This window comes from Subdoligranulum sp. APC924/74 (genome assembly GCF_003324125.1).
Taxonomy (GTDB): Bacteria; Bacillota; Clostridia; order Oscillospirales; family Ruminococcaceae; genus Gemmiger; species Gemmiger qucibialis.
Genome location: NZ_PSQF01000011.1, coordinates 1 through 56558, shown reverse-complemented (window position 1 = coordinate 56558; position 56558 = coordinate 1). Strand labels below are relative to the sequence as shown.

The following is a 56558-nucleotide window of genomic DNA, read 5'->3' as shown; positions in this document are numbered from 1 at the left end:
TTTTGGCAACGCAGATGCCGTGCCGCAGCTGCCGGAGCGGTGCTTAAGCCGCAAGGCGGGAATTGTGCGGTGTTGCCCTTACTTTCTTTCCACATAAAATGGGGCGCTGCCGTTTCACCCGGCAGCGCCCCATTCCTTTTTCTTTCGTTTGCCCGGCTCAGCGATTGCGTTTGCTGCGGTGGCTGATCAGCATGGCAATGCACACCACCATGCCCAGCAGGGCGGCAGCGCCCAATACCAGCAGCCCCAGCTCAAAGGCCTGGGCGTTAAAATCCGTTTTCAGCTTTTCGGTTGCGGTGTTCAGGGCATCATCCACAGCGTCCCCGCTGCTGGTCGATATTGTAGCGCCGGAATCCGCTTCCAGTGCGCTCTGTGCAGCGGAAGCTGCTTCCCCATCTCCCAGTGCATTCAGGGCATCCACAAGGGCCTGCCCAGCCATCGTGTGCATCAGGGTGCTGGATGCACTTTTGACCTTTTCGCCGTTCACAGCGCGGCTCAGGTAATCAGCCAGTTCATTGCAGGCACCGCGCAGGGCGGGTTCTGCATCGGCATCCACCTGCCAGCCGCTGCTGGACCACATGCCGATCTTATACAGCAGCAGCTGCATGCCGGCATCCGCCGTCATGGTGCTGTACACCTTGTTGCGGAACGCTTCGCTGTCGCTGGTGTTCATGCTGCCAAAGCTCATGGCAATAAACTGGTAGCAGCGGTCGTAATCCGTCAGGTTGGTGTAATAGTTCCGCAGCACATCGGCAACGTTGCTGCCGCTTTTCAGCTCGGACCCTGCCACAACGGAGTCCAGGTCAGCGCGCAGGTCCTGGTCGCCAAATTTGGAAGCACTGCCGTCATCCTCAATGGCAAAGGTCTGCTGCATCAGGCTGGCATAGCCGTCTGCATCGCTGGCCTGCCCGGCATACACCTGCGCCAGCTGCATGCAGTCGCCGCCCCAGCTGCCGGCAATGGGCATGCCGCGGTATACCAGGTTCATGGCCGCCAGCAGGTGGCCGAAATCAATGCCCTGCCCGTTGGGCAGTTCCACGGTGTTCATCCCCTGCAAATCCCACAGGTCCGGGTCTGCATCGGTGGCGTACTTTTCAAATTCGCCATCGCGGGTGCCCGCCGTCAGCTGCCAGATGTCCGTGTTATAATCCCCCACACGGGTAAAGCTCAAAGTCAGGTCAATGGGGTCATCGCCGCTGTTCTTTTCTTCAATATACTGTTCCGCCAGCGCTTGCAGGCGGCCCAAGCGGTCCAGCGTTGTTTCATAGTCCGCACTTTCCGCTTTTGCAGGCAGCGCCAGCAGCACCAGCAGCGCCAGTACCCCCGTGATGACCCACACCATACGGCTCCGAATGGCTTCCGTAACCATACACCTCCACATAGGCCGGCACATGCCGCGCACCAGCCCACTTTGTAACTATTTTGTATTTTTTAAGTATACCACAAACAGCCGGTGCCTGTCCACGCTTTTTTCCGCTTTGTGCTGTTTTGGCGCACAATTTACAATCCTTTCATTTTCTCCCCCTGCTCTGCTGGGTGCCAAACGCCGCGCAATGTATCCCCCCGCTTCGTGTGCCCTATTCTCTCATAGGGAGGGGCACATTGTGCGCCCGCCAACCTATAACCCCAACAACACTTTGGGGATTAAACTCCCCCGCCTTGCAAACACTTTTTTCTGCCTGTCCATCCCACCAAAAAACAGCCGGGGCCAATCGCCCCGGCTGTCCGTTTCTTCTAATCTCTAACTTCCACATTTACAGCACAATGCGGAAACTTACACTGTGGTCTTCCTCGCCAGAAACATGGTAAGGCTCTTCCACATCGGTGCCCCAGCTGTCAATGCCGCCAACGCCACGCACTGCGCCCAGCACCATCACACTGGTGCGGCCGGTCGCGGGCAGCTCCGTAATGTGCTGCGCCGCCTCGATCTCCTGCGCCGTGTTGGGCAGCGCGCTGAACGCAAATGGTGCATCCACCTGCTGCAAGGTCAGCGCGGCAGTCGTGTGGCCGCAGGCATCCCGCTGTTCCAGCATGGCCTGCCGCGTCTGCATGTGCATGCCGCAGTCCTGCGGAACCAGATGTGGCTCCACATGCGGGGTTTCCTCATGGCAGCCGAACACACCGCCCTTATAGCGGTCCGGGTAGGTTTCGCCGGAAAGCCCGGTCCACACCGTGCGGGTCACCGGGCCAAAGGTTTCAAATTTCACACCAAAACAGGGCAGCTCCGGCGCACCGGCTACGCCGTGGTAAACGGCATCCACCCGCAATGCGCCCTGTGCTTCCACAGTGTAGACCAGCTCTGCGCTGGCCCCCGGCACAGTGGGGATGCCAAACTGGAACTGCACCTTTACGCAGTCGGGAGCTGCTTCCAGCACCTTCATGCCGTTATATGTTACAAACACATCCGCCGCCATCCAGGCCGCCGCGCGCAGCGGGAAGCCGCATCCGCGGTCATTGTCGGTGGAGGCCCGCCAGAACGCCGGGCGCGGTGCGCGCCACAGCCATTCGGTGCCGTTCACCTTCAGCGATGCCGGGCCAGCCCCCGCAATGGAGAAAAGCATCTCAAAGTTTTTGCCCTTTACGCCCAGGTTGCCGTCGCCCTGGGTCACCACCAGGGGGTAGGTGCGGCGGCTCTGCCAGGCTTCGGCCAGCGTACGGTCTGCCTGTGCTGCCGCAGCATCGTTGACGGCATCCTGCGCCGCACGGTCCGCCGGGCTGGCGTACCAGTAGCGTACATCCTGCATGGCGGGCTTCTCTGCGCCATCGGCGTATACAATGCCGTTGCCGCTGAAGTTATAATCCGTTGTCCGCTCGCCAAAATCGCCGCCATAACCCAGTACCTTGCGGCCCATGACGTCCGTATGCCAGATGGCCTGGTCCATGTAGTCCCAGATAAAGCCACCCTGGTACTGCGGGTATTCTTCCGCCAGCTTCACATAGCTTTCCATTCCGCCCAGAGAGTTGCCCATATCGTGCATGTATTCGCACAGGATGAACGGCTTTTCCGGCTTGGATTCCAGATATTCCCGGATTTCCCACGGCTTGGCGTACATTCGGCTTTCCATATCGGTAATGGCCGCAAACGCGCGGTTATGCACCACACCTTCATAATGCACCAGACGGCTGGGGTCCTTGGCGTGGAAAAACTGCGTCATGGCCAGAATATCCTCGCCCGCATAGCTTTCGTTGCCGCAGGACCAGATCAGCACCGCGGCGTGGTTTTTGTCGCGCTCCAGCATGCTGCGGGCACGGTCCACCACACAGTCTTTCCATTCCGGCAGGCTGCCCGGCACATTCCAGCTGGGTTCGATCACGCCCAGCTTCTGCCAGCTACCGTGGCTTTCCAGGTTGGTTTCATCGATCATGTAAATGCCGTTTTTGTCGCACAGATCATACCACAGGCTTTGGTCCGGGTAATGGCAGGTGCGCACGGCGTTAATGTTGTTGGCTTTCAGCACGGCCATGGCGGCGTTCATATCATCCGCATCAATAGCGCGGCCCTTTTCGGGGTTCCATTCGTGGCGGTTTACACCGTTGAACACCACACGCTCCCCATTCAGGCACATGATGCCGTCCTTCATCTCAAAGCGGCGGAAACCGATGTCATAGGGCACCACTTCCTGCACGGTGCCCTGTGCATCTTTCAGCGTCAGCTCTGCATGGTACAGCACCGGGGTCTTGTGGCTCCACGGCTGAATCCCCTCCAACTCAATCGTGTTCCCCGTCACAGGGCCTTCATACAGGGCATAGCCCTCCGGGTCGGTCAGGCGCAAAGTCACACTGACTCCTTCGGTCTCTCCATCCAGCTTCAGCTCCGGGGTCAGCAGACCAGTGGTGTTATCCTCGCTCAGGCCCGCTTTCAGCCAGATGTCCGCCAGATGCACCGCCGGTTTGGCGTACAGGTATACCGGGCGGAACATGCCGGAGAAGCGGAAAAAGTCCTGGTCCTCGATCCATGCTGCACTGCTGCGCTTGTACACTTCCACGCAGATGCGGTTGCCGGTTTCTTTGATGTACGGCGTCAGGTCAAATTCCGAGGGGGTAAAGCTGTCCTCTGCATAGCCCACGAACTTGCCATTGCACCACAGGTACATGGCCTGTTCCACACCCTGGAAGCTGATGCATACCCGCTGCCCGCGCAGCCCGGCATCCAGATCAAATTCCCGCACATAGCTGCCAACGGGATCATCGTTCAGATCCACCTGCGGCGGCCGCAGCGCACTGCGTCCATCCCACGGGTACAGCGTGTTGGTGTATTGCAGCTGACCATAGCCCTGGGTCTCCATATGGCCCGGCACACGGATGGTACCAAAGCCCGAAAGATCCGCTCCTTCGCGCCAGAAATCCGCCGGGCGCTGGGCCGGGCAGCTGCTCCATACAAAGCGCCACATGCCGTCCAGCGGCTGGCGCAGGCTGCTGTGGCGCTGCGCGGCTTCCTGCACAGTACGGTAGCATACATGGTCCGAATGGGCATCCAGCCGGTTCACGGCAAACACAGTCGGGTCACTTAACCAGTTCAGTTCCGGTATCATGATAATATTGCTCCTTTTATTTTTGCCTAAGGTGTATCTGAAAACAAAGAAAATGACGGATATTTCGCAAACACAAGCAGGATTTTAAGGCAAAGAGCCGTAGGAATCCTTTGTGGATTCCAAGGCTTTTTAACGCATAATCCCGCTGCGTTTGTAGAAATAGACGATAGTTTCGACTGTTTCAGATACCCCCTAAGGGATGTCTGAAACAGACTGAATGCTCGACTTTCCAGACACACCTTACGTACAGAGTTAATTTTTATCCGTTTCGCATTGCCGCAAAACGATTTTGATACTTGCATCCGCCGCCGCAATGTGGTAATATGATTAAAGCGTAATCTTTCGTTCCATCTGCAATGCTTTTTACAGCGGCTTTGCACCTGCTTTTGTACGTTCTACTGCCAGTCTAACACACAAAATGTACCCGGTCAACAACGGTTTGTTTTCTGTACAAAGAGCTGGTTTTTTCTCTCTCCGGAACATGTCGGCATGGCGTTTTCTCAATATATGCGATCATAGCTCAGCTGGATAGAGCACTGGCCTCCGACAACTGCGACAGGGCAGGTTTTTGGCTTGTTTTTGTGCGATACAGCGTGATTTGCGTTTGTAAAAACGCGGTGGTCAACGGTAGTCAGACCACGAATTGACCACTATTGGAAATTGACTACTTTACAAGATTGAAATACGCTGTAACGGCGTTTTTCATATATAAGCGATCGTAGCTCAGCTGGATAGAGCGTTCGGCTCCGACCCGGAAGGCCAGAGGTTCGAATCCTCCCGGTCGCACCAAGAGCAGCACCTTATGGGGTGCTGCTCTTTTTGTTTTGCATGGATTTTATGGGGCAGCAAAAGGGAGGATTCGAACAGCCCGTGCCCCGCGCTTTGCGTCCCGCGGGGCAGAAACGCCCCAGTGGGAACTTTCTGTTTTTCGTTGTTTGCATGATGAGCCTGTTCCGCCTGCCACGCGGCAAACTCCCGCTGGCCCTCCTCGCTGTTCCAACAGGCAAGGATGGCCGGGCAGAATGCCCGCGCCAGACGGTCAATGACTTCATCGGGATAAGGGGAAGTGTTTGTGGACTTTTCCTTTTTGTTCAAACGCACGCTCCTTTGGACATCTGTGAACAGCATACCATGTGCCTGATTTCCGTTTCGCACATTGTAATGTTCGCAGAAAAAACTTATAATGCTTTTGAACCTGTAGGACACACAAAACGCAGAAAAGAGAGGGAATCATGAGAAAACTGTTCCTTTTGGAAGATGATCTGAGCCTGATCAGTGGGCTGACCTTTGCATTCAAGAAACAGAGCTTTGCACTGGATACAGCCCGGACGCTGGCAGAAGCCGAGGTGCTGTGGTCAGACAGAAAATATGACCTGCTGGTGCTGGATGTTTCCCTGCCGGATGGCTCTGGCTTCGATTTCTGCCAGAAGGTGCGGCGCACATCCAACGTGCCGATTCTGTTCCTGACTGCTTCGGATGAGGAAATGAATATCATCATGGGGCTGGAACTGGGCGGGGATGATTACCTGACCAAGCCGTTCAAGCTGGGTGTCCTGTTGTCGCGGGTCAATGCACTGCTTCGCCGTGCAAATGCGTCCAGCGCAGGAGAACCCGTACTGGAATCGGGCAGCATCACCGTCCGGCTGTTGCAGGGGCAGGCATACAAAAACGGAATCTTGCTGGAACTGACCGGCGCAGAGTACAAGCTGCTCTGCTTCTTTATGCAGCATCCGAATGCCGTGCTATCCAAGGAACAAATTCTGGATGCACTGTGGGACTGCGATGGGGATTACATTGACAGCAGTGCCTTAACAGTGTACATCCGGCGGCTGCGGATGAAGATTGAGGACGACCCCGGCAAACCGCAGATGCTGCTGACCGTCCGCGGCATGGGCTATAAATGGAATGGGTAAAGGTGCCGTATGAAAGTATTCGCAAACCGGGAGATCCGAAATTTGTTCCAAGCCGTGCTGGCGGTCTGGGCGGTGGCATTGGTTCTCACGCAGGGTATCATATGGCATACGACGCACGCATTCTCTTTCGCATTACTGTTGGTTTTTCTTCTGCTGGGCGGCTGTCTCTGGGGCGTGCTTTTTCGCTATTTCCAAAGGCAGAGCGCGCTTCTGGAACAGGCAGTCCAGCAAATCCAAAGCTGTCTGGATGGCAACCCGGATGCACGACTGGACTGCGACCGGGAGGGAGAATTTTACCGTCTGTTTCACTCCGTTAATGCATTGGCGGCAGTTCTGAGCGCACACGCAGACAACGAGCAGCGTGAGAAGCGTTTTTTGAAAAATACCATTGCAGATATTTCGCACCAGCTCAAAACACCGCTGGCGGCGTTGAATATCTACAACGGTCTGCTTCAGGACGAAGCTGTTTCGCCGTCGGAGGTCAAAGAGTTTGCAGACCTGTCCGAACAGGAGTTGGACCGCATCGAAACGCTGGTGCAGAATCTGCTCAAAATCACCCGGCTGGATGCCGGTTCGGTCGTCTTGGAGAAGAAAAACGAAAATGTTGCTGAAATGGTGCAGGACATTGCGCGGCAGTATAACTATCGTGCAGAGCAGGAACAGAAAAAGCTTGTTCTGTCCGGCTCAGAGGCGGTTACACTTTGGTGCGACCGTGACTGGATGCAGGAAGCTGTGGACAATCTTGTAAAGAATGCCCTTGACCACACAAAGAGCGGAGATACGATTCAGGTAGAGTGGAATGCACTGCCGTCCATGGTTCAGATCAAAGTGCGCGACAACGGCAGCGGCATCCACCCGGAAGATTTGTACCATATCTTCAAACGGTTTTATCGCAGCCGCTTTTCACAGGATACACAGGGCATCGGGCTGGGTCTGCCGCTGGCAAAAGCCGTTGTGGAAGCCCATCACGGCACCATTGAAGTAGACAGCGAGCTGGGAAAGGGCACAACCTTTACTCTGAATTTTCCGATTCCTACAAAATTGTAGGCTGAGTGTAGGCTTGCAGTAAGGTTGACGTGTTATCCTTTTCTGCACAGACAGAGATAATCCGTCTGAATCGAAGGAACCTGCAAAGTGAGGGATACACTATGGAACTATTAGAAGTCAACCATCTCTGCAAGACCTACGGCAGCGGAGAAACTGCTGTCCATGCGCTGAAAGATGTTAACTTTTCAGTGCCGAAAGGCGAATATGTGGCGGTCGTTGGCGAATCCGGCTCCGGCAAAAGCACCCTGCTCAACCTGATTGGCGGACTGGATACGCCGACTTCCGGCAAGGTGCTGATTGATGGCAAGGATGTTTTTGCCATGAAAGACCGGGAGCTGACGATCTTCCGCCGCCGCAATATCGGTTTTATCTTTCAGGCATTCAACCTCATCCCGGAACTGACCGTAGAACAGAACATCCTGTTCCCGGTGCTGCTGGACTACCAAAAGCCGGACAGGGCATATCTGGAAGAACTGCTGACCGTGCTGAATCTGAAAGATCGTCGGAAGCATCTGCCAAGCCAGCTTTCCGGTGGGCAGCAGCAACGGGTAGCCATTGGCCGCGCCCTGATGACCCGCCCTTCACTGATTTTGGCGGATGAGCCGACCGGCAATCTGGACACCCAGAACACCAGCGAGGTCATTGCCCTGCTAAAAGAAACATCCCGGAAATACGAGCAGACTATCCTGATGATCACCCACAACCGCAGTATTGCGCAGACGGCAGACCGGGTGCTGCAGGTATCGGACGGCTGCCTGACCGATTTTGGGAGGTGCCGGGAATGAGCAGCACAGAAATGAAAAGCTATCTGAGCCTGATCCCGATTTCTGCCAAGGTACGCAGACGGCAGAACCGCATGACGATTTTGTGCATCGTCCTTGCGGTGTTTCTGGTCACGGCGGTGTTCAGTATGGCAGATATGGCGATTCGGATGGAAACCTCAAACCAGCTGAACAAAAACGGAAACTGGCATATCATGGTAAAGGACATCTCCCCTGAAACAGCCGCAGAGCTTGCCGCACAGGAGAATGTTGCTGCACTTTCGGCGTATAGCGACATCAACGCTTCCCTTACGGAAAACTACTTTGCCGGAGATAAACGTGCCGCACTGGTAGGAGCAGATGATGCAATCCTTCAAATCTTTCCGGGAATGCAGTGTAGCACTGCCCCGGCGGATGGCGAAGTGCTCGTGACAGCAAACATCCGGGATTGGCTGGATGTTACGGTCGGTACAGCGATTCCGCTGACGCTCCCGGATGGACAGACCATTTCGCTTACTGTCGCAGGTTTCAATGAGGATACCTCCGATACGAACCAGTATGATGCTGTTGTGCTGGTGATGAACCGCAGTACATTTTCTCAGATTGCCGCACAGGTAGAAGAATCCTTTGAAACACAGTATTTCATCCAGTTCAAGCCACGTACCAATTTGCGGCAGTCCATTGTGAACATCGAAAACAAGTACGGAATTTCAGAAGAAAAAATCTCCGAAAATACTTACCTGATGGCGTTGAACGCAAGCAGCAACAACGATTATATTGTAGGCTTATATGCGGTAGCGGCTGTGTTGGCTGGCATGGTCGTCCTTGCCGGAATTTTTATGATCACAGGCAGCATCAACAGCAATGTAGCTCAGCGTACCAGCTATTATGGAATGCTGCGTTGTCTTGGGGCAGGAAAAAATCAGGTTCGGATGCTTGTCCGGCTGGAAGCTCTTTTCTGGTGTAAAACTGCTGTTCCAGCAGGATGTGTGCTGGGAATCGTTTCCACATGGGGATTGTGTTCCTTTCTGCGTGGATTTATCGGCGAGGAGTTCAGCTCTTTACCAGTGCTTGGCATCAGCCCGGTCGGTATTATCTGTGGTTCCGCGCTGGGACTTATCACGGTTTGGTTCGCGGCATCTTCTCCGGCACGGCGGGCGGCAAAAGCTTCTCCGATCACAGCAGCAACTGGGAATGTAGTGGAAAATGCAGCGGATTCTCCGTGTCATGCTCGGTTGTTTGGAAGTCGTGCAGAGCTCTCTTTGGGCGTGAGCCATGCAACCTCGTCCAAAAAGAACTTGCTTCTGATGACAGGTTCCTTTGCGTTAAGCATTCTCCTGTTTTTGAGCTTTTCGGTTTTGCTTCGTTGGGTTGGATTTGCGCTGAATCCGGTGCAGTCCTACGCACCGGACTTATCGGTGGCTGAAACATCCGGGCAAAATGTCCTTGACCCGGTGCTGGTGGAGCAGCTGGAAGCTCTGCCGGAAGTCAAACACGCATTCGGGCGGATGTATTGCCCGCTCCCGGCGGAATATCAGGGAAAACAGGGGTCCATCGACCTGATTTCATACGATAGTATACAGTTTGACTGGGCGAAAAAAGACCTGATTGGCGGAACCCTTCCGCAGGAGCCGGAGGATGGCACATACCCTGTGCTGACGGTATTCGACAAAAGCAACTCCCTAACCGTGGGTGATACCATTCAGCTGGAGGATGCAAAGCTCACAGTCGTGGGTGTATTGAACGACAGCCCGTTCAGTAGTACCGATTCCCCGATTGTTATCTGCACCGAAGAAACCTTCCATCAGCTGACCGGGCAAAACCGCTATGCGGTGATCGATATTCAACTAAAAGATACCACAGCAGACGCAGCCATTGCACAAATACACACCCTGCTGAGCGACACGTTAAACAAGCAGGTTGTTTTTTCCAACCGAATCGAAGGAAATCGGATGATACAAAGCACCTACTGGGCGTTTCATCTGGTGGTCTATGCGTTTCTCATCGTGATTGCAGGAATCACCATTCTGAACATCATCAACAGCATTTCCATGAGCGTGTCGGCACGAATGAAGCAGTATGGCATCCTGCGTGCCATCGGGATGGATGATGCACAGCTGAAACGCATGATCTCTGCCGAAGCTGGCACCTATGCGGTGTCCGGTCTTGTGGTGGGCATTGCGCTGGGTCTTGTGCTGAATCGGAAGCTGTATATCCTGCTCATCACCCATTATTTCGGTGCAGCGTGGCAGGTGCCGTGGGGGTGTCTTGCCGTGATTGTCGTAGTCGTGCTGGCGGCTGTGGTGCTGGCAGTATATAACCCGGTCAGGCGAATCCTCATGCAGCCCATTACTGCAACCATCAGTGAATTATAAGCCAGAACAACAGATGTCCATCAGCTTATGGAGAAAACCATAGGTCGGTGGGCATCTGATTTGCGAAAAGAATTAAATGCTGTTCGCTGATTTTCCCATTGCAAACCGTTGTAAAATATGGTATTTGTCATATGCTCACATCCTTTCTTGATTTTTCCTGTTGCCTCGTGTACCCCATTTGAATACACTTTCCAGGGGAGAAAAAAAGAGCCCGGAGAACCTTACCGATTTGGTAAGGTCCTCCGGGCTCTTTCTATATTTTCTCTGTTCTATCCGGGCGTAAGGGTACACTTTCCCCGCAAATCTTGATGTAAATTCAATAAAAATCAAATAATACGCATACTGGCGTTAATCACACGGTTATGTAAATAATAAAAGAAACCGCGCACATCAAATATCACTGATTTGTTTTCAACTTGTTCTGAAAAAACTTCGTGTTATACAGTTTCAGTGCTGCGGGAACATCCAACTGATTTTTGCAGAATCCCAGCGTCTTTTCACAGTTGTGACCCATATCTGCAATCAGCAACAATCCGGAAACAAAGGCGGCCATACCACTGTTAAGGAACAGCAGCGGATCGGCCATCTCCTGTGGGGTGGCAAGGCGTCCTGCGCCGCCGTTTTCTTTGACAAGATTATCCTGCCCGCCAGCCATTTTCTCAAATTCTTTTTTCATGCCGGTGTCGGTGGAACCCGGCAGCAATGCATTCACACGGATTCCGCGCTTTCCAAGCTCCACGGCTTTCAGCGAGGTATAGTAGTTCATGGCACGCTTGGAGAGGGTGTAGGCCATAACACCCACGCCATCCTTAGGAGAAACTGATTTCATAAACGCAACCATTTCATCCCACGTCTTGCAGTCCATAACTTTCACATACTCTTTGCGCCATTTTTCCCACATCAGACCACCACAGCTTGTCACATAGGCAATGCTGCCGCCGGACGGAATGCGTTTTTCCAAATATGTATCGGTCATGTACTTGTTTGCTATAAAATTCACTGTGAACGTCAGCCAGTAACTTGTCCGCGCCCCGGACAGACCCGCCACACCGAAGAATCGGTCAATCACCTGCGGCAAAGCGCAAAAGGCGGCATCAATGCTCCCTTTATCGGACAAGTCTGTTTCAACAAAGGCTGTCAAGCCCTCTATATCTGCTTTATTGCGATCCAGTGCGTATACCTGTGCGCCCAGTGCCACTAGTTTTTCACACAGTGCTTTGCCGATGCCGCTGGCGGCACCCGTTACAACGCAGACCTTATTTTGATAATCTTCCAGCATGGATTTGTTCCTTTCTCAATGAAACTTCGCGGCGGCCAACGACAGTGTTCCATAGCCCTTCATGCGGAAATAAATGGCACTGATTCCATCAGGGATTGCCAGTTCCGTTGTCTGCCATGTCCACTCGTTCCCTCTTGCCGCTGAAACCGTGCCAATCGGCTCACCATCCGCAGTGAGGAGTACGTCAAAGCCGCCATAATAGCACATACCACGCGTCTTGACCGATACTTTCGTGACATTCTGAAAATTCAGATATTTGAATCCAACTACCGTACCGGGAGTTAAATTGCAGATATATGCTTCCGGTTTACTTTCACTTTCCGGCATGACATCCGCGCCGTCCTGCGTGATGTACGGGAACGGATTCTGCCCGGCCTCGGCATTGACCTGCGGCGGCTGCGTCATATACAGGTTACAGGCGGCATAGGCGGGCAGTTCACGCAATTCGACAGCCGGCAAGGGAGCGCCGTTCGGTCCGCTTGTTGTGATTTCCACCTGCGGGATACGCCCGTCCGGCAAAATTTCAATCGATTCCACCATGCCTTGACGGCAGAACAGGCTGCTGTTCGTGTGGCGATGGTAGAACACATACCAGCGCCCATTTATCTGCTCGATACTGCCGTGGTTGTTGCCCGTAAAATACCGTGCCGTATCACACAAGCCTAAATCGGCATTATCTACCAGCGTGCCGCCATAAACAAAGCCGCGGCAGGGGCTGTCACTGACAGCGTAGCACAGTTCATGGCTCAACTCGGACGAGTAGATAAAATAGTACTTATCCCCCACTTTGCGGATGCTGCTTGCCTCGAAAAATGCGTGTCCCTCAAAGCCCGTTCCTTTTGCAGTCTGGGCACCGGGTACAACAGCCGGATATGTTTGCTCAACAGTCAGCATATCGGACGCAAGGCGATAACAGAGCGCCCCTGTGCGACCCGGCATCATCGGCGGGCAGAAGCCGCTGTATAGCCATGTGGTTTCCCCCTCGGTCAGCACACCGGGGTCAAATTGCTGCTCATCACCGGGGCGTGCGCCCAAAGTCGTGCCATCCGGGTAATGAACATCCCCGTAATAGGTATATTTCCCTGCGGGGGTATCACAGACAGCCACCGAGATGGCAGAGGTTTCGTTCAGCGCATAATAGAGATAGTAGCGTCCATCCGGACCGCGGGTCACATCGGGGGCGTACAGGCACTGGCGGCCATCCTCGTTATGGGCAGCTTCGGCGCGGGTGTAGATGATGCCCTCGTACTGCCAATCAGTCAAGTCATCCACCGGGGCTGACCAGCATACATAGTCGTTCTGGCAAAAAGCATAGCCGGCAAAGCGGTCATGGCTGCCGTAGATATAGACACGTTTGCCAAACACATGCGGTTCACCGTCCGGCACATACTCCCAGCTTGGGAGATACGGGTTCATTCCGTGATTTTTCATGATTTTCTCCTTATTCAGCGCTCAAATGCAGGATTGCCGGAGCGCAGCCGTCGGCAGTAAAGGTCACAGTCACAGGTCCGGTCTTTTCCGTGCTGCGCAGGACAGCCTGTAAATGACCCTGCCAGCTCTTATGGTGGTGTTGGTCGTAATGCTCAGCATTTTTATAGGCGGCGCTGCCGTAGCCTTGCAAAGATGCCGCACCGACCACCTCGATTTTCACATCATAGTCGGGCAGCAGTTTGACGGTGCCGTTTTTATCTGTTACATAAACATCCGCAAAGCAGAAATCCTGTCCGCCCGCGCGCAAAATGTTCTTATCGGTCTTGACGGTCAGCACGGTTTCGGCATCGGCTGTGCGCACCGAAGTGCGGTAGATTTCCTGTCCGTCCGCATCATAGCCAACACCCACGAGTTCACCCGGTTCATAAATGCAGGGAATCTTGGCAAAGTAGTCTTTCACCTGTGCCTTGCCCGCGCTCTTGCCGTTGATAAAAATTTCCACACTGTCGGCATCCGTGTAGGCATCTACAAAAGTCCGTTTTCCCTCATATCCTTCATAAGTCCAGCCGTCTACCGTATCGGTCCAGCGGTAACTTGTGGCAATAGGGGGCTTTCCGTTATGAACAGGCGGCTGGCTGGCAAGGTACAGCGCGTGTACAGGCTTGTCTAAAAAGCCGCCCCAAATAAACTCATAACGATGCAGCGACGGCTCTGCCTGCCCTGTCAAATCCAGCACGCCGCCGTGGTTTGTGACCCACGGGTAGCTTTTGTGTTCCTCGTTTTCCTCATAGTGCAGGTCGCAGCAGTTGATTTCACCCAAGTGAGATTGCAATGTCCAGACAAAATCGCCGATCAAGTAGGGGTGTGTCTTGGCAAACTTCATCGTATCCGGCAGCATGGTATGGCGGGTTTCGGTACCCAGCAGTACACGTTCCGGGTGGAGTTTGTGCAACACCTCATACCGATCCTCATAGTAGTTATACCCGGCAATATCCAAATAAGGGTAAAGGTTTTTTGTGGCATCTTCATCCATGCGGATGTAGGTTTCCGGGTAAACCTGCCCTTTCTCGTTGTCAGGCAGATTGTTGACTGCGCTGCGGAAGATGGACGCATAGTGCATCCAATCCGCCTTTTGCCGTTCTGGGTCATCGCGCATCCATTCGTCCTCATCGGTTGTCAGATACGGCGTACCGTCCAGATATTCCCGCAGCCAATGTACGCTGGGGCATAAAGTGGTCGGGCGGGTCGTATCCAGCGCATGGATGGCATCTACAATTTCCTTGCCGACGCGCACGCCCTTTACACCGCCGGCCTCCGGGATTTCGTTGCCGATGGAGTAAATCACCACACTGGGATGATTGTAGGCATCCTGCACCATTGCGGCTGTATCGACCTTAAAGTCCTGCATAAAATATCGGTTATAAGGGGAATTGGGGGACTTCATACGATACCAATAGTCAAACGCCTCATCCATCACATAAAGACCCACTTCATCGCAAGCTTTCATCAGACTGCGGCTCATCGGGTGGTGGGCGCTGCGGATTGCGTTGAACCCGGCCTTTTTGATATTGCGGGCGCGGTGCAGTTCGGTGGCATCATTGTTGATAACGCCGATAACGCCCATATCATTATGGATGCAGCCACCGCGCAAAAATGTCGGTTCCCCATTGATAAGCAATCCACGTGCGGGGTCAATTTCAATTACACGCAGACCAAACGATTCCGTGACCGTGTCAACTGCTTTTCCGCCGCTGTACAGGGTGACTTCGGCAAGATACAGATTCGGATGTTCGGCGTTCCAGAGCTTTGCGTCCGGAATTTCCAGTTCGACCACAGCATGTCCGTCTGCAACAACCGCTTTGGCGCAAACTACTTCCTTCCCGTTTTTCTCGGCGATTCGCACCTCGGCACAGTCACCGCCGTGGGTCATTACCTCGACCCGCACGCAAGCGGGTGCGACAGACAACGTTGTGACACGCACGCCATATCGTTGCATATAGGCGTCCTCACCCACCAGCAGATGCACCGGGCGGTAAATACCGCCGCCCGTGTACCAACGATTATGACCATCCTGCGGCACATGGGCGGTGACTTCAATTGTATTGTCGCCTTCGCGCAGAAGTCCATCCAGTTCCACCGTAAATGGCGTGTACCCGTAAGCTTTTTCGGCGGCGGGGCGGTCATTCACTGTCACCGTCGTCATGCAGTATACACCCTCAAATTCCAGTACAAGGTGCTTATTTATAAGTTCCGACGTGATGTGCAGATTCTTTGTATAGGTATAATCGTTGCCGCGCCAGCCTGCCAGCAGAAACCATGTAAACCCCGGCTCGGTATTGCGCGTGGTGTTGAGCATGGCGTCATGCGGCAGGGTCACATCAAAATCGCGGCCATCGGGGCAGCTGAAATGCCAGCCGGTGTTAAAATCCAATCTTTGCATTGTCAATTTACCTTTACATGATTTTTGTGTCAGCTACAAAGCTGCGATTTTTGCCATCGGGATAAGCATCTCCCACAATCATGAACTCCGCTTTCCCGCGAATATCCTCAGAGGATGCCCCGACCATCAGCTCGACTTTCCCGTGTTCGACTTTCCAACGCATATCGGCATCCAGAAAAGCCAGTTGGCTCATTGGCAGGGAAAGGCAGACCGTTTTTTCTTCACCCGGCTGCAGATTCACTTTGGCAAACCCCACCAGTTCTTTAACGGGACGTACCATGCTTGCCGCCACATCATGCACATAAAACTGCACGATTTCTGTGCCGGCTTTATTTCCTGCGTTGCGCACATGCAGCCGCCCTTTCAGTACACCGTCGGCCTGAATAGCGTCTTTTTCCAACCGCAATGTATCGTACTCGTATTTTGTATAACTCAGTCCATGACCAAAGCAGTAGCGTGGCGTGTGCGCTCCATCGATATAGGCGTTTTTCGGCGTGCCTCCTGTCATACTGTAACAGGTATTTGTCGGGTGGTTGTAGTACACAGGAATCTGCCCCTCATGGCGTGCCACGGTACAGGGCAGCTTGCCGCAGGGATTCGCCGTTCCGGTCAGCAGCGCGGCAATGGCCTCACCGCCCTGCGCACCGGGAGCCCATGCCTCCAGTATCGCGTTGCATACGCGGTCTGCCGTATCGCTGCTGATGGGGTGACCGTCAAAGTGAACGCCGACAACCGGCTTGTGCAGCGATTCCAGTTTTTCTAGAAAGCGTTCCTGACAGACCGGCAGTCCAATGTGCATGGCATCAATACCCTCGCCCGTTGTGCAGGACGCATTCCAGCCATAATGACCGCCCAAAGTGCAAATCACCAAATCGGCATCTTTTGCGATCTGCAGTGCCGCATCATGACCGCTTTCCTCATTGCCGGCATAGGGGTATCCCTGTGCATACAGAAACTCTGTATGCGGGGCAGCAAGGCGCAATGCCCCCAGCATACTATACGCATCGGGATAGCAGCGCCGTGCCAGCGGCTCGACACCGGGGTTTTCCATAACGACTTCGCTTCCCGGATATGTCTTCTGCACCGCATTTTCTGCAGCCGGAGAATCCGCATCGGCCTGGATGCCGGCCATGCTCATCTTAACGCCCAGCGTATTTTCTTTCATGGCCAGTGCCGAATATCCGCCGAATAAGGCACGGACACTGTCAGCGTGCCAGCCGATAACAGCCACCTTTTTTACGCTCTTTGCCAGTGGCAAGACACCGTCGTTTTTCAGCAGGATCATTGACTCCTGCGCGATTTTGCGGTTCAGCGCCGTATCTGCGGGAGTGATTTCCGCCTGTACATTTTCAGCGGGGAAGGGGTTTTCAAACAGACCCAAACGGAATTTCATCGTCAGAATACGCAGCACCGCTTCGTCCAGCAGCGATTCCTGCACAACACCGCTGCGAATGTTTTCTTTCAGTTCATCGTTATAAGCCGCAATGGTCGGAAGCTCTTGATCCATACCCGCTTCCAGCGCAAGGCGACCTGCATCGGCAGGACTCTCAGCCAGATGATAAATCGATTCCAGCTGTTCCACAGCACTGTAATCCGACACAGTTACACCGTTAAAGCCCATCTCACCGCGCAGCAGATCACGCAGAATTGCCTTACTGCCTGCCGGGACCTGCCCATCAATGGCAGCATAGGAGTTCATTACGCTGTCAAGTTTTCCATCTGTAATGGCTGCCTGAAACGGCTTGGCATAAACTTCACGCAGTTCACGCGGGGAAACGACTGCCTGTGCCGTATGGATTCCACCCTGTCCTGCCATAAACCCAAGAAAATGTTTGCTGCAGGCACTCATACGATGTTTATCCTGTAAGCCTTTCACATAGGCTGTCCCCATCGCAGCGGCAAGGGTCGGATCCTCACCGTAGGTTTCTCCCATACGACCAAAGCGCGGGTCACGGCAGATATCGAACACAGGAGCCAGCGCATGACTGATTCCCATAGCGCGTCCCTGTCGGGCAATGCAGGCTGCCATTTTCTGCTGCTGCTCCGGGTCCCATGTGGAAGCCTGCCCCAGCCCGCAGGGAAAAGAAGTCGCCGCTGTCACCATCACACCCGTTAATGTCTCGATATGGAAAATTGCGGGGATATGATGTTTGCCGGACTCCATGATTTGTTTCTGCAGCCTTGTAATAAGTCCCGCTACGCTGCCCACATCGTCCAGCATAGTCGCAATCAAAATGCAAACCTGACCGACACCGTAGGGGTTCTGCTTCTCCACCGATTTGCCAAGGAAAGAATCAATGGCATTGTAGCATTGAATCTGACCAAATTTTTCATCCAAATTCATCCGTGCCAGCAGGTCACTTGCACGTTCTTCCGGGGAAAGACTGCTATCTTGGTATTTCTGCATCATCGTATTTCCTTTACTCGTAATCTTCCAGTTTCCAGCTGTCCCGCCATTCAATCTTCACATTATCGCCGTCAAAAAGGATGGGAAGCCAAACGTAGTCGGCATTGCGCGTATCCTCTTGCGGCAAATTGGCAAGCAGCGCCCAATCCGCAGGCGTTTTCTCCACGTCCGGATCAAAGAGTCTGTCGTAAAGCGGACCATAATGCGTGTAGTCGTAATCCGGTGCATTCGGCATCCAGCGGTCGGCACAGGCAATGTACAAGTCCTTTTTGTTCGGGACCTTGAATACCGACGAGATCTGGCTGTGAAAGCTCGTTTTTGTCTTGTCACCAATATGCGGGTCACCCTGTACCGTATAAGGACCGTGCCATGTATCAGCCATGGCTGCCTCTGACGGATTCGGGAAATACCCGGTTGTGCCGGAAGTCAACAAATAGTGTTTTCCATGCCGTATAAAATGAGCCGTAGCCTCCCGCACATGGGGCGGTCCTTTGTGGGGAAAATGCGTGGAGTAATAGCCGGTCACATCGGTGTAATCCTCCGTCAAATCGGCGATGATCGTCTCAGAATGTACGCGTTCAAAGAAATAATACGCTTTTCCGTCCGGTGCTACAGCCAAGTCAAAGTCACCCGCACTCATACCAAGTGGGCGCAGTTTTTCCCTCACTATGGTATACGGACCAAAGAAGGAGTCTGCCGTAAGCACTGTTTCGGTCTGCGTCTGGTCTTTCTCCATAATTTTCAGCCAACAGACATATTTTTTGGTCCGTGCATTATAAATGATGTGCGGACGATCCATCATAGAAGTGGGGTGCAGCGAGCTGTTCGGGTCATCCGTCACGGGCGGGATGAGCAGACCTCGATCCTCCCAGTTATACAAATCTGTAGATGCGTAATAACGAACGCCCCAGTGCCAGATGCCCGCAGCCTTGTCCGTTTTTTCCTTGTTTTCGCCGTACCAGTAGTACACACCATCAAGATAAATCAGTGAGCCGCCATGTGCTTGAATGCGGTTCCCGTTTGTATCCAGCCACACTTGACCGGGATAAAATGCATCGTACATTACTCATATTCCCTTCTAAAAAGCGGGCAGAGAAGATTCCCTGCCCGCAAAAACAGTATTTTATTCGGCGGCTGCTTCCGTGGTCGCAGCGGCACGAGCCTCAAGATCCTGTTTGATTTGGGGCATCTGCTTATCTACGGTGTAGAAGCGCAGAATCGCAGCAACAACAAGCATGAGAGCCAGCGGAGCAACGGATGCAAGTACACGAATCATCATAATGGCAGAATCGACCTGCACATCCGCACCACCGACATAGCCGGAAGCGCTCATCAAAACGCCCATCAGGAAGCCGCCAAATGCACTGCCAATCTTGCCGGAAAGACCGGTCAGGCTGCCCATCGTGCCTTCCATACGCTTAAGGCCTTTCCATTCATTGTAGTCAGCTACATCGGCAATAAACATATTGAACATCATATTCAGCGGCACGGCACCGGCAGAAACGAGCAGAGCCGCCACAATAAAGAATACCATGTTGCCGCCTGCAAAGAACGTTGCAAGGTAGCCGATGCAGCCTACCAAAATACCGATGACAGACATACCGGCCATACCAAATTTTTTGCGCAGTCCGGGCAGGGCAAAAGCCAGCGGCAATACCAGAATCGTGGTCACCGAGGCAACGCCCATCATGCCAAGGTTTCCGATGATGTACTGCCAGTAGTAAGTGCCGACACCCAAGCCCGTGGCAATGTTCTGTACAAAACGAACCAGGCAGATAATAAGAACCGGGCGGCTTTCCTTCAGCAGAGGCAGCAGGTCTTTAAGATGTGTCTGTTCGCCATTTTTCTCAGAGACGGGGGTGAATTTTTCAGGAATGGTAAGGATGCGCAGCATACCGATTACGGTCAACGGGATAGCGATCATACCGACCAGACGGCTCCAGCCGACGGCATCGGTTCCGACCTTTGCCATTGCCGTGGGGAACAGGACATTAAATACCATGGCACCGGCCATCGTAAAAATACTGCCGTAACCAACGATTTTAGACTGCTGTTCCTTGTTTTCGAAGGCGCGAACCATGTACACAACATTGTTGGCATTCAGGAACGTAACGCAGATGGAGTTCATAAAGGTGTACATACAGAAGATCCAGACGCACTTGGCCGCGGTAGCAAAGCTCGTCGGGCAGCTGAACAGCAGCCATGTGGACAGCCACAGGAACAACATAAAAATCTCATACGGGCGACCCTTACCCCAGCGGGTTTGCGTGCGGTCGACAATAAAGCCCGCAACGATATCGGTAAAGCTGTCAAAAATTTTGCTGACCATGAACAGTGTGCCCACCAGAGCAGGGGCAAGCTGCAGTACATCGGTACAATAGAACGTGACATAGCCAAGCATCAGTGTGGACAATGCTACGGAACAGGAACTGGAGTTCCACAAAAGCAGCTTGCCCAAACCGACTTTTTCGGCCTTGCGCTGCTGCTTGCGCGCCAGCTTTTCTTCTTTTGTCATAATGATTTCTCCTTCAACTTGTGTGATAGAGGCTTACCGTGTCAATCGATTGTGGTCTTATTGTATCAGAGGATTCGTCATCTTAACAGACAAAAATTGGCTCAAGAAAAATATATTTGGCTTCGTTTGCCGGAAAACGCCAATTATCTTCTGCAAACGCTAAATAGCTATTTCTAATGCGGCTGCGTTCTGCTATAATACCAGTAGTAGAAATGCAAAAGGAGGTCGCGCAGTGGACAATGTCTTAACTATCGCCGAAGAACGGCTCAATTTGTTTGCCCACATGGCGAACAGCGCTTGCGGACTGAGCTTATGGTGCTTTGGGATGAAAAAACAGCTGTACACCTGCACCTGCCCGGCTGAGAAGGAGTTCCGTTTATTTCTGGATTTAGGGCAGTGCCTCGATTATGCTATTGCTCATGGTCCCGAAAGCCATGCTCCCATTTTGATGAGCGACCCTATCGGTATGCTTTGGGTCGCTGAGTGCGTATGGCACGGCGATGATGCCAGCTATCTGGTAATATTGGGACCCGTGTTTGATGCCGCAGCTTCTTTGCAGACTCTTCAAAATTGCTTGCGCGGTATGAATCTGTCGGTGTCCTTGACCGCAACCATTATGGAAAAATTGGAACAGGTTCCGATTTTGCCTTTATCTACGCTTCATCAATATATCAAAATGCTGCATTGGGTTCTCTATGAGGAAACTCTGGATGTAGGGAGCATCCGTCTGCAAAATCGAAGCAACATAATTCCCGATAAGGAAGAATCCCCCTCCCCTTGGGATCCGGACCGTGCCCGCGTGGTGGAAGCACAAATCATGCAGCGAATCCGCGAGGGAGACATTTACTATCCGGATAATAGTAAAGGTATGGGACGTTTTGCTGATAAAGATTCCTATAATTTGGGCAATCCCCTGAGGGAAAGCAAAGATACCGCGATTATTTTCACGGCGCTTTGTGCCCGTGCTGCCATGGAGGGCGGGCTTTCCCCCCGCATTGCGAAACAACTGGAGGTGCAGTACATCCGTGCTATTGAACAATGTACCGACGTAGGGCTGATTGAAGTCAACAGCGCAATGGTATCGGACTTCGTTCACCGCGTCCACGACTGCCGCATGAATCCGGCTCTATCCGATGCTGTTCAGGAGATTTGTGCCTATGTGCATAGCCATCTGACCGATAACATTTTGCTGGATGACATAGCCGCTGCGGTGGGTTACACTTCCTACTATCTGACAAAGAAATTTTACCGCGAGACAGGACAGCGGATGACAGATTACATCAATCACGCCAAAATACAATACGCCTGTGTTCAATTAACAGGAACAGACAAAACGCTGCAACAAATCAGTGAGGAACTGCATTATAGTTCCCGCAGCTATTTTACCGCCGTATTCCGCAAGGTAATAGGATGCAGCCCCACGGAGTACCGCAATAACGGAGGAAACAAACCATGACCTTGACCAGCCATACAGATTTTGCCGCTTTTCTGGAGGCGGTACAGCAATGCCGTGGGGAGGTACTGTTTTGTACCCGGGAAGGCGACAAGCTGAATCTGAAATCCACCCTGTCCAAATATCTGTTCGCCGCGTTAGCCGGGAATGAGGAACTGCTGAGAAAGGGAAAAATCGTGTGCCAGTTTCCGCAGGACGAGGAAAAATTGACACACATCCTTTCCGCCTCGATGTAAAAGCGAACAGGGAATAAAGGCAGCATCGCACAATTCCCGCCTTGCGGCTTAAGCAGCGCTTCAGCGCTTAGAATTATGCAGTATTGCCAAAAAAATGGCGTTTGCGTATTTTGTTTGGCTTTTTTACCAAAGAAAGTCGAATTAGTATACATAAACGCCATTTATTTTGTTTTCTGCGCGGAAGCAGCACTTTATACTGTAGGGTATACAATACAGAAAGATGGGTGCCTCCTATGAATCTCTATGCCCTTTCCGTGAATCATCGTGTGAACCCTCTCGGCATCAACTCTGCCGAGCAGCCCTATTTTGGTTGGAAACTGAAAAGTGAAAAACCGAACACAATGCAAGCCGCATATCGCTTACGGATCTATGCAGACGATACGGTTTGCTTCGACAGTGGGCGGGTGGAAACAGCATGCAACGCTTTTGTTTGCGGTCCCGATCTTCTGCGGCCGCAAACATTCTACCGCTGGGCAGTGACTGTATGGGATAATCATGGCGAAAACACCACCGCCGAAAGCAGCTTTGAAACCTCGCTGTCTTCCAATGAATGGAAAGCCGATTGGATGCGCACACCCCGCGCCTATGTGCAGCGCAAAAAAGGGTTCGGCACACAGCCGCCGGCCACGCTGTTTCGTCGCGCGTTTACTCTTAGCGCTGCACCCCGCCGTGCGCGGCTATATGCCACCTGCCTTGGAGTTTACCGCCTGACCGTAAACGGAAAACGCCCCGATATGCGGGAGTTTGCCCCGGAACACACATCTTACAAGGGGTTGTTGTGCTTTCAGACTTACGATTTAACGGCACTTTTGCATATCGGCGAAAATGTACTGGGCATGGAAGTCGGCGACGGCTGGTATTGCTGCCCGCAGACGCAGCCGCCCATTGATGGCTTGCAGCCCGACCATACGGTGTTGTTCCAACTTGAAATTGAAAATGCCGATGGCACACACACCCGTATTTGCTCCGACGAAGGCGTGCTGACACACGAGAGCGCTGTGCGTGCCTCGGATATTTTTGATGGAGAACTCTATGACGCGCGTCTGGCTTTGCCCGGCTGGGATATGCCCGGTTTTACTGCTGCTGACTGGCTGCCCGCTGTCAAAGATACAAAGCAGAGCGATTCCGTTTTATACCCGCAGTTTGACGACCCGGTGATCTGCGTAAAAGAATTGCCCGCACAGGGTGTTTATACCAGCCCCAAGGGCGAGACAATCGTAGATTTTGGACAGGTCGTCGCAGGTCGCGCCCGTGTGACTGTGGATTTGCCGACGGGTGCCGCAGTGACGTTAGAACATTTTGAAGCAGTTGACGCAAAGGGAAACTATTTCAACAACATCGACAGTGCAATGGGCGTAACCGAGCAAAAAGACGTGTTCATTTCCGATGGTACGCCGCAAACATTTGAGGCGCGGTTCACTTTTCACGGATTCCGTTATCTGCGTGTCAGCGGGGTGGAAAATCCGATTGCCGCACAATTTGTGGCTGTCGTTCTTTCTACCGAAAAAACAAATGCCGGAACCTTTGAATGTTCCAATGCAGATTTAAACCGCTTATACCAAAACACGCGCTGGAGCCAGTGTGCGAATATGCTGTCCATTCCCACCGACTGTCCCCAACGCGAAAAGGCGGGATGGACCGGCGATATCTCATTGTATGCCAAAACCGCCTTGCTGAATGAGGATGTCACGCCGTTTCTGACCCAGTGGCTGCAATCCCTGTGTGTGGACCAGCGCGAAAACGGCTCGATTCCCTTTACGGTTCCGGATGTGTCTATCTACCACTATGCCGGCATTCAGATGGGGGAGCAAACCGGATGCGGCGGTCCCGTGTGCAGTGCCGGTTGGGGTGATGCTGCCGTGACGGTGCCGATGGCCATGTACGAAGTCACCGGCAATACCTGCATCCTTGAAAAGCAGTATGACAGCATGAAGGGCTGGTGCGACTATGTTATCAGCCGTGCCCGTATTCACGCACCGAACAGCACCCTGCCCGATGAAGTGGAAGAACATCTGTGGGACACCGGATTCCAGTTTGGTGAGTGGCTGGTGCCCAGCCTTGCCGGAGCACCTCAAGAGCAGTTATTCACCACAATGGCTACAACTTCTGCCTATACAACGCCGATTTTCGGCTGGCTGGTCGTCCACAAAATGGCACAGGCTGCCGCCGTTTTAGGGCGCGAAGAGGATGCTGTTCGGTATCAGGAAGAAGCCGACAAGATGAAACACGCGATCCGGGCAGCACTTATTACGGCAGACGGTGTTTTAAGGTATGAACGGCAGGGTGCCTATGTGCTGATGTTGGTCTTTGGGCTTGTGCCGGATGCATGGGTGGACAAATTCGGTACAAAGCTGGCAGAAATCATTCACGCAAACGGCGACCGCCTTGACACAGGATTTTTGCCCACGCCCTATTTGCTGGATGCGCTCTGCATCGGCGGGCAGCGCGAACTCGCCTATACGCTTTTGTACCAGACAGAGTCTCCGTCGTGGCTGGCGCAGGTAAAGCGCGGTGCCACTACAATTTGGGAAAGCTGGGAGATGTATCAGCCCGATGGAACGCCTAAAAAAGAGAGCTTCAATCATTATACCTACGGCACGGTAGACGATTGGATTTTCCGCACCATCGGCGGCATAGACCAAGAGGATACAGGCTATCGGCGGCTTATGATTCATCCTCAGCCGGACAAAAGCTTGACGTGGGCCAAGCGTAGCTTTGAAACGGAGAATGGAACCGTATATGCGTCTTGGAAACGTGAAGGCGGACAATTCATCTTAACCGCCGACATTCCCTGTAATACCACCGCCAGGATTATTCTGCCGGATGGCACACAGCATACGGTCGGCAGCGGTCACTATACATTGAATTGTTAAGGCAACACCGCACAGTCACTTTGCGCTGGGTAACCACGGTGCACCCGCCCTGCGCGTGACGCCGGAGGTGTCTGACGACCTGCACAGTGCCGCCGTCACGGTGGAAGCCGCCTGCGAGAACACCCCCGATGGCACCGAGGTTCTGTTTGCCATCGAGAGTGTCGGGGAACAGACCGCCGCCGTGCAGGGCGGCAAGGCTGTTCCGCCCGCGATGATCCAACAGCTGAACGCCGCATTGAATAAAATCAAGAAAGAGGGATGAACCATGAAGAAGGTTGCGCTTTCACTTGATAGCTCATTGAAAGAGATTTTTACCTATGAAGAAAGCCGCGCAGTGTTTGACAAATTCCTGCCCGGTATGCGCACGATGGCAGAAAGCCAGCCCGCAACGCTGGGCTTCTCCGTTCGTAAAATCATACAATTTTCGGGCGGAGCTATCCCCGACGAAGCTGCCGACGCGCTGGACGCAGCCCTGTGTGCGCTCGAACTGTACAGTGCCGAGCCGGAAATGTCCGACACGCCGCTGACCCCCGACGGGGCTGAGGTCGTGCCGGAACCACCCCGTGACGCCATCTACCCCGGCAAAGTCTGGCGCGACACCAACGGTCGCCGCATCCAAGCCCACGGCGGTGCGCTGTATTACGACGACGGCGTCTACTACTGGTATGGCGAAAACAAGGATCACACCGACGGCAAATGCCCGGTCTGGACATGGGGAATGCGTGCCTACCGTTCCACCGACTTGTGTAACTGGGAAGATTTGGGCTTGTTCATCCAGCCCGACCTGACCGACAAGGATGCGCCGCTGTATCCCACGTCCCGCGCTGACCGCCCGCACATTGTCAAATGCGCGTACACGGGCAAGTATGTCTGTTGGATCAAGCACTGCGGTGACAATGCCTGCTTTACCGTCTTGCAGGCCGACAAATTCTTAGGTCCCTATGAAATTGTCAAAGCCCACTACCGCCCGTTTGGCTGCGAGGTCGGTGACTTTGACATTGCCGTTTGCGGCGATACGGCGTACCTCTATATGGACGCAAACCACAACGGTCAGCTGACGATGCGCCTGACGCGGGACTTCTTGGAGGCGGAAGAAAAAATCTGCTGGCAGTACGAGGGTCTGCACGCGCCGTTCAGCCGCGAAGCGCCGGCTGTTTTTGAGCATGGCGGCAAGTGGTATATGCTGACCTCCGGCATGACCGGGTATGTGCCGAACAAGAGCGACAGTGCCGTGTCCGACGCGCCCGACAGGCCGTTTGTGAGCATCGGTGACCCGCACGCAGATGACGCGAGCCATGCGTCCTTCAACAGCCAAATCTCGCAGGTGTTCAAAGTTCCCGGTAAGCGCGACCTCTACATCGCACTGGCTGACCGCTGGGTGCCGGACTACCCCGTGGATGCTAAACTGGCGGATCTGTTGGAGCGCTGCACCGCACAACGCTTTGACCCCGAACACTACAAGGCAACGTCCGAAGAAATGCAAACCATGATGCAAAGCCCGATGCTGACCAGCGCCAATACTTCCCGCGCCAATTACGTCTGGCTGCCCATCACATTTGAGGAAGGCAAGCCGAAGATCCACTGGCGCGACAGCTGGAAATTGAGCGATTTTGAATAAGGAGTTTTGTATGCGCAGCACATTGAATTTCAATTCCCATTGGCAGTTCACAAAACCCGGCGCGGCACCGGTGGCTGTGACCCTGCCCCACACATGGAACGCCGCCGACGGCACCGACGGCGGCAACGATTACTTCCGCGGGATTTGCACCTATACCAAGGAATTCGCCGCCCCCGCACACGCCGACGATGAGGAGGTCTGGCTGGAATTTGAGGGTGCCGCCATGACGGCAGTCGTCACCTTGAACGACCAAGAGCTGACCCGCCACGCGGGCGGCTATTCCACCTTCCGCGTCAATCTGACCCCCGCGCTGGCTGCGCAGAACACGCTGACTGTGACCGTGGACAACAGCGCCAACCGCACGGTGTACCCGCAGAAAGCGGACTTTACCTTCTATGGCGGCATCTACCGCGATGTACATATCCTTATTGTACCGCACAGTCACTTTGCGCTGGATAACCACGGTGCGCCCGCCCTGCGCGTGACGCCGGAGATGTCCGACGACCTGCACAGTGCCTCCGTCACGGTGGAAGCCGCCTGCGAGAACACCCCCGACGGCACCGAGGTGCTGTTTGCCATCGAGGGTGTCGGGGAGCAGACCGCCGCCGTGCAGGGCGGCAAGGCTGTGACCGTGTTCCACATGGAAAACGTCCACCTGTGGGACGGCGTGGCGGACCCGTATCTGTACAGCATCGCCGCTTCTCTGCCCGGCGGTGACGCCGTGGCGGTACACTTCGGCTGCCGAAAAATCGCGTTCAAGCCGGATACAGGCTTCTGGCTCAACGGCAGAAATGTCCGCCTTGTGGGCGCGGCGCGGCATCAGGATCGCGCAGGACTCGGCAATGCGCTGACCGCCGCTGAGCATGAGGAAGATATGCAGATTTTGCGGGATATGGGCGCCAACACCGTGCGCCTTGCCCACTACCAGCACGCGCAGTATTTCTACGATCTATGCGATAAGTACGGTCTTGTCGCGTGGGCAGAGATTCCCTACATCACCGAGCATATGCCCGAAGCCACTGCCAACACGCTGAGCCAAATGGAAGAACTGGTGCTGCAAAACTACAACCATCCGTCCATTATCTGCTGGGGCTTATCCAATGAGATTACCGTCACTACCGGCGTGACAGAAGACCTGACGGCGAACCATCGCCTTTTGAACGACCTCTGCCATCGCCTGGACGCCACCCGCCCCACCACAATGGCGCACGCTTTTATGTTGGATCCCAACGACCCGTTTGTGCAGCTGCCCGATATTTGCAGTTATAATCTCTACTACGGCTGGTACTTGGGTGAATTGCAGCAGAACGATGAATTTTTTGACACGTTCCACAAAAACCACCCCGACCGCGTCATCGGTCTGTCGGAGTTCGGCGCGGACGCAAACCCCGCCTACCAGAGCGCCCGCCCGGAGCGCGGCGACTGGTCGGAAAGCTACCAAGCCGTCTACCACGAGCATATGCTCAAAATGTGGTCGGAGCGCCCTTACATCTGGGCAATGCACGTCTGGAATGGGTTCGACTTCGGCGCGGACGGTCGCGGTGAGGGCGGCAAGCCCGGTCAAAACCAGAAGGGTCTTGTGACCTTCGACCGCAAGACGAAGAAGGACGCTTACTTTATTTATAAGGCATATTTGAGCAGCGACCCGTTTGTGCATCTCTGCGGACGCCGCTACGCTCACCGCACCGAGAGCCAGACCGAAATCAAGGTCTACTCCAACCAGCCCCGCGTCACGCTGTTTGTGGACGGCAAAGAGTTTGCCACGCAGGACGGCGACAAGATTTTCAAGTTTACGGTGCCCATCTCCGGCACGCACGAAATCAAGGTCGTGGCGGGCGGCTGCACCGACTGCATGACGATCACGAAGGCAGACAAGCCCGACCCGACCTACCGCGCCGAGGGGCAAGTCGAAAACTGGTTCGATAAGCCGGAAGAGCTTATGAAAGAGGGCTATTACTCCATTATGGACTCAATGGAGACTCTGCAGAAATCTCCTGCTGCCAACAAACTTCTTTCTTCCCTTATGGTTAAGGCATCCAACGCCTATGGGGATGTTGCAAAAAATGTAAAAATGCCGCCAGAGATGGAAAGTCAGATAGCGCGCACATCTTTGCGCTCCATTCTGAAGCAGGTTGCAAAGTCCATCACCCCCGCAGATGTGCAACAGTTGAATGCGGCACTCAATAAAATCAAAAAAGAGAGCTGATCCATGCGTGAAGTCGAACTTTCTCTAAATGGCACCCTGCGTGAGATTTTCTCTTTTGGGGAAAGCCGTGCCGCGTTTGATCGGTTTCTGCCCAGTATGTGTGTCATGGCAGAATCGCAGCGTTACCGCCCCCTTTGGGCATAGACTTAGTGATGAGCTCTCTGAAATCATTTTAGATTATCTCCATTTTGACCACCGTTTGACCACTACTATGCAGAGGAACTGCAAAACACCGAAAAAGCCTGTTGTGACAAGGCTTAATAGTGACAAGTAACTATTTGGCTACGAACAGGGCCAGAAGACGGTGTGACCGAAAGGTCACGCCGTTTTTCTGCGTCCGTAGGTTGATTCTGCAATACTGGGTTCGCTGAAAACAGGAATGTCAACCTCATCAACGAAGTTGAAGTAAATCTTGATTTTCTGCCGCCGCTTGCCGCTGGACTTGTCCGGAGCAAACACCTCGATTTTCTTGATATATTCATTCACAATCGTTGGTGTCAGTTCGGTCACATCCACGTATTTTTTCGTCAGGGCAATAAAGGCATCCAGACCATCATTCATTTCATTCTGCTGTTCCACCCATTCTTCGGTCACTTCAATTTCGAGCTTTAACCGTTCCTGCTCCGCTTCATAGTCAGCGGACATTTTCCTGTACCGCTCCTGATTGAGATTTCCGAGAACGAAATCCTCATAGAGCCGGGAAATGATGATGTCCAAGTCGGCAAGGCGTTTCTTTGCCTGTTCCACCCGCTTTTTATCATCTCGGATACTCTGCTCCTGATCGGCACGGCGGCAATGCAGCCATTCCTCCTGAAAGCCCTCCACATCATTTCGGATATACTCGTTGACAGCCCGGATTCGTTCCAGAACCATCTCACGAAGCACATCCTCACGGATATAGTGTGCGCTGCATATTCCCCGACCGCTTTTGTAGCTGGAACAAACATAATGGTCTTGCTTGCCCTCAAAGCTCTTGCAGGTGGCAAAGTGCAGCTTGTTTCCGCAGTCAGGGCAGAACAGAAGCACGGAGAAGAAGCCCTGCCGTTCCGCTTTTGCGGGGCGGCGTTTGTTTTTGCGAAGCTCCTGCACCCTGTCCCACTGTGCCTGTGATACGATGGCATCCTGCGTATCCGGCAGGATGAACATATCCTCCGGGGAATTGGGAATCCGCTGTTTCAGCTTGTAGGATTTGGAATAGGTCTTGAAGTTGCAGGTACAGCCTGTGTACTCCATCCGTTCCAGAATACCTGCAACGGATTGTCCAGCCCAATGATACGGTCTCTCCGGCATCGGTTTTCCTTTGCGCTGAGCATACAGGGCTTTGGTCGTCAGGACTTTTTGATCTTCCAAAATTCTGGCTATGGCATCCGGCCCTTTTCCCGAAACGGTCAGGTCAAAGATATATTTGACGATTGGAGCCGCATCTTCGTCCAAAATCCAATGATCCTTATCCGCCGGGTCACAACGGTAGCCGTAGGGTGGCTTGCCCATGTGCTTGCCGCTGGTTCCTCTTTGGTGGAGACTGACACGGACTTTCTTGCTGGTATCACGGGGATACCATTCATTGAACAGATTTCGGATTGCAGCCATACCCTCGCTGTCGCCCCGTTCACTGTCCACCCCGTCATTGACGGCGATAAATCGCACATCATAGCTGGGGAAGATAATGTCTGTGTACTGTCCGACAGTCAGGTAATCACGCCCGAAGCGGCTCAGGTCTTTGACCAGCCAGCAGCCGACAAGTCCCTGCTTTACAAGTTCGAAGCCCTCCTGTACGCCGGGACGATTGAAGTTCGTCCCGGTATAGCCGTCATCCACCAGAATTTTCAGGTTGGTGTACCCATGTTCTTTTGCGTATCTGGTTAAAAACTCTCTCTGATTCTGTATTGAATTTGATTCATCAGCCTTGCCGCCCTTGGAATTTTCCTTAATATCCTCCACGGATAAGCGGCAATAGATGATGGTAATTTTCTGCTGATCCATAACGTCCTCCTTTGCGTTTGGGTCAGCTGACAGAATCGGTGTGCATGGTGATATAATATCATAATTTTGTGTCGGTGTCATTAACAAGCCACCCCCTTATCTGCAAAAATGAGCCGTTTTACCTTGTCGGTAAGCGGCTCATTTCCGTCACATACAGTTTCGATGGTGTACCACGTATTTCCAATCCTGCGTTCCACGGTACAATGATATGGCGACTGCGCCGCTTCCTGACGTTTCCGGCATTCTTCCACAAAATCAATGGGCGGCTCGAAGATAGGGTCGAAGCAGGATTCCAAATCAATCCCGGAACAGGCTTCCATCATTTCCAGATACGGCATACCATCCAGCATCATGTTATTCAGTTTTGTTACAAAATTTATCATCGTCATCCTCCTGTTAAAGTTCCATATCCTGTCCACGGCGGCGAACAGGCTGTTTGTGTTCGATTGTTTCTTTGGTTCTGGTCAAAACGGCGTTAAGAAAAGCCCGTACCCTTTCAGGTGCGAGCTTGATAGCATCCAGATAAGACTTGACTTCTGCAAACAAGTCATCATATTTCTTTTTCCATTTAGAAGCACTCCGCTTTGCGGTTTCCAACTGGTCTTTCAGCTTGACATTTTCCGCCCGGTAAAGAAAGCTGTTCTCCGCATAGCCTTTGAGTAAATCGCATTCTTTGGGTGTCAGGGTGACATTGCCGGTGAATTTGTTGACCTTGCCCATGTCCTCAATGTCCTGCACTGTCAGGTTGAGCCGCTGAACTTCCTTTGTCTGCTTTTGGAGTGATTTTAGCTCTTTCTCTTTCTTTTCTGCGGCAGCGGTAGTGGTTGCCAATGTCTGTTCCGATTGTGCCACCTGTGCGGTCACAGCCTCCAAACGCTGAGTTTCCTGCGCCACCTTGAACTGGGTCACGGTCAGATGTTCCTCGGTGCTGCCACGCTCTCCACGCTCCACATCGGTATAACCGGCAGAGCGCATAGCCTCCCAGAAATTATCCTGCAAAATGCTGTAAGATGGACGAAGGACTTTCTTTCCTTTGGAGGTCAGCAGCGGATTCCCGGCTTCGTCCAACGCAATCTGAGAAGTCCATTTTTTACTTCGGCTGACCTGCATAATCGTTTCTTTAACTGTCCCACGGAGGGCTTCGTCCTTGCAACGCTTCGACCAGAGAATCTGTTTTTTCACCACCGGGATATAGACCACATGGAGGTGGTAGTGGTACACATCCTCGCCCAGAGCTTCGGACATTGCCCGATTGCGCTCGTCGGCGTGCATGACGGCAGACAGGATATACTGCTCGCCGCCCACAATCTCCACGGCGGCTTTATAGGCATCGGCATAGAACTGCTTGGCAAATTCATAGCCGCCGTGGTTGTAGAAGTAAGCGGAGTTCACATCGAATACCAGCTCGCCATATTTCACGGCATCGGCTTTGAGACCTCTGGTGGAGATCACCTTGTCCTGTTCCATCTGTTCAAACATTTCTGCATATCCGGCGGTAGGAGCCTTGAAGTGGACGTTCAGGGAACTGCGCTCCGGTTCGATGTCCTCATTGCTGTAGCTGTCTTTTTCACGTTCGTTGTGTTCCTGCACCTTTGCCAAGTCATCGGCAGTTTCAACATCCTGATTGCGGGCTACGGTGCGATCAATTCCATCATTTCTTGCCATAGGTCAAGCTCCTTTCTGCGTTGATTTACGGGGGCTGGGGCTGTGGAGATGCACTTTTGCGAAAGTGTAATAACCCACTATGACACTTTCAGCCCGAAGGGCTGCAAAGTGCCGTGGGCTCTCCCGAGGGGGGATTGCGGTCATTGCGATGACCGCTGCTGAACTGCCCGGAAACCATCTGCATCGTTTCCTGTTGTTCAGCCCGGACAGCCGATGTTCTGCCAAACACCAGCCATCCGGCAGCAAACAAAGGCGTGCTTTGTCTGCCGTTGGGGGTGCGATACGAGAGTCCCCTATAGAGACGGTTTTGGGTGAAATGCTGTGTACATACGTACAAAAGCACCGAGTTACTCGTTCTGCCTCGGTACGTACGTATCTTCCGAAACATTGGAAAATCCGTTTATATAAGGTCTGGCAATCGCTTCAATTCCGAAAAATCCCCACACCCGCCGCCCGGCGATGTTGGTGATCCTGTTGCAGTATTCCAGATTGTACTTGCCCTGATTGGCGATCACAGCATCACTAAAGCTGCGCCGCTTCAGCGCCGTCAGATTGTTTTCTTCGCACCACATCTGGTAAATCTCATACAGTTCTTTAGAACTGATGGTGCTGTCTGCTTTCAGCCGAATATATCCCTCGGATTCCAGAAAATCAAAAATATTATTATTGTCCCGTTTGACAGCTTCCCGGTTGTCTTTGGTACGCTGGCTCTCGGTAAACTTGAAGTTGTTGGCAGCCAGCCTCTGCAAGCCCTCACAGGCCCACAGCAGGATGCCCTCCACCTCGGCCTTCATTTTCTCGGCCAGGTCGGGATCATCCACACGGCCAGCAGGCTTATCTTTTGTGGTCAGCACCAGCTGGCGGCGGTAGAACCCGTCGCTCCTGTCAAACAGTGCCTGCAAATCGCCGTTAGAGAAGGCCAGCAGCCGGGCGCACATCCATCCCTGATAGCTCTGCTTGCCCTTGCGCTCCAAATCCATCTTGCCCTGGGCGGTGACGATGGATTTTACATAGTTGGTCTGGCGCAGGGCTTCCATCCGCATATCGTCATCCACACACAGAAGGATATGCTCCAGGTCGGCACGGGCAAATCGGTTCTCGGATATTTTCCCGATGCTGCCATCCTTCATGTTGGAGCCGAACAAAGTTCCCAGCACAGCGCCGATCTGACTCTTGCCTTCACCGCCGTTGCCTTTGATGACCATCATCCGCTGACCCTTGTTGCTGGGGATCAGGCAGTAGCCGATGTATTCCTGCAAGGTGGGGATGTCCTCCGGATAGAGCAGGCCGTCCAGAAATTGCAGCCAGAGGACGGGTTTCGGGGCGTTGGGGTTGTAGGCCACGGGGAACCGGTTGCGGACGATTTCAGATTTTCCCTCCACAAATTTTCCGTCCAGAAAAAGCGTCCCGTTGGAGAGGTGAATCCGGTCCGCCTTCGGTGGAAAATCCTCCACCAGCGCCGCCAGCTTCATCAGCTCCACAATGTTGCTGATTTTGCGGGGGATATTGCTGACCGCACAGCATTTCAGCTCCTCAAAAATCTCTCCCCGCAGGGGCAGCTCATCGGTCACACGGCCTTCGGGCGTGAAAAAAGCCCCGTTTGTGAAGAGAATCTTGTGCGTCTGCAAGAACTCATCACAAAACAGGGCTTCGTTGATGTTTTTTCCATCAAACCAGACGGGCACTCCGTCAGGCGGATTGTTTTTCTTCATAGGGCGTTTCCTCCTTCTTTTGTCGTTCCAGCCGCTCCTCCAAGCTGGCAATCAGTTCCTCTTTGTTCAACATTTCTACGATTCTTATCCGTTGTTCCAGTTCGGCGGCAATGAGCAAATCCGCCAGATACTCCACATAGTCCAGCATCTGGCAGGCTTCCACAAACCGGTCATCCAAAGCATCTTCCGGCACCTTGGGCGCATACTGTACCTTCCAGCGTTCTAAAAGATGCAGATAATCGCACAGCACTCGAAGGCAGCGCATTTCCTCCTGCCGGTATGCCGTCAGCAGGGGGCGTTTCGGCTTGGGCAGAGCGATGGCCGCCGGAGGCTTATCCGGGTCAATCTCGAAGTTCTGGGCCAGTTTTTGTGCCGCCTCGAAGCTGCTCAAGTCAAATAGCCTTGCCACAAGGTCGATCACATCGCCGGTGGCCCCACAGCCGAAGCAGTAAAAGTACCTCTCGTTCAGCTTCATGCTGGGATGCCGGTCCTCGTGGAATGGACAGCGGCACATCCCACTGTGATTGACCTGCAAGCCGTAATGTTCCGCTGCATCCCGCACTTGAATCGTTTGCTTCACCAGCTCAAACAGCGTCATTTTCGCTCCCTCCCCGCTGAAAAATGATTGGATGCCGTTTTTTTCATAGAACCTCTCTTTCTTGCGCTTCCGGCGCAGCTGTTGTATAATATTGGCGTAGTTCCGAAAAAAGTAATCTGCTTTCAGATTATCCTTTCACTAATAGGAGAAATCCCGGGTGTAAAACGGAACCATTTTTTGAAAAATCATAAAAAATTTTTGAAGGGGGTGGAGTCATGGCGTATCTCACAGCTGATGAGCTTCTGGATACCGAAGATGGCTTCACCGAATGGGACGATGGGACAGGCGCTGGGGCGGAGGAAACGCTGGAACAGGCGCTTGCGGAAGAACGTCTGGCTGAGCTGGAAAATGAGCTGGAGCAGGACGAGCATCCCATCGACTATGAAGCGGAGCTGGAAAACGAGGAAGAAGAAGCCGCCCCGGTCAGCGATAAGCGGCTGAAACGGGAGATTCGGGCGGAAGCTGTGCGGCGGCTGGAGGAAGCGGCCCGCACGGAGAAGGATTTCCAGGCCGTGGTGGAGGAATGGAACAAGCTGGACCGGAACCGGGAGCGCCGGGAACGGGACCATGAAAACCTCCGTGGGGATGTGCCGCTGGAATATCAGGCGGTGCCTGAACCGAAACTCATTCCCCACTGGATGAACAATCCCGCATACCGGCAGCTGATGGCCGGAAACTTTCTGGACATCCTGTTTGACTGCCCCTATGAGATGCACAACCTGACCGCTGACACCTTTATATCCCGCATGGTGGAGGAACTGAGTGAGGAACATAAGGAAGTTCTGTATTTTCTCTCTTTGCGGCTGTACAGCACCACCCAGCTTGCTGCCATTCGTGGGCAGTCTGACCGCAATATCCGCAAGCTGAGGAAAACCATCCGTAAAAAATTGCAGCGCCAGATGTATGACCATTTGTGCAGCAAGCCGGAAAATGGCCTGACCTTGCGGGAGCGTCGGTTTCTGGAGGAATACTCGAAAATCGCAAAGAAACAGGGCAAGGACGCCGTGATTCGGCGGGAGAACAAGACCAAGCGTAGAAAAAAGAAAAAACGCCCCTGATGGCAGGGGCGATGAAACAGAAAGGGCACGCATAATGAAGAATCTATTTGAACAATCCCGTTCTCATTGGGTGCGCTACGATCATTATGAGCTGAAAACAGCGGAAGATGGCAAGCGGTACATCACCCCCGGCAAAAACGCAAAGCCGGATGTCTACAATCCGCTGAAAGAGGTCCCGAACATTGTGTTGGATGCACTGAATGTGGGGATGCTGCTGATGGGGCGTAAGCCAGAGGCAGAAGTGGAAAAGGCGGTGATGGAGTTTGTCACCCGGTACGGCCTGCTGGGGCTGATGACCGCTCTGCCTACCACACCGACTTTTATGGACTACGAGGCGGTGTACCTGCCGAAAAACCATTTCATCAAGGAAGAATCCATGGCGACAGACCAATATCTGTCCCTCTTTTACCCCTTCGACCAGCTGGATGTGGTGAAGAAGGGCATTGAATCCACATGGAATGTGTCCGGCGACCGGACCATGATTGCCCTGACCATGACCTTCATGGACGAGCCGATGGCGAAGAACATGAGCTTCCAGCGGGAATATGCGGAACCCTACAACTGGGTTGCTCAACAGTTTAAGGACTGGGCCTTTACGCTGACCACCGCCTTTTTCTACTACAATGACTATGATTTCATGGGCGAGGACGAACGGGGGCTGCACCGCAAGGCTATGGCTGCATTTGGCGGAATCGCCCCCAGCTACCACATCGAGCTGCTGGATAAGCCCACCATCTACTGGGATTTTCACTCCCTGCTGCTGGGTATCCAGATGATGTTTAGCTTCATGCTGGTGGATGATGAACAGCCCCTGCGTCTGTGCAAGCATTGCCATAAGGTGTTTTTAGGAAACCGCTCTAATGCTGCATTTTGCAGCCCACGGTGCAAGAACCAGTATAATGTCTACAAGAGCCGTGAGAAATCCAAGGGGGAAAAGGACTAATCAGGATACTTCTTGCCGCACCGGAAACCGGAACCAATGGGGACACTTTTGATACCTTGTTTTTGTTTTTTGGTGTATATACAAACCTTCCCCGTATTGTATATTTTACGACTTCAGAAAACACGAAAAATCCCGCAGATTTCACCCCGGTATAAGGATGAATTCTGCGGAATTTTATATTATTCATGACACCGGAAAGTCACATTGGCACAAAGATTTATGCGTAAATTATGTGACAACGCTTTCGGCGAGGAACTTTATGATGCTTCTGTTTAATCCATCCAACAAAAAGGAAATCACGAAGCTGCCTACTGTTAAAAGTAACAGCCCGCTAACCCAGTAGAGAGGCGTTACACGGTGGTTGACAAGAACGGGGACTATCACCAAGGTAATAGCCAAGTGATGTACAAGGAAGACTCCAAAACAGCGACGGGATAACCAATGCAAAGCCTTTTGAAGAAACGGACCACAAAACAGGAGTAACTGCCCTAAATAAAACACCATTACAAACACTCCAACACTAGCTGCGGTTACAATCCAATATTCAGGACACCCAAGGCCATACAGTACCAAAGTGGTCATTCCTGCTAAAATTCCTGGAATCCAAAGGGATGGGAGACACCCGCCCAAAAAGCTCCCCATGAAAAACAACGGCAGCTGGCCAATCAATGTGGGATAAAGCTGCCCCGGATTTTCCACAAAACAACAAGCCAACCAGGCAAAGAGAGCTCCTACGGCGGCGAAAACAACTCCCCGGCGTCGAATCATGCGCCAAAGTACAGGAAAAACAGCGTAAAGGAACAGAATACAACCCAAATACCACTCTCCAATTTTGTAAAACGTAGGCGTGAAAGACTGAAAATATCCATCCACTCCCACTATAGAGAGAAGCAGTTTCCACGGAGCTACGCCTTCATTGTTGCCACATATAATATCGCTGTAAATAAAAATGGGAAAAAAGCAAAGCCAGAAAAGAGGGTAAATGGCCAGAAAACGTCCCCAAAGATAGCGCTTCATGGACCAGCTGCGGCTTTTTTCCTGCCAGCACAAGCAAGATCCAGAAAGGAGAGTCATGGTGTATACCGCCACTTGGACCAGCGGCTCCATAGCGGGAAGAAAATCTGCTGGACATAGTCCCCGAACAGCGGTTTCTACCTGATAATGATAGAATACTACCACCAAGATTCCGAATACCCGAATCAAATCCAGACCGGGAAGATGTTTGAACTCTTTCATGGCCAGCCTCCTAAACTCTCTTGACATATAAGATAGGAGGCATTTCTTTCTATTCGATGACTTGGAAGGTGACAAAGTTGTCAGAAACAATGTATTTACCAGGAAGATTACATATCAGATGACAGATCAGTCACGCACAGAGTACTATTCCGTGATAAAATAATATGGCACATTAAACATTTGAAGTGAGGAAATCATCCCAATGGTTCGGATATTGTTGATTGAAGATGACTCCACTATTGCAGCCGGGCTGGCGTATTCTCTGGAACAGGAGGGGTGGAGTGTCACTTGCAAGGGCACTCTGGCGCAAGGGAGAAACGCCTTAGAGACTGGAGAATACCAGCTGCTATTGGTGGATGTCGGTTTGCCTGATGGTAGCGGCTACGATCTGTGTGCTGCTGCTAAAAGCAGGAATATTCCGGTGATTTTTGCCACTGCAAGAGGGGATGAGGGAAGCGTAGTACTGGGCCTGGATATGGGGGCTGACGATTATATCGTTAAACCCTTTCGGTTGCGGGAAGTGGCCAGCCGCATCCGGGCCGTACTACGCAGAGCGGCCGGAGAGCGGGAGCAGTTGGTTCGGTTGGGGGAACTGGCGGTAGATACACAGAAAGGCCAAGTGACCCGTAACGGAACTCCCATCTTGCTTACCGCTCTGGAATACCGATTACTGCTTACTTTTCTGTCTCATCCTGGACAGACTCTCACCCGGGGGCAACTGTTGGAAGGAATCTGGGATGTGGCAGGAAATTTTGTCAATGACAACACCTTGTCTGTGTATATCAAGCGACTGCGTGACAAGCTGGAAATGCCAGGACACCCTCTCATTTCCACTGTGCGTGGAATGGGCTATCGGCTGGAGGTAGATGGCCATGACAAGAAATAAGGAATTATATCTGCCTATCGCCCTCAGCATGGCTCTGACTTTGGTTTCAGGGCTGCTCTGTGGCTTTTTGGGTGGCCCCTGGGCAGCACTGACAGGGAGCGGGTCCGTTCTTCTCACCACACTGCTCTGGATGAGCACAACATGGAGCCGGTATAAAAAGCTACAGGAATTAGGAGAATACCTGGCTTCGGTATATGCAGGCGGGGAACTTCTGGATATTCGTGACAATCGGGAAGGAGAACTGAGCCTTCTGAAGAACGATCTGCACAAGATTACCGTTACCCTGCGTCAGCAAAGTGCCCAGCTGGCTCATGACAAGGAATTTTTGCAGCAGCTTCTGGGCAATATTTCCCATCAACTGCGCACCCCTCTTACCGGAATGCTGGTTATGGCGGACTTGCTGGCACGATCAGACCTACCGCTGGAAAAGCGCCAGGAATTTACCGGGCAGCTTACTGCACAGCTGGAACGAATGCAATGGTTACTGGAGAGACTTTTGACCTTGTCCCGGTTGGATGCCGGGTGCCTGGAACTGGAACGAAAAACCGTTTCACTGCCATCTTTGCTGGATAGAGCTACTGCTCCGGTAAGGGTGGCCCTGGAACTGCGTGGCCAGACTTTAAAAGTGGAGTGCCCTCAAGACCTCCTGTGGGAAGGGGATGAAAAATGGACCGCAGAGGCTGTAACCAACCTGGTGAAAAACGCTTCTGAGCATTCCCCGGAAGGAGGCTTGGTAAAAATTTCCGTGAGCAAGGATGTACTGAATCTTTGGATCACAGTGGAAGATAATGGCCCCGGTATCCCGGAATTGGATATGCCCTATTTGTTTCGGAGATTTTATCGTGGCAGTAATGCCGCTCCGGGCAGCGCTGGTATCGGCTTGGCTTTGGCGGCAGAATTAGTTCGAGCTCAAGGCGGCAGTGTGGTGGCAGAAAATCAGACCCCAGGCCCTGGTGCTCGTTTTATCCTCAAATTGCCCATACATCCCGGTAGTTTGTGACAAAACTGTCACCCAGACAGTCATCAAGAGGAAAGAAACAGCCAGTATACTCAAGATGTGGGGGCAACAAAGGCGTTGCCCAGTCTTGATACCAGGAGGGAAATATGGAATTACTGCGTGTGGAACACCTTAGCCGTTATTATGGGGAAGGTCCTGCCCAAGTAAAGGCACTGGATGATGTGTCATTCTCCGTAGAAAAAGGGGAGTTTGTCGCCATTATGGGCCCGTCTGGCAGTGGAAAAAGCACCCTCATGCACCTGCTTGGAGGGGTGGACAAGCCCACAGCCGGACATGTATGGTTACAGGGCACCGATCTTTACAAATTGGACGAGAACGCACTGGCCATTTTTCGACGGCGCCAGATAGGTCTGGTGTATCAGTTTTACAATCTACTTCCTGTGCTCAATGTACGGGAAAACCTGACCTTACCTTTGCTGTTGGATGGACGCAATGTCAACAAAAACCAGTTGGAACAGCTGGCCCAAATTCTGGGCATCCAGGATCGGATGAACCATCTGCCCCATCAGCTTTCCGGCGGTCAGCAGCAGAGGGTCAGCATTGGCCGGGCCCTGATTACCAGCCCTGCCCTTCTGTTGGCAGATGAGCCTACCGGCAACCTGGACAGCAAAAACAGTGCTGAAGTGATGGCTTTGCTGCGTTATTTTCATGAGAAAAAAGGTCAGACATTATTGGTCATTACCCACGATGAACGGATTGCCTGTCAGGCAGACCGACTCATTACTGTGGAGGATGGGCATATTGCTCAGGACGAGGCGGTGCGGCCATGAAAAATATTGTGCACACTTTGACTCTCGCTCAGATGCGGGCTAATCCCCGTCGTACTCTTGTGACTCTGGTGGGTGTGGTTTTATCGGTGACCATGCTCACGGCAGTTTTTGCGGGGGCTGATTCCTTTTTGAATCTTCTGTACCGGCAGGCAGCACAGGACAACGGCACCTGGCATGGCAGAGCCTTTGAGACTGGAGAACAGGTGGTAGAAAATCTGTCCCAGGATGACAGGATTGACCAACTGGGCCTGGCAGCCAGTTGGGGAGTGTCTCCCCTGGACGACAGCAATAGGTGGGGGGCCGCTCTCTATGGAGTAAACCAGTCATTCTACCAGCTTTTGAGGGTAGAGTGTCTGGAAGGAAATCTTCCTTCCACAGAGAACGAACTGGCCATTTCTCAAACTCTCGCCAAAAAGACCGGTTGGAAGATTGGAGACCAAGTCTCTTTGGATTTGTTACGAGTATGGACCCCACAAGGGGTGGATTCCGCAGGGGAAATGATCTATCGGCAAACCAGCGGCCCGGGAATCATGGGATTATCGGACAGCTATATGCTCCGTTCTGTGGGGGAAAAACAGTTCACGATTACAGCTATTGTGGACCCAGGCGGTTTTGATGATCAAAATGTGTTCGCCTGGGAACCATGTTTTACAGTTCTGGAGGATCAGATCCCCCCGGATGGATTGTGGTGCGCTTATTATACTGTCAGTTCGCTGGGGCGAGAACTGTATGACCTGCTGGAAAGTATCCAGAAATGGCAGGCAGACTTGCCTGTCGATGCTGGAGGCGTGGGGACCATCGATCTAAACCGGCAGCTCTTGCTTTATTATGGCATAGATTATCCGGGCAGCCTTCTATTGCCTGCCTTTTACGGTTTGATGGCGGTAACACTTCTCATTATTCTGGTGGGTGCTGTGTCTCTGGCTCGAAACGCCTTTGCCATCAGTATGACGGAGCGCACACAAATGCTGGGAATGTTGGCCAGTGTGGGGGCTACCCGGGCGCAGAAGCGGCAGTCCGTCTTGTATGAAGCCTTTATTCTGGGATTGATTGGCATCCCTTTGGGCCTGATTGCAGGCTGTGGAGGAATGGCGATTACACTGGTTTTTCTGAATAGTCAGGTACAGGAACTGTTTCAATTTTCTCAGCCTCTTTATCTTTCGGTACGGCCTCTTCCCCTGGCCGCTGCAGCCCTGCTGGCAGCCTTGACTCTGGCATTCAGTGCACTGCAACCGGCCTTGAAAGCCAGCAGGATCACGCCCATGGATGCCATCCAAGGAGAAGGTCAGGTTCAATTTCATTCCAATGATGTAAAAACAGGAAAACTGACTGGAAAGATTTTCGGCTTTCCTGGAATTTTGGCCCTCAAAAATTGTAAGCGAAACCGGGGACGGTATCGAGCAATTGTATTTTCCCTGGCGCTCAGCGTAATTATGCTGCTGGCTGGTACCGGACTTTCTTATTATGTGGACCGTGCCATGGGAGTGCGTTACGGGACAGACAGTCCCTTAGCAACGGCGACCATCACCTTCAACGATCCTTCCTTGGATACCGCTACCTATACGGATGATCTGAAAGCTCTGGCTGGAACAGGGGAAGTACGGTTGGTCGGAGGTTTGCAGGCTGGAGAGATGGGCAGCTTCACTTTGAATTGGGCGGATATGAGCCAAGACGCAATAAAATGGTTTCAAAACCAGAGCGGTCTCTTAGATGAACAGGATTATACTTCTGAGGACGGCCAAAATGTCACCGTCTATCCCACCTTGCTGGTCATGGATGACCAGGAGTTTTCCGACTGGGCAGGCAAGGAAGTTTCCTTGAATTCGGATTATCTGGATTGTGTTATGATCACCAGCACCTATCTGTATAATGCAGGCAGCTACACTCAGCTGAAAAATGCTCTGAATCTACAACCTGGATTTTCTATGGAGTTTGCACAAGAGAACGGGTTTGCAGACACTTGGCACGTAGCAGCACTGGCGGAGGATTTCCCTTATTCCGGAAACACGGTCACCTCCAACACCGTGGAAAGCCTTACTTTACAGTTGGTGACCAGTCGCAGTGTATTCCAAGCATTCCTGAATCGGCAGGCAGACCTGGGCAGAAGCGGTGCATACTACTGGCAGGTGCAGTACATTCACCCTGAAAGTATTTCCGCCCTAACCAGCGGATTGGAGGAATGGTCCCTAAACAACAGCTATGGCCTGCCCCAAGGGGTGATCAGTGCAAACTACAATTCCCTTGCCATGGGTGGCCTTCAGCGGTTTGGAATGCTTCTACAAATCTTATGTACCGGGTTTGTTCTGCTGCTATGTCTGGTATGTATGGCCAATATTCACAATAGCCTCTCTACGGGAATGGAACTGCGTGCTCGGGAATATGGAATTCTCCGCAGCGTAGGAATCACACCCGTGGATTTCCGTAAGATGATTTGGCTGGAAAGTCTTTTCTACGGAATCAAAGCGCTGTGCTGGAGTTTACCTTTTGGAATGGGCGTGTTGGCCCTGGAATACTATGCTATCCGACGAGCATTCCAACTTCCCTTCTGTCTGCCAGTGGGCAGCATTGTCCTGGCAGTTGTTTTAGTAATGGGGGTATGCTGGATTTCTGGACTTCTGACCCGCAGGAGTCTGGAGGAGCAGACTATTACCGAGGCCATTCAGAAAAAACTTTTTTAAACAGAAGCCGCAGAAGTGTTTTCCTTCTAAAAGGGCTCTCGGAAGAGGTCACCTAAAGGTGGCCTCTTCTCGTGTCAAGAGAAGAAATACAGTACAATGGATATGAATGATGAGAAGAGCTGATATTGTTTCTGTGTAAACAGCAAATAAAAACCTGTAATTATCTTGTACAGAGACAATAAAAATGACGGGTAAGCATTTTTGTGTGCTTACCCGCCTTGTTTCATCTGTTAATTTTCAAATGGCTTGTATACAGTCACGGTTTTCAGATACTTCACGGGATCGCCGTTCAGCACCAAATCTGCATACTCAGCCGGAGCATTATAAATCAGCCAGTCCAGCTCAGAGCGTTCATACATATTGTCGGCCACTTCATTCTCTACGGCGATGGTATCAATGGAAATCATGCTGCCATCGGCATATTTTAACTCGACACAAGCGGTGTCGATATTGAATTCACAGGACAGTAAATGGTTCACAGCGTTAATCTCCTTACAGCTTTCATTTTTAACGAATAATCTGTCGTGATGAACCCGCTTCCCGAATGTTGATTCCCACACTCCGCACCAATTCCGCACCAATTTGTCATGGCAGTATATGTAGATGCATGGGGTTATGTGACGGAAAAGTTCGTAAATATGGGAAATATTGAGCTTTGTGAAGGAATATTGAGATATAAAAAGGCCGATTATCCACCGAATCGTTGCGGTTCGTGGGATGGGCTATCGTTTGGAAGCGGAGGTATCTCCATGAAGCAGTTTTGGCGCATAATAGAACGGTACTACCCTTGGCTGCTGTTGCTGCTGGGTGTGGATTGCTTTTGTTTTATCATTCTTTGGATTTCTGACATTCAGGCATTTCAGACCTTGATTGAGTTAGTGGTTCTGACAAGCATCCTTCTGTTTTCAGCGATCCTGTTTGTACTAAACAAGCGGGAGACCACCCGCCGGGAGCTGTTCCGGGATTTCCTCAGTGATCCTACCATCTGCAACGAGGAAAGGCTGCTCAGTGTCGTCAGCCTGGAAGAAGGAGAATCTATCCGGCTTCTGGCCTCAGTTTTACAGGAACACAAAAATGAGAGCAGCAGTATGGCAGATGCCCTACGGGACTATGAAGAATATGTGGAAGGCTGGGCACATGAAGCGAAAACGCCCCTGTCGTTGCTGACCATGCTTTTGGATAACCGAATCGACGAAATATCGCCTTCCCTGCAAACTAAGTTGGATTATGTCCGTAGTCAACTTCAGGAGAATGTCACGCAGATGCTTTACTATGCCCGGTTAAAGAGCAGTACAAAGGATTATCGGTTTGAAGATGTCAATTTGAATGACTGCTTGGGGGAAGTTCTGGAGGACTATGCCCCACTTCTGGAAGAAAAGCAGTTTGTAATTCTCAACAAACTGCAATCTGAAACAGTTTATACAGACCGTAGAGGGCTTCAGTTTATGTTGGGACAAATCGTGAGCAATTCCATAAAATATAGCAGTGATAGTCCCATGCTAACGATTTCCATGATACATTCGGAGACCGCAGATGTCCTTTCTGTTGAGGATAACGGCATTGGTGTAAAAAAATATGATCTGCCGTATATTTTTCAAAAGGGCTTTACCGGGGATTCTACTGACAGCCGAAAGAAAGCTACTGGTATAGGGCTTTACCTGGTTAAGAAGATGGCTGACGATCTAAACCTTCGTCTGGAAGCTACTTCCCAGTGGGGAAAGGGCTTTAAGATAGTCATTTTCTTTCCAAAACTGGGATCCAACGGTGGAAAATAATATAAACAGAAAAACGGGGCTGTTGCACATCCTCTAAAAAATAAAGACCGAAGTAAAAGCCAAAAAAGGCTTTACAACTTCGGTCTTTTGCTTTAAGTTAATAGTTGTGAGCAAAAAAACTCAAAAGCAAGAACAGCATATCGAAATTTTGGAAAAAAGTCAACAGTTAAAATTTCGGATGCCGACAGAAATAAGAATATCGAAGCACAACGTGCTCTATCAGGCAAGCATCCAGCTTGAGGAACTGGATTACACAAAGTTGTATAGAGCTTATTCGGGAATCCGAAAATCGCAGATAGAGCCGCGTGTGTTATTTAAAGTGCTGGTGTGCGCCTACATGAAGGGCGTATATTCCAGCCGTAAAATAGAGGAGCTGTGCAGGGAGAATCTGGTATTTCGCTGGCTGCTGGAGGATCAGAAAACACCGGATCACTGCACTATAGCAAGATTTCGGGGCAACCGTAACCTGCAGGAAGCGTTTGAGGATTTGTTCTTTCAATATGTAAAGAAGCTGGAGAATAAAGGGTATACCGAGCACTCCGAGGTGTTTGTGGACGGAACCAAAATCGAAAGCAAAGCAAATCGGTATACATTCGTATGGCTAAAGCAGGTAAGCAAACAGCTTGAGAAAATCAAGGCACGGTTGAAAGAACGGGTATGTCCGCAAGGAAATCTGACCTCGACTAAGGTTGAGAAAAGACTGGAACAACTCAATACGGAAATCGAGGCGCAGGGCATTGAAGTGAAAAAAGGCCGCGGGCACCATAAGCCGGAAATCGTTCGGGAGCGAGATGAACTGGCTCTCTTGTATCGCCGCTGGATGGAGTATAACAGAAAGAAGGCAATTTGCGGGGAGAATCGCAACAGCTATTCCAAGACAGACACAGATGCCACTTTTATGCATATGAAAGACGACCATATGCGCAATGGCCAGCTAAAACCCGGATATAATGTTCAGTTTGCTGTCAATAGCGGTTTCATAACCGGCATTGGCGTATTCAGCAACAGAACGGACTTCGGCACGCTGATTCCGTTTTTGACCTATTTATGGCATAAGCACGGAAAATCCTATCGCAATGTCGTGGCGGATTCCGGCTATGAAAGTCTTGCCAATTACCGCTGGCTGTTCGAAAATGGCCAGACTGCATTTATTAAGCCCGCCAACTATGAATCGGGGAAAAAGCGTTCTTCAAAGTCACAGGTTGGCAGAATGGAAAACATGGGCTATTACGAACCGGATGACTGCTTTATCTGCAAGAACGGCAGACATCTGGATCTCAGTTCTCACTATACCTCCCATGCGAAGGACGGTACAGAGCGCAAAATCTCTGTTTACCGCTGCGAGGACTGCTCCGGCTGCCCTTACCGTGCAGCCTGCTGCAAGGCTAAAGACAGCGAAAAGCGCAAAGAAATTTTTGTCTGCTGGGAATTTCAGAATCTGCGCAAGAATTCGTATCACAACATTACCACCGAGGAAGGAAAGCTGCTGCGCTGCAACCGTTCCATTCAGGCAGAGGGTGCCTTCGGACAGCTAAAGCACAATCGGAATTTCAAGCGTTTCCTTACCGGCGGTAAAGTCAAAGTCCTGGCGGAGCTTCTGTTTTTGGGGCTTTCCCAAAACATTGCTCACCTGCTGGCAAAGTGCAACAGTGGGCTGCAAAATCTGCATTTGATTCAGCCTAAAGCATACCTGAATTTCTGATTTCTGAAAATTTGGAAAACAGGCTCCTCTGGAAAACAATCGTTATTCAGAAGGGCCTGTTTGAGTTATCTGCTTTTTGGAAATTAGGGGGTCTATGGCGAGCGTTTTTGTGCTTCTGGAGGCATTTAACCGTAAAGAGGCTGCTGCACTTGGATTTTTTCCTTGTGCAACAGCCTCAGCATGTTGTCAGCTATCCAAAGGCTTGTATTCTGTTACAGTTTTCAAATAGGTTTCGGGATCGCCGTTCAAGATAAGGTCTGCATATCCAATCGGGTCATTGTAAATCAGATAGTCAAGCTCTGACCGTTGATATATATTGTCGGCAACCTCGTTCTCCACTGCAATGGTATCAATCGCAATCATGCTGCCATCGGCGAATTTCAGTTCTACACAGCAGTTATCCATATTGTAGGCACAAGATATTAAGGTCTTCATGGTATGTCCTCCATAATTCGTAATATAAAGCGAAAATCCCGTCTGACTTCCTGTTAGAAATCAGACGGGATTTGTCCGTATGCACCCCGGAAACCGTCAGCTAACAGTTGATGAGTAAATTAGTTCCTTATCACTGTTAAGCCAACCAACAACGGGCTTTTTCTTGTTTTGGCGGCAAATGTGCAGAACCAACAAAATTCACGTTTCATCGTCAGTCTATACCACCCTGTCGTAGTTCTCCGACCCGGAAGGCCAGAGGTTTGAATCCTCCCGGTCGCACCAAGAGCAGCACCTTATGGGATGCTGCTCTTTTTGTTTTTTGCAGATTTTACGGGGCAGTAAAAGAAGGGATTCGAACAGCCCGTGCCCCGCGCTTTGCGTCCCGCGGGGCAGAAACGCCCCGGTGGGGCGTTTCTAGGGCGCGGCTTGGCGAATCCCTTCGGGCACACTCAAAAACCTCATTGCAATGTGTTTTTGCAATGAGGTTTTTTCTTTATTTAGAATCATTTTAGCCGCATATCATCTGCCGCATCCGTGTACTGACCTTTTGCCAGCCGTTCGTTTCTCAGCCGATTTAAATTATCGAAACATTCGCTCTATAAAGCAATAAAATAGCAAGCGCATCATCGCTGTTTTTCCTCTTCTCAGGGGATCCATGTGCAACATAAAGCGCTTGCTATTTTCATTTTACTTTTTTTCCGTTAACTCTTTCAACAATGCCCGGCACCCAATGTTGACATCCTGCCAGGTGGCTTCAAAATCACCGGTATACCACGGGTCAGCCACATCGCCGCTTTGCCCGGCGTGCGCTAGCAGCAGCGAGCACTTTCCTTCCGGGTCGCCGCCGCAAATGCGGGCCATGTTGCTCAGGTTCATCCGGTCCATTCCGATCAGGTAACCAAACTCCTCATAATCCTTGCGGGTCATCTGCCGGGCCGCATGTCCATCGCAGCGGATGCCATGCTCCGCCAGTTTGCGTCGGACCGGTGGATACACCGGGTTGCCCAGTTCTTCCCGGCTGGTTGCTGCGGAAGCAATCACGAACTCATCTTCCCGCCTCGACTGTCGCACCAAGTCTTTCATCACATACTCTGCCATCGGGCTACGGCAGATATTGCCGTGGCATACGAATAATATTCTTGTCATCCCGTCATATCCTTTCAAACATCTCGAAGCCGCAATATTACTGTAATCCGTTATTTTATTGGCAATACCGCATAATTCTAAGTGCCGATACGGCGAGCGAGGTGCGGCAGATGCTAAGCCAAAAGCGCAGATAATACTGGATGTCTTATCGAGCATTTTGGCAACGCAGATGCCGTGCCGCAGCTGCCGGAGCGGTGCTTAAGCCGTCAGGCGGGAATTGTGCGATGTTGCCGATTTTTTCTTTTCAATCTTGTCCCCAAATTACGCATTTTCCCATAAATTTCCACTCAAGTTACTGGCAAATGGTGTAATATGTAATACATGGTATAGCAGCTGCAGCAAACCTCCGCCTGTTTATCCCGACATTCTTTTTGCCCCGCCCGCCGCCAAAAGCTGCCTACAGAATACCACACGCAGCGCTAAATCACAACCAGATTCCCTGCACCGCCCCGTTTTCTGCAAAATTCTCTTGCAAGGTTTCGCACCGCCAACTATAATGTATTTATATATTATAAGTAAAGGCGCATGGCACAGCCGTTTTCCGGGCTTGCCGGGTGCTTTGGATTCCAAACAGAAAGGGGGCCGCCCGATGCCTCGCATTGCCGTGGTGGATGACCAGCCGGATATGCGGCAGCAGCTGTGCAGCATGATTGACCAATACAGCCGCGAGAACAACTGTATGCTGGAAGTTACCACTTTTTCGGACGGTGCCCAGGTCATAACCAACTATTGCAAGGGGTTCGACATCATCTTTCTGGATATTGAAATGCCGGAGCTTGGCGGCATGGACGCTGCCGAGCGCATTCGCACGGTGGATCCGGATGTGGTGCTGGTGTTCGTTACCAACATGGCGCAGTACGCTATTCGCGGGTATGAGGTCGACGCCCTGGATTTTGTGCTCAAACCGGTCAATTATTACCAGTTCAGCACCAAGCTGGCCCGCGCTTTGCAGCGGGTGCAGCGCCGCAAAGGCGGGCAGATTGCATTACAGACCGCTGGGGGCGTGCAGCTGCTGAACACCGAGGACATCTACTGGCTGGAAACGCGGGACCGTATGCTGCATTACCATACCTCCACCGGGGTATGGTCCGTGCGTTCCAGCCTGCAAAATGCTGAAAAGCAGCTGGCCCCCTACCACTTTGCCAAATGCAACCAGTGTTACCTTGTCAATCTGCGGTATGTGCGGGCGGTCCAGAACGATATGGTCCAGGTTGGGGAGGACCGGCTGGAGATCAGCCGCCGCCAGCGGGCTGCCTTTCTGGCTGCGGTCGCCGCCTATGTTGGGGGTGCCATGTAATGCTGCCAAATCTCCAACAATTTCTTTCTCTTCTTGTCTGTGGGATACAGCTTTGGGGCGCAGCACTGACCTACTGGCTCCCGCTCCGGCACTCGCCGCACTTTTGGCAGCGGGCGCTGCTTTGCCTGATTCCCTCCATTCCCCTTTCCACATTTTTATTATGGGCGGATTACACGCCTTCCTCGCTGTTCCTGCGGGCGGGGGCGTATATTCTGTTTTGTATGTGGATGATTTTCGCTTCCCACAGTTGCACCCAGTTGGACTGGTCCGGCGCCAATTATTGCGCCATCTGGGGAATTTTGAGTGCCCTGACGACATTTGAGTTATGGCGGCTTCTTGTCTGGTGCCTGGCACAGGTAAACATATTCCTGCCATTGGATCAGCCCTCTGCTCTGCTGCTGCAACTGCTGTTTTTTTCCGCTGCGTACTGCCTGCTGCGGGTAACTGTTGCCCATTCCATGCCATATGAAGGCAGCTACCACATCGGTCCCCGCCAGCAAATCAGCGCTATTATTCTGGGCGGCATGTTCGTTCTGCTGTTTTTAACAATGCAGACCGTCACCAACTCCGGAGTATCACGGGAAACTTCTATCTTCGTTGTTGTCCCCCTGGCACTCTGCCAGCTCTACTGCATCACCCTTTTATATTTGCAGACTGAGCTGTTCAAAAAGGCGGCCATGGAAAAAGAGATGAACTCGCTGAACATGCTGTATGAACGCCAGCGCCAGCAGTATCAGGTGGCCAAGCGGAACGTACAGATCATCAACCGCAAATGCCATGAGCTGAAAGTTCAGATCGCTGATCTGCGCCGCATGGCCCCCAACGCCGCGCTGCAGCAGAGCCTGAACGAAGCCGAAGCCGCCGCCCGGCAGTATGACGCCAGCACCCAGACCGGCAGTGAGGTTTTGGATGTTGTGCTGACCGAAAAGAGCATGCTGTGCGAAGCCCACCACATCAGCATCAACAATGTAGCGGACGGTACCTGCCTGCACTTTATGGATCCGGCCGATCTGTACGCTCTGTTTGCCAACGCACTGGATCATGCCATTGAGTTGACCCGCAAGCTGCCGGAGCCGGAAAAGCGGATGATTGACCTGCTGGTCTGCATGCGGCAGGGGTTTGCTGTTCTGAATATCATCAGCGCGGTGCCCGATGGCCCGGATCCTGGCCGCGAAACCTGCGATGAGTTAAAGATCGTCAAGCGCATTATCCAGAAGTACAATGGTTTTTTGACTACCGAATCCAACGGTGGATTTTTTGCGATAAAAGCCGTTTTCCCGGTCCAATAAAGTTCCCTCAAAATTTCAGGTATAAGATTTACGCCCTTGCATTTGTACATATTGCACAAATGCAAGGGTTATTTTTTTGTCAGGCAAAAACCGTTTATTCCACGCAAATGACCGATTATGCAAAACCCATTGCGACCTTTTTCGCTGTTCGTTACAATAATAACAGCAAAAAGAAAGGATGGCTGCGCCATGCGAGAAATCACCAAAATCATGGAGGGTTGGGAATTCACCGGCCCCGACGGCACCACCACAACGGTGGACCTGCCGCACACCTGGAACGCCCGCGACGGTCAGGACGGCGGCAATGACTACTGGCGCGGCACCTGCATCTACCGCACCCGTTTCGCTGCTCCCCAGTTTAACACCGCCTCCCATCAGGTCTGGATTCAGTTTGACGGCGTCAACGCCAGCGCCCATGTGGTTCTGAACGGCTCCCCCGTCTGCAACCACGACGGCGGCTACTCCACCTTCCGCGCCAACATCACCGAACTGCTGCGGGATGAAAACGAGCTGACCGTGGAAGTCGACAACAGCAAAAACGACCGCGTTTACCCCCAGAAAGCTGACTTCACCTTCTATGGCGGCATCTACCGCGATGTCAGCCTGATGGTGGTCAGCAAGAACCACTTCACCCTGGATTACTTCGGCGGCCCCGGCATCCGCATCACCCCCACTGTGCAGGGTGCAGATGCCAGCGTTCAGGTTACCACCTGGCACGACGGCGAAGGCGAAGTGAGCATTGAGTTGCTGGACGCTGCCGGCAACACCGTTGCCACCGGCAAAGGCCCCGACATCACCCTGACCATCTTCAACGCACACCTGTGGAACGGCGTTAAGGATCCGTACCTGTACAGCTGCAAGGCCCGCCTTGTGGTGAACGGCACGGTGGAAGATGAGACCACCACCCGCTTTGGCGTGCGCAGCTTCAAGGTTGACCCCAAGAAGGGCTTCTTCCTGAACGGCAAGTCTTACCCGCTGCACGGCGTTTCCCGCCATCAGGACCGCAAGGGCCTGGGCAACGCCATCACCCGCGAGATGCACGACGAAGACATGGCCCTGATCAAAGAGATCGGTGCCAACACCATCCGCCTGGCTCATTATCAGCACGACCAGTACTTCTATGATCTGTGCGACGAGGTCGGCATGGTTGTTTGGGCCGAGATCCCCTACATCAGTGAGCACATGCCCAACGGCCGCGAGAACACCATCAGCCAGATGAAAGAGCTGATCATCCAGAACTACAACCACCCCTGCATCGTCTGCTGGGGCGTTTCCAACGAGATCACCATCTCCACCAAGGACAAGAAGGACATGCTGGATAACCACCGCCAGCTGAACGACCTGTGCCACGAGATGGACAAGACCCGCCTGACCACCCTGGCCTGCTACGCCATGTGCGGTCCCTTCAACCGTTCGGCCCACATTACCGATATGGTCAGCTGGAACCTGTACCTGGGCTGGTACGTTCCGGGCTTTATCCTGAACGACCTGTGGATGGGCTTCTTCCATCTCTGCTTCCCCAACCGCCCGTTCGGCTACAGCGAATACGGCGCGGAGGGCATGCCCAACCTGCACAGCACACACCCCCACCGCGGCGACCACACCGAAGAATACCAGGCCAAGTACCATGAGTACATGCTGCGTTGCTTCAAGCGCCACCCCTGGATGTGGGCCACCCACGTTTGGAACATGTTTGACTTTGCTGCAGACGCCCGTGACCAGGGCGGCGAGCCGGGCATGAACCACAAGGGCCTTGTGACCTTTGACCGCAAAACCAAGAAGGACAGCTTCTATCTGTATAAAGCATGGTGGAGCGATGAAGCCTTTGTGCACATCTGCTCCAAGCGCTTTGTGGAGCGCACCGGCAGCACCGCTACCGTAAAGGTTTATTCCAACCAAAGCACCGTTGCCCTGTATGTAAACGGCAACAAGGTAGGCGAGCAGACCGGCGAGCATGTTTTCACCTTCAAGGTTCCCTTGAACGGCGAACTGCACATTCAGGCCGTGGCTGGTGACCGCACCGATGAGTCCGTCATCCGCCATGTAGATACCCCCAACCCGGAGTATAAGCTGCACAAGACCAAATCCAAGAGTGCAAACTGGGTATAATCTATTTTGAACACTCTGTATTTTGTTTTTGCATAATACAGTTTGTTATAGAGCATTTTCTAACAGGAGGAGAACACAATGAGTAAGAAACCCAAAGTTGGGATGTGGTCCGGCCTGACCGCCGTTACCGCCGTCCTGACCGCAGGCGCCATTGTAGGCACGACGGTTGCGTTCCATTATACGACCACCGTTAATAACTACCTGGACGCCGACACCTACAAGATCATCAGGGGCGACAGCGACGAAGACACTGAGTACTTCAAGAGCGATTTCACCTCTGATGAAGAGCGCGAGTCCTATGAGGCTGAGCTGTGCGCACAGGTTGAAGCCGAAGGCGCAGCCCTGCTGAAGAACGACAACAACGCCCTGCCCCTGGCAAGCGGCGCAAAGGTCAGCCTGTTCGGCCACGGCTCCGTGGACCTGATGTACGGCGGCACCGGTTCCGGCTCCGTTGACACCAGCAAGGCTCCCAACTTCAAGCAGGCTCTGGAAGATCAGGGCATCCAGGTCAACAGCACCCTGTGGGATCTGTATTCTTCTGACGATATGATGAAGAACTACAGCCGCATCACCCCGGCTGCCATCTCCGATACCCTGGAAGCCAACACCCAGTACGCTGTGAACGAAGCTCCCTGGAGCAAGCTGTCCAGCGCCGAGTCCAGCTTTGCTGACTACGGTGATGCTGCTATCGTCGTGTTCTCCCGTTCCGGCGGCGAGGGCGCTGACCTGCCCAGTGGCGAAAACGGCACCAATGATTCCTGGATCAAAGGCCAGGAGGGCGACGGTAACTACCTGGCCCTGTCCGCTGAAGAAAAGGAACTGCTCCAGAACCTGAAGACCCTGAAGGACAACGGCACCTTCAAGAAGATCATCGTTCTGATCAACTCTTCCAACGCCATTGAGATGGATTTCCTGAACCCGGAGATCTGCGGCGAGGATTACGGCATCGATTCCGCTATGTGGATCGGTGACGTGGGCCAGACCGGCATCAACGGTGTTGCCCAGCTGCTGGCTGGCGAGGTTACCCCATCCGGCAGCCTGGTTGATTCCTACCTGTATGACAACATGGCCAACCCCGCCATGTACAACTTCTACACCCAGGCTTACCCCAACGCAGCAGATTACAACCTGCTGACCGATGGCCCTGATGTGCAGGGTATGTACAGCGTGTATCAGGAAGGCATCTACCTGGATTACCGTTACTACGAGACCCGCTACGAGGACGCTGTTATGGGCACCGGCAATGCCGGCGACTACAACTGGTCCACCACTGTTGCCTTCCCCTTCGGCTATGGCGACAGCTACACCACCTTCGAGTACAGCGATTTCAATGTGACCGAGTCTGCTGATGCTTTCAATGTCACCCTGAAAGTCACCAACACCGGTTCCACCTACTCCGGCAAGGAAACCGTTCAGCTGTACTTCCAGAGCCCCTACACCGATTACGACAAGGCCAACGGCATCGAGAAGGCTTCTGCTGAGCTGTGCGGCTTTGCCAAGACCGATATCCTGGCTCCCGGCGCTTCCGAGACTGTCAACATCACCGTTGACAAGAGCGAGCTGCGCACCTATGATGCCAACAACGCCAAGACCTATATTGTTGACGCTGGCGACTACTACTTCACCGCTGCCACCGATGCACACAACGCTGTGAACAACATCCTGGCTGCCAAGGGCTACACCGTTGAGAACACTGATGGCCGCATGACCGCCGATGGTGACGTTGCCCTGACCTACAAGTGGACCAACGCCGCTCTGGACAGCACCACCTTCGCCACCAGCGAAACCGGCACTGCCATCACCAACCTGTTTGATGAAGCAGACCCCAACAAGAGCAGCAGCGAACCCGGCGAAGTTACCTGGCTGAGCCGCTCCAACTGGGTTGCCACCTTCCCCACCCAGCCTGTTGTGCTGAACGCAACCCAGACCCTGGCTGATCACCTGGCTTTCACCCGTTACGACGGCAGCAAGGCTGACAGCGTTGAGATGCCCACCCTGGGCGCTGACAATGGTCTGGCTCTGGTTTCCATGATCGGTGCCGACTATGACGATCCCCAGTGGGATACCCTGCTGGATCAGCTGACCTTCAACGAGATGGTCAACACCATCACCCTGGGCTTCCACAACACTGCCGCTATTGAATCCATCGGCAAGACCCGTACCAAAGACGAAAACGGCCCGCAGGGCCTGACCGCAGCACTGACCGGCGGCGCTTCCGCTATGTGCTACACCTCCGAAGACGTTATGGCCGCCACCTTCAACGTTGACCTGATCAACGATGTGGGCCGCTGCATTGGCGAAGACTGCCTGGCCATGGGTTACTCTGGTCTGTATGGCCCCGGCATCAACATGCACCGCACCGCTTACTCTGGCCGTAACTTCGAGTACTATGCTTCTGATCCGTTCGTTGCCGGCACCATCTGCGCTGCCGAAGTCAACGGCATCCAGTCCAAGGGCGTTTACGTTTACCTGAAGCACGTTGCCCTGAACGACTCTGAATCCAGCCGCCGCGGCGTGAACACCTGGCTGAACGAGCAGGCTGCCCGCGAAATCTACCTGGAAGTTGCCGACAAGGCCGTCACCGATGGCGGCGCCTGGAGCGTTATGTCCGGCTTTAACCGCTGGGGCGCTTACTGGTGCGGCGCTTACGATAACCTTCTGACCGGCTTCCTGCGCGGCGAACTGGGCCTGCGCGGCATGATCATCACCGACTACTCCGGTTCCAGCAAATACATGGATCTGGCCGATGGTCTGATTGCCGGTTCCGATATCTGGGATAGCCCGGACCCGACCATCCACACCACCCTGGCTCCGAAGTACGAGAACGATGCTTACATCGTGACCGAAATGCGCGAATCCATGCACAAGATCCTGTACACCGTTGCCAACTCCAACGCTATGAACGGCTGGTCCTCCGCTGACCGCCTGAAAGTCATCACCCCGTGGTGGAAGACCGCCCTGTACGCTCTGGACACCGTTCTGGCTGTTCTGACCGTGCTGTGCATCTGGCGCCTGGTTGTTGCCATCAAGCGCAAGAAGACCTGGACTGCTGAGCAGGCTGCCAACACTGCAAACGCTCAGAATCAGCAGTAAGGTTTAGGGCAACACCGCACAATTCCCGCCTTGCGGCTTAAGCACCGCTCCGGCAGCTGCGGCACGGCATCTGCGTTGC

The 56558-nt window shown here is 52.6% G+C and carries 40 protein-coding genes and 1 tRNA gene; 24 read left to right on the top strand and 17 right to left on the bottom strand.

All coding sequences use genetic code 11. The annotated features are described in order from the left end of the window. Nucleotides 1–157: 157 nt before the first annotated feature. Both C4885_RS05175 and C4885_RS05170 read right to left on the bottom strand, forming a co-directional pair. Nucleotides 158–1369: a hypothetical protein gene (locus C4885_RS05175; protein WP_147237763.1), complete on the bottom strand. Its 1212-nt coding sequence runs from the start codon at nt 1367–1369 to the stop codon at nt 158–160. Between the two features lie 385 nt (nt 1370–1754). Further along, nucleotides 1755–4532 (bottom strand): glycoside hydrolase family 2 TIM barrel-domain containing protein, encoded by a 2778-nt coding sequence (locus C4885_RS05170; RefSeq protein ID WP_113999325.1) that lies wholly within the window; start codon nt 4530–4532, stop codon nt 1755–1757. A 712-nt stretch (nt 4533–5244) separates the two neighbouring features. On the opposite strand from C4885_RS05170, the gene C4885_RS05165 reads away from it, so the two are divergent. From C4885_RS05165 to C4885_RS05140, 6 genes are all read left to right on the top strand, one after another. Then, nucleotides 5245–5321, top strand: a tRNA-Arg gene (locus C4885_RS05165). Nucleotides 5322–5360: 39 nt separating this feature from the next. After that, nucleotides 5361–5768, top strand: a complete 408-nt coding sequence (locus C4885_RS16635; RefSeq protein WP_242979493.1) for a hypothetical protein — start codon at nt 5361–5363, stop codon at nt 5766–5768. Next, complete coding sequence (locus C4885_RS05155) at nt 5765–6445, top strand: response regulator transcription factor (RefSeq protein WP_113999324.1); 681 nt, start codon at nt 5765–5767, stop codon at nt 6443–6445. Before C4885_RS16635 ends, C4885_RS05155 begins: the two co-directional genes overlap by 4 nt. A 9-nt stretch (nt 6446–6454) precedes the next feature. Then, on the top strand, nt 6455–7492 hold the full coding sequence (locus tag C4885_RS05150) for a cell wall metabolism sensor histidine kinase WalK (RefSeq protein WP_113999323.1): 1038 nt from the start codon (nt 6455–6457) through the stop codon (nt 7490–7492). A gap of 101 nt (nt 7493–7593) precedes the next feature. After that, nucleotides 7594–8277, top strand: a complete 684-nt coding sequence (locus C4885_RS05145) for an ABC transporter ATP-binding protein (protein ID WP_113999322.1) — start codon at nt 7594–7596, stop codon at nt 8275–8277. Beyond that, nucleotides 8274–10628, top strand: a complete 2355-nt coding sequence (locus tag C4885_RS05140) for an ABC transporter permease (RefSeq protein ID WP_113999321.1) — start codon at nt 8274–8276, stop codon at nt 10626–10628. Before C4885_RS05145 ends, C4885_RS05140 begins: the two co-directional genes overlap by 4 nt. A 397-nt stretch (nt 10629–11025) precedes the next feature. On the opposite strand, the gene C4885_RS05135 is transcribed toward C4885_RS05140, so the two are convergent. From C4885_RS05135 to C4885_RS05110, 6 genes are read right to left on the bottom strand one after another with little or no spacing between them, the layout of a single operon-like run. Beyond that, entirely contained in the window at nt 11026–11907 is an 882-nt protein-coding gene (locus tag C4885_RS05135) for an SDR family oxidoreductase (protein WP_113999320.1), read from the bottom strand. Nucleotides 11908–11922: 15 nt separating this feature from the next. Next, entirely contained in the window at nt 11923–13338 is a 1416-nt protein-coding gene (locus tag C4885_RS05130; protein ID WP_113999319.1) for a family 43 glycosylhydrolase, read from the bottom strand. Between the two features lie 10 nt (nt 13339–13348). Then, nucleotides 13349–15778 (bottom strand): glycoside hydrolase family 2 TIM barrel-domain containing protein, encoded by a 2430-nt coding sequence (locus C4885_RS05125; RefSeq protein WP_113999318.1) that lies wholly within the window; start codon nt 15776–15778, stop codon nt 13349–13351. 13 nt (nt 15779–15791) lie between these two features. Then, the gene (locus tag C4885_RS05120) at nt 15792–18185 is read right to left on the bottom strand and encodes a glycoside hydrolase family 3 N-terminal domain-containing protein (protein ID WP_242979492.1); all 2394 of its coding nucleotides are present in this window, start codon (nt 18183–18185) and stop codon (nt 15792–15794) included. A gap of 13 nt (nt 18186–18198) precedes the next feature. Then, the gene (locus C4885_RS05115; protein WP_113999316.1) at nt 18199–19248 is read right to left on the bottom strand and encodes a family 43 glycosylhydrolase; all 1050 of its coding nucleotides are present in this window, start codon (nt 19246–19248) and stop codon (nt 18199–18201) included. A gap of 60 nt (nt 19249–19308) precedes the next feature. Next, nucleotides 19309–20700, bottom strand: coding sequence for an MFS transporter (locus C4885_RS05110; protein WP_113999315.1), 1392 nt, complete (start codon nt 20698–20700; stop codon nt 19309–19311). Nucleotides 20701–20932: 232 nt separating this feature from the next. Here C4885_RS05110 and C4885_RS05105 point away from each other — a divergent pair, with 232 nt between their 5' ends. The 6 genes from C4885_RS05105 (at nt 20933) to C4885_RS05080 (ending at nt 29086) form a co-directional block, all read left to right on the top strand. Beyond that, the gene (locus C4885_RS05105; RefSeq protein ID WP_113999314.1) at nt 20933–22156 is read left to right on the top strand and encodes a helix-turn-helix transcriptional regulator; all 1224 of its coding nucleotides are present in this window, start codon (nt 20933–20935) and stop codon (nt 22154–22156) included. Beyond that, complete coding sequence (locus C4885_RS05100) at nt 22153–22389, top strand: hypothetical protein (protein WP_113999313.1); 237 nt, start codon at nt 22153–22155, stop codon at nt 22387–22389. Before C4885_RS05105 ends, C4885_RS05100 begins: the two co-directional genes overlap by 4 nt. An 83-nt stretch (nt 22390–22472) precedes the next feature. Then, nucleotides 22473–25262: an alpha-L-rhamnosidase gene (locus tag C4885_RS05095; RefSeq protein WP_147237761.1), complete on the top strand. Its 2790-nt coding sequence runs from the start codon at nt 22473–22475 to the stop codon at nt 25260–25262. Between the two features lie 67 nt (nt 25263–25329). Continuing rightward, nucleotides 25330–25524: a hypothetical protein gene (locus C4885_RS05090; protein WP_147237759.1), complete on the top strand. Its 195-nt coding sequence runs from the start codon at nt 25330–25332 to the stop codon at nt 25522–25524. Between the two features lie 3 nt (nt 25525–25527). Continuing rightward, nucleotides 25528–26880 (top strand): family 43 glycosylhydrolase, encoded by a 1353-nt coding sequence (locus C4885_RS05085; RefSeq protein ID WP_113999310.1) that lies wholly within the window; start codon nt 25528–25530, stop codon nt 26878–26880. A 10-nt stretch (nt 26881–26890) separates the two neighbouring features. After that, nucleotides 26891–29086, top strand: a complete 2196-nt coding sequence (locus C4885_RS05080; protein ID WP_113999309.1) for a glycoside hydrolase family 2 TIM barrel-domain containing protein — start codon at nt 26891–26893, stop codon at nt 29084–29086. Between the two features lie 318 nt (nt 29087–29404). Here the strand turns inward: C4885_RS05080 and C4885_RS05075 are convergent, their stop codons facing one another. From C4885_RS05075 to C4885_RS05055, 5 genes are all read right to left on the bottom strand, one after another. Further along, on the bottom strand, nt 29405–31150 hold the full coding sequence (locus tag C4885_RS05075; RefSeq protein ID WP_113999308.1) for a recombinase family protein: 1746 nt from the start codon (nt 31148–31150) through the stop codon (nt 29405–29407). Continuing rightward, nucleotides 31150–31452: a hypothetical protein gene (locus tag C4885_RS05070; RefSeq protein WP_113999307.1), complete on the bottom strand. Its 303-nt coding sequence runs from the start codon at nt 31450–31452 to the stop codon at nt 31150–31152. The genes C4885_RS05075 and C4885_RS05070 overlap by 1 nt, the downstream gene beginning before the upstream one ends. A gap of 13 nt (nt 31453–31465) precedes the next feature. Next, on the bottom strand, nt 31466–32734 hold the full coding sequence (locus C4885_RS05065; RefSeq protein ID WP_113999306.1) for a plasmid recombination protein: 1269 nt from the start codon (nt 32732–32734) through the stop codon (nt 31466–31468). A 347-nt stretch (nt 32735–33081) separates the two neighbouring features. Further along, nucleotides 33082–34446: a phage/plasmid primase, P4 family gene (locus C4885_RS05060; RefSeq protein WP_113999305.1), complete on the bottom strand. Its 1365-nt coding sequence runs from the start codon at nt 34444–34446 to the stop codon at nt 33082–33084. Further along, nucleotides 34424–35044, bottom strand: coding sequence for a CHC2 zinc finger domain-containing protein (locus tag C4885_RS05055; protein ID WP_113999304.1), 621 nt, complete (start codon nt 35042–35044; stop codon nt 34424–34426). The genes C4885_RS05060 and C4885_RS05055 overlap by 23 nt, the downstream gene beginning before the upstream one ends. 215 nt (nt 35045–35259) lie before the next feature. Between C4885_RS05055 and C4885_RS05050 the strand changes: the two genes are divergently transcribed. Together C4885_RS05050 and C4885_RS05045 are read left to right on the top strand one after the other, a co-directional pair. Beyond that, on the top strand, nt 35260–36102 hold the full coding sequence (locus C4885_RS05050; protein WP_113999303.1) for a sigma-70 family RNA polymerase sigma factor: 843 nt from the start codon (nt 35260–35262) through the stop codon (nt 36100–36102). Between the two features lie 34 nt (nt 36103–36136). Beyond that, nucleotides 36137–37045 carry a hypothetical protein gene (locus C4885_RS05045; protein WP_113999302.1) on the top strand — a complete coding sequence of 303 codons (909 nt, stop codon included), beginning with the start codon at nt 36137–36139 and terminating at the stop codon, nt 37043–37045. 228 nt (nt 37046–37273) lie between these two features. On the opposite strand, the gene C4885_RS05040 is transcribed toward C4885_RS05045, so the two are convergent. Beyond that, nucleotides 37274–38281, bottom strand: a complete 1008-nt coding sequence (locus tag C4885_RS05040) for an acyltransferase (protein WP_158538814.1) — start codon at nt 38279–38281, stop codon at nt 37274–37276. A gap of 202 nt (nt 38282–38483) precedes the next feature. On the opposite strand from C4885_RS05040, the gene C4885_RS05035 reads away from it, so the two are divergent. The 4 genes from C4885_RS05035 (at nt 38484) to C4885_RS05020 (ending at nt 43633) form a co-directional block, all read left to right on the top strand. After that, nucleotides 38484–39167: a response regulator transcription factor gene (locus C4885_RS05035; RefSeq protein ID WP_113999300.1), complete on the top strand. Its 684-nt coding sequence runs from the start codon at nt 38484–38486 to the stop codon at nt 39165–39167. Continuing rightward, nucleotides 39154–40167: a sensor histidine kinase KdpD gene (locus tag C4885_RS05030; protein WP_158538813.1), complete on the top strand. Its 1014-nt coding sequence runs from the start codon at nt 39154–39156 to the stop codon at nt 40165–40167. Before C4885_RS05035 ends, C4885_RS05030 begins: the two co-directional genes overlap by 14 nt. Nucleotides 40168–40271: 104 nt before the next feature. Beyond that, nucleotides 40272–40955 carry an ABC transporter ATP-binding protein gene (locus C4885_RS05025; protein WP_113999298.1) on the top strand — a complete coding sequence of 228 codons (684 nt, stop codon included), beginning with the start codon at nt 40272–40274 and terminating at the stop codon, nt 40953–40955. After that, entirely contained in the window at nt 40952–43633 is a 2682-nt protein-coding gene (locus C4885_RS05020) for an FtsX-like permease family protein (protein ID WP_113999297.1), read from the top strand. Before C4885_RS05025 ends, C4885_RS05020 begins: the two co-directional genes overlap by 4 nt. Nucleotides 43634–43863: 230 nt before the next feature. On the opposite strand, the gene C4885_RS05015 is transcribed toward C4885_RS05020, so the two are convergent. Beyond that, nucleotides 43864–44112, bottom strand: coding sequence for a DUF6061 family protein (locus tag C4885_RS05015; RefSeq protein ID WP_113999296.1), 249 nt, complete (start codon nt 44110–44112; stop codon nt 43864–43866). Nucleotides 44113–44382: 270 nt separating this feature from the next. Between C4885_RS05015 and C4885_RS05010 the strand changes: the two genes are divergently transcribed. Beyond that, nucleotides 44383–45408 carry a HAMP domain-containing sensor histidine kinase gene (locus tag C4885_RS05010; protein WP_113999295.1) on the top strand — a complete coding sequence of 342 codons (1026 nt, stop codon included), beginning with the start codon at nt 44383–44385 and terminating at the stop codon, nt 45406–45408. Nucleotides 45409–45586: 178 nt separating this feature from the next. After that, nucleotides 45587–47110: an IS1182 family transposase gene (locus C4885_RS05005; protein ID WP_113999294.1), complete on the top strand. Its 1524-nt coding sequence runs from the start codon at nt 45587–45589 to the stop codon at nt 47108–47110. Nucleotides 47111–47296: 186 nt separating this feature from the next. On the opposite strand, the gene C4885_RS05000 is transcribed toward C4885_RS05005, so the two are convergent. Together C4885_RS05000 and C4885_RS04995 are read right to left on the bottom strand one after the other, a co-directional pair. After that, the gene (locus C4885_RS05000) at nt 47297–47545 is read right to left on the bottom strand and encodes a DUF6061 family protein (RefSeq protein WP_113999293.1); all 249 of its coding nucleotides are present in this window, start codon (nt 47543–47545) and stop codon (nt 47297–47299) included. Nucleotides 47546–48232: 687 nt separating this feature from the next. Further along, the gene (locus C4885_RS04995) at nt 48233–48691 is read right to left on the bottom strand and encodes a low molecular weight protein-tyrosine-phosphatase (RefSeq protein WP_113999292.1); all 459 of its coding nucleotides are present in this window, start codon (nt 48689–48691) and stop codon (nt 48233–48235) included. A gap of 589 nt (nt 48692–49280) precedes the next feature. Here C4885_RS04995 and C4885_RS04990 point away from each other — a divergent pair. From C4885_RS04990 to C4885_RS04975, 4 genes are all read left to right on the top strand, one after another. Further along, nucleotides 49281–49988, top strand: coding sequence for a LytTR family DNA-binding domain-containing protein (locus tag C4885_RS04990; protein WP_113999291.1), 708 nt, complete (start codon nt 49281–49283; stop codon nt 49986–49988). A gap of 221 nt (nt 49989–50209) precedes the next feature. Next, the gene (locus C4885_RS04985; protein WP_158538812.1) at nt 50210–51277 is read left to right on the top strand and encodes an ATP-binding protein; all 1068 of its coding nucleotides are present in this window, start codon (nt 50210–50212) and stop codon (nt 51275–51277) included. A 189-nt stretch (nt 51278–51466) separates the two neighbouring features. After that, nucleotides 51467–53386, top strand: coding sequence for a glycoside hydrolase family 2 TIM barrel-domain containing protein (locus C4885_RS04980; protein WP_113999289.1), 1920 nt, complete (start codon nt 51467–51469; stop codon nt 53384–53386). A 78-nt stretch (nt 53387–53464) separates the two neighbouring features. Next, nucleotides 53465–56479, top strand: a complete 3015-nt coding sequence (locus tag C4885_RS04975; RefSeq protein ID WP_113999288.1) for a glycoside hydrolase family 3 C-terminal domain-containing protein — start codon at nt 53465–53467, stop codon at nt 56477–56479. Nucleotides 56480–56558 lie beyond the last annotated feature (79 nt).

Excerpts from the sequence above, each read along its gene's own strand:
- C4885_RS05070 (WP_113999307.1), bottom strand. The coding sequence starts at position 31,452 with ATGATAAATTTTGTAACAAAACTGAATAACATGATGCTGGATGGTATG.
- C4885_RS05035 (WP_113999300.1), top strand. The coding sequence starts at position 38,484 with ATGGTTCGGATATTGTTGATTGAAGATGACTCCACTATTGCAGCCGGG.
- C4885_RS05005 (WP_113999294.1), top strand. The coding sequence starts at position 45,587 with ATGCCGACAGAAATAAGAATATCGAAGCACAACGTGCTCTATCAGGCA.
- C4885_RS05025 (WP_113999298.1), top strand. The coding sequence starts at position 40,272 with ATGGAATTACTGCGTGTGGAACACCTTAGCCGTTATTATGGGGAAGGT.
- C4885_RS05145 (WP_113999322.1), top strand. The coding sequence starts at position 7,594 with ATGGAACTATTAGAAGTCAACCATCTCTGCAAGACCTACGGCAGCGGA.
- C4885_RS05115 (WP_113999316.1), bottom strand. The coding sequence starts at position 19,248 with ATGTACGATGCATTTTATCCCGGTCAAGTGTGGCTGGATACAAACGGG.
- C4885_RS05045 (WP_113999302.1), top strand. The coding sequence starts at position 36,137 with ATGAAGAATCTATTTGAACAATCCCGTTCTCATTGGGTGCGCTACGAT.
- C4885_RS05040 (WP_158538814.1), bottom strand. The coding sequence starts at position 38,281 with ATGAAAGAGTTCAAACATCTTCCCGGTCTGGATTTGATTCGGGTATTC.
- C4885_RS05085 (WP_113999310.1), top strand. The coding sequence starts at position 25,528 with ATGAAGAAGGTTGCGCTTTCACTTGATAGCTCATTGAAAGAGATTTTT.
- C4885_RS05130 (WP_113999319.1), bottom strand. The coding sequence starts at position 13,338 with ATGAAAAATCACGGAATGAACCCGTATCTCCCAAGCTGGGAGTATGTG.
- C4885_RS05030 (WP_158538813.1), top strand. The coding sequence starts at position 39,154 with ATGACAAGAAATAAGGAATTATATCTGCCTATCGCCCTCAGCATGGCT.
- C4885_RS04995 (WP_113999292.1), bottom strand. The coding sequence starts at position 48,691 with ATGACAAGAATATTATTCGTATGCCACGGCAATATCTGCCGTAGCCCG.
- C4885_RS05175 (WP_147237763.1), bottom strand. The coding sequence starts at position 1,369 with ATGGTTACGGAAGCCATTCGGAGCCGTATGGTGTGGGTCATCACGGGG.
- C4885_RS05100 (WP_113999313.1), top strand. The coding sequence starts at position 22,153 with ATGACCTTGACCAGCCATACAGATTTTGCCGCTTTTCTGGAGGCGGTA.
- C4885_RS16635 (WP_242979493.1), top strand. The coding sequence starts at position 5,361 with ATGGATTTTATGGGGCAGCAAAAGGGAGGATTCGAACAGCCCGTGCCC.
- C4885_RS05150 (WP_113999323.1), top strand. The coding sequence starts at position 6,455 with ATGAAAGTATTCGCAAACCGGGAGATCCGAAATTTGTTCCAAGCCGTG.
- C4885_RS05020 (WP_113999297.1), top strand. The coding sequence starts at position 40,952 with ATGAAAAATATTGTGCACACTTTGACTCTCGCTCAGATGCGGGCTAAT.
- C4885_RS05080 (WP_113999309.1), top strand. The coding sequence starts at position 26,891 with ATGCGCAGCACATTGAATTTCAATTCCCATTGGCAGTTCACAAAACCC.
- C4885_RS05125 (WP_113999318.1), bottom strand. The coding sequence starts at position 15,778 with ATGCAAAGATTGGATTTTAACACCGGCTGGCATTTCAGCTGCCCCGAT.
- C4885_RS04985 (WP_158538812.1), top strand. The coding sequence starts at position 50,210 with ATGTGGATGATTTTCGCTTCCCACAGTTGCACCCAGTTGGACTGGTCC.
- C4885_RS05010 (WP_113999295.1), top strand. The coding sequence starts at position 44,383 with ATGAAGCAGTTTTGGCGCATAATAGAACGGTACTACCCTTGGCTGCTG.
- C4885_RS04975 (WP_113999288.1), top strand. The coding sequence starts at position 53,465 with ATGAGTAAGAAACCCAAAGTTGGGATGTGGTCCGGCCTGACCGCCGTT.
- C4885_RS05060 (WP_113999305.1), bottom strand. The coding sequence starts at position 34,446 with ATGAAGAAAAACAATCCGCCTGACGGAGTGCCCGTCTGGTTTGATGGA.
- C4885_RS05000 (WP_113999293.1), bottom strand. The coding sequence starts at position 47,545 with ATGAAGACCTTAATATCTTGTGCCTACAATATGGATAACTGCTGTGTA.
- C4885_RS05110 (WP_113999315.1), bottom strand. The coding sequence starts at position 20,700 with ATGACAAAAGAAGAAAAGCTGGCGCGCAAGCAGCAGCGCAAGGCCGAA.
- C4885_RS04980 (WP_113999289.1), top strand. The coding sequence starts at position 51,467 with ATGCGAGAAATCACCAAAATCATGGAGGGTTGGGAATTCACCGGCCCC.
- C4885_RS05140 (WP_113999321.1), top strand. The coding sequence starts at position 8,274 with ATGAGCAGCACAGAAATGAAAAGCTATCTGAGCCTGATCCCGATTTCT.
- C4885_RS05075 (WP_113999308.1), bottom strand. The coding sequence starts at position 31,150 with ATGACACCGACACAAAATTATGATATTATATCACCATGCACACCGATT.
- C4885_RS04990 (WP_113999291.1), top strand. The coding sequence starts at position 49,281 with ATGCCTCGCATTGCCGTGGTGGATGACCAGCCGGATATGCGGCAGCAG.
- C4885_RS05135 (WP_113999320.1), bottom strand. The coding sequence starts at position 11,907 with ATGCTGGAAGATTATCAAAATAAGGTCTGCGTTGTAACGGGTGCCGCC.
- C4885_RS05065 (WP_113999306.1), bottom strand. The coding sequence starts at position 32,734 with ATGGCAAGAAATGATGGAATTGATCGCACCGTAGCCCGCAATCAGGAT.
- C4885_RS05120 (WP_242979492.1), bottom strand. The coding sequence starts at position 18,185 with ATGCAGAAATACCAAGATAGCAGTCTTTCCCCGGAAGAACGTGCAAGT.
- C4885_RS05155 (WP_113999324.1), top strand. The coding sequence starts at position 5,765 with ATGAGAAAACTGTTCCTTTTGGAAGATGATCTGAGCCTGATCAGTGGG.
- C4885_RS05050 (WP_113999303.1), top strand. The coding sequence starts at position 35,260 with ATGGCGTATCTCACAGCTGATGAGCTTCTGGATACCGAAGATGGCTTC.
- C4885_RS05055 (WP_113999304.1), bottom strand. The coding sequence starts at position 35,044 with ATGACGCTGTTTGAGCTGGTGAAGCAAACGATTCAAGTGCGGGATGCA.
- C4885_RS05170 (WP_113999325.1), bottom strand. The coding sequence starts at position 4,532 with ATGATACCGGAACTGAACTGGTTAAGTGACCCGACTGTGTTTGCCGTG.